The sequence below is a fragment of the Marinococcus sp. LNHM4E3-1 genome (assembly GCF_056034405.1).
In genome coordinates, this window is record NZ_JBQLID010000010.1 from 56,059 (window position 1) to 112,861 (window position 56,803).

General features: G+C 46.4%; 55 protein-coding genes and 1 riboswitch (1 of these 56 cut by a window edge). Of the genes, 19 read left to right on the plus strand and 36 right to left on the minus strand.

Translation table 11 applies throughout. The features are described from left to right. The 5 genes from ACTRXI_RS11690 to ACTRXI_RS11710 form a co-directional block, all read right to left on the minus strand. A protein-coding gene (locus ACTRXI_RS11690) for a TetR/AcrR family transcriptional regulator (protein WP_474262699.1) crosses the window boundary here: on the minus strand, positions 1-385 show its 5' portion. 185 nt of this gene lie to the left of the window's left edge; the window shows 385 of its 570 coding nt (coding positions 1-385); the start codon lies at positions 383-385; its stop codon lies off the left edge, out of view. Between the two features lie 27 nt (positions 386-412). Then, positions 413-1,150, minus strand: coding sequence for a TSUP family transporter (locus ACTRXI_RS11695; protein WP_474262701.1), 738 nt, complete (start codon positions 1,148-1,150; stop codon positions 413-415). Between the two features lie 80 nt (positions 1,151-1,230). Further along, positions 1,231-1,830 (minus strand): hypothetical protein, encoded by a 600-nt coding sequence (locus ACTRXI_RS11700; RefSeq protein WP_474262704.1) that lies wholly within the window; start codon positions 1,828-1,830, stop codon positions 1,231-1,233. Beyond that, positions 1,827-3,848 (minus strand): thioredoxin domain-containing protein, encoded by a 2,022-nt coding sequence (locus ACTRXI_RS11705; RefSeq protein ID WP_474262706.1) that lies wholly within the window; start codon positions 3,846-3,848, stop codon positions 1,827-1,829. The genes ACTRXI_RS11700 and ACTRXI_RS11705 overlap by 4 nt, the downstream gene beginning before the upstream one ends. A 150-nt stretch (positions 3,849-3,998) precedes the next feature. Beyond that, complete coding sequence (locus ACTRXI_RS11710; protein ID WP_474262708.1) at positions 3,999-4,826, minus strand: hypothetical protein; 828 nt, start codon at positions 4,824-4,826, stop codon at positions 3,999-4,001. Positions 4,827-5,084: 258 nt separating this feature from the next. Between ACTRXI_RS11710 and map (ACTRXI_RS11715) the strand changes: the two genes are divergently transcribed. Further along, positions 5,085-5,825 carry a type I methionyl aminopeptidase gene (gene map / locus ACTRXI_RS11715; RefSeq protein WP_474262710.1) on the plus strand — a complete coding sequence of 247 codons (741 nt, stop codon included), beginning with the start codon at positions 5,085-5,087 and terminating at the stop codon, positions 5,823-5,825. A gap of 110 nt (positions 5,826-5,935) precedes the next feature. Next, entirely contained in the window at positions 5,936-7,591 is a 1,656-nt protein-coding gene (locus ACTRXI_RS11720) for an alpha-keto acid decarboxylase family protein (protein ID WP_474262712.1), read from the plus strand. A 54-nt stretch (positions 7,592-7,645) separates the two neighbouring features. Here the strand turns inward: ACTRXI_RS11720 and ACTRXI_RS11725 are convergent, their stop codons facing one another. After that, positions 7,646-8,071, minus strand: coding sequence for a MaoC family dehydratase (locus tag ACTRXI_RS11725; RefSeq protein WP_474262714.1), 426 nt, complete (start codon positions 8,069-8,071; stop codon positions 7,646-7,648). Positions 8,072-8,464: 393 nt separating this feature from the next. Between ACTRXI_RS11725 and ACTRXI_RS11730 the strand changes: the two genes are divergently transcribed. The 6 genes from ACTRXI_RS11730 (at position 8,465) to ACTRXI_RS11755 (ending at position 13,704) form a co-directional block, all read left to right on the plus strand. Next, positions 8,465-9,292, plus strand: coding sequence for a manganese catalase (locus ACTRXI_RS11730; RefSeq protein ID WP_322527202.1), 828 nt, complete (start codon positions 8,465-8,467; stop codon positions 9,290-9,292). A gap of 114 nt (positions 9,293-9,406) precedes the next feature. Continuing rightward, positions 9,407-9,856: a hypothetical protein gene (locus ACTRXI_RS11735; protein ID WP_474262717.1), complete on the plus strand. Its 450-nt coding sequence runs from the start codon at positions 9,407-9,409 to the stop codon at positions 9,854-9,856. Between the two features lie 526 nt (positions 9,857-10,382). Then, positions 10,383-11,045, plus strand: coding sequence for a TVP38/TMEM64 family protein (locus ACTRXI_RS11740; RefSeq protein WP_474262719.1), 663 nt, complete (start codon positions 10,383-10,385; stop codon positions 11,043-11,045). A gap of 154 nt (positions 11,046-11,199) precedes the next feature. Next, positions 11,200-11,973, plus strand: coding sequence for an SDR family NAD(P)-dependent oxidoreductase (locus ACTRXI_RS11745; protein WP_474262721.1), 774 nt, complete (start codon positions 11,200-11,202; stop codon positions 11,971-11,973). Between the two features lie 63 nt (positions 11,974-12,036). Next, positions 12,037-12,702, plus strand: coding sequence for a haloacid dehalogenase type II (locus ACTRXI_RS11750; RefSeq protein WP_474262723.1), 666 nt, complete (start codon positions 12,037-12,039; stop codon positions 12,700-12,702). A 372-nt stretch (positions 12,703-13,074) separates the two neighbouring features. Beyond that, positions 13,075-13,704 (plus strand): flavodoxin family protein, encoded by a 630-nt coding sequence (locus tag ACTRXI_RS11755; protein ID WP_474262725.1) that lies wholly within the window; start codon positions 13,075-13,077, stop codon positions 13,702-13,704. A gap of 143 nt (positions 13,705-13,847) precedes the next feature. On the opposite strand, the gene ACTRXI_RS11760 is transcribed toward ACTRXI_RS11755, so the two are convergent. The 10 genes from ACTRXI_RS11760 to ACTRXI_RS11805 form a co-directional block, all read right to left on the minus strand. Continuing rightward, positions 13,848-14,870, minus strand: a complete 1,023-nt coding sequence (locus tag ACTRXI_RS11760) for a LacI family DNA-binding transcriptional regulator (protein ID WP_474262727.1) — start codon at positions 14,868-14,870, stop codon at positions 13,848-13,850. 33 nt (positions 14,871-14,903) lie between these two features. Continuing rightward, positions 14,904-15,746 carry a sugar ABC transporter permease gene (locus tag ACTRXI_RS11765; protein WP_091614322.1) on the minus strand — a complete coding sequence of 281 codons (843 nt, stop codon included), beginning with the start codon at positions 15,744-15,746 and terminating at the stop codon, positions 14,904-14,906. Positions 15,747-15,751: 5 nt separating this feature from the next. Next, entirely contained in the window at positions 15,752-17,050 is a 1,299-nt protein-coding gene (locus ACTRXI_RS11770; protein ID WP_474262730.1) for a sugar ABC transporter permease, read from the minus strand. Positions 17,051-17,128: 78 nt separating this feature from the next. Continuing rightward, on the minus strand, positions 17,129-18,412 hold the full coding sequence (locus tag ACTRXI_RS11775) for an extracellular solute-binding protein (protein ID WP_474262732.1): 1,284 nt from the start codon (positions 18,410-18,412) through the stop codon (positions 17,129-17,131). A 216-nt stretch (positions 18,413-18,628) separates the two neighbouring features. Next, positions 18,629-19,912: a GntP family permease gene (locus tag ACTRXI_RS11780; RefSeq protein WP_474262734.1), complete on the minus strand. Its 1,284-nt coding sequence runs from the start codon at positions 19,910-19,912 to the stop codon at positions 18,629-18,631. Between the two features lie 36 nt (positions 19,913-19,948). Next, positions 19,949-20,725 carry a 3-hydroxybutyrate dehydrogenase gene (locus tag ACTRXI_RS11785; protein WP_474262736.1) on the minus strand — a complete coding sequence of 259 codons (777 nt, stop codon included), beginning with the start codon at positions 20,723-20,725 and terminating at the stop codon, positions 19,949-19,951. Positions 20,726-20,949: 224 nt separating this feature from the next. Next, positions 20,950-22,317: a sigma-54 interaction domain-containing protein gene (locus ACTRXI_RS11790; RefSeq protein ID WP_474262739.1), complete on the minus strand. Its 1,368-nt coding sequence runs from the start codon at positions 22,315-22,317 to the stop codon at positions 20,950-20,952. A gap of 163 nt (positions 22,318-22,480) precedes the next feature. Then, positions 22,481-23,668: an acetyl-CoA C-acetyltransferase gene (locus ACTRXI_RS11795; RefSeq protein WP_474262741.1), complete on the minus strand. Its 1,188-nt coding sequence runs from the start codon at positions 23,666-23,668 to the stop codon at positions 22,481-22,483. Continuing rightward, positions 23,665-24,327, minus strand: coding sequence for a 3-oxoacid CoA-transferase subunit B (locus ACTRXI_RS11800; RefSeq protein WP_474262743.1), 663 nt, complete (start codon positions 24,325-24,327; stop codon positions 23,665-23,667). The genes ACTRXI_RS11795 and ACTRXI_RS11800 overlap by 4 nt, the downstream gene beginning before the upstream one ends. A gap of 16 nt (positions 24,328-24,343) precedes the next feature. After that, positions 24,344-25,039 (minus strand): CoA transferase subunit A, encoded by a 696-nt coding sequence (locus ACTRXI_RS11805; RefSeq protein WP_474262745.1) that lies wholly within the window; start codon positions 25,037-25,039, stop codon positions 24,344-24,346. A 114-nt stretch (positions 25,040-25,153) separates the two neighbouring features. Between ACTRXI_RS11805 and ACTRXI_RS11810 the strand changes: the two genes are divergently transcribed. From ACTRXI_RS11810 to ACTRXI_RS11820, 3 genes are all read left to right on the plus strand, one after another. Next, on the plus strand, positions 25,154-26,035 hold the full coding sequence (locus tag ACTRXI_RS11810) for a LysR family transcriptional regulator (RefSeq protein WP_474262747.1): 882 nt from the start codon (positions 25,154-25,156) through the stop codon (positions 26,033-26,035). 139 nt (positions 26,036-26,174) lie between these two features. Further along, positions 26,175-27,095 carry a UbiA family prenyltransferase gene (locus tag ACTRXI_RS11815; protein WP_474262749.1) on the plus strand — a complete coding sequence of 307 codons (921 nt, stop codon included), beginning with the start codon at positions 26,175-26,177 and terminating at the stop codon, positions 27,093-27,095. 103 nt (positions 27,096-27,198) lie between these two features. Beyond that, the gene (locus tag ACTRXI_RS11820; protein ID WP_474262751.1) at positions 27,199-28,152 is read left to right on the plus strand and encodes a Gfo/Idh/MocA family protein; all 954 of its coding nucleotides are present in this window, start codon (positions 27,199-27,201) and stop codon (positions 28,150-28,152) included. Between the two features lie 53 nt (positions 28,153-28,205). Here the strand turns inward: ACTRXI_RS11820 and alr are convergent, their stop codons facing one another. Then, the gene (gene alr / locus ACTRXI_RS11825; RefSeq protein WP_474262754.1) at positions 28,206-29,294 is read right to left on the minus strand and encodes an alanine racemase; all 1,089 of its coding nucleotides are present in this window, start codon (positions 29,292-29,294) and stop codon (positions 28,206-28,208) included. 241 nt (positions 29,295-29,535) lie between these two features. On the opposite strand from alr, the gene ACTRXI_RS11830 reads away from it, so the two are divergent. The 3 genes from ACTRXI_RS11830 to ACTRXI_RS11840 all read left to right on the plus strand — a co-directional run bounded on the left by ACTRXI_RS11830 (position 29,536) and on the right by ACTRXI_RS11840 (position 32,926). Continuing rightward, positions 29,536-30,417: an aldo/keto reductase gene (locus ACTRXI_RS11830; protein ID WP_474262756.1), complete on the plus strand. Its 882-nt coding sequence runs from the start codon at positions 29,536-29,538 to the stop codon at positions 30,415-30,417. A 102-nt stretch (positions 30,418-30,519) separates the two neighbouring features. After that, positions 30,520-31,254 carry a YqcI/YcgG family protein gene (locus ACTRXI_RS11835; RefSeq protein ID WP_474262758.1) on the plus strand — a complete coding sequence of 245 codons (735 nt, stop codon included), beginning with the start codon at positions 30,520-30,522 and terminating at the stop codon, positions 31,252-31,254. A 196-nt stretch (positions 31,255-31,450) separates the two neighbouring features. Next, positions 31,451-32,926, plus strand: coding sequence for a protein adenylyltransferase SelO (locus ACTRXI_RS11840; RefSeq protein ID WP_474262760.1), 1,476 nt, complete (start codon positions 31,451-31,453; stop codon positions 32,924-32,926). A gap of 85 nt (positions 32,927-33,011) precedes the next feature. On the opposite strand, the gene ACTRXI_RS11845 is transcribed toward ACTRXI_RS11840, so the two are convergent. After that, the gene (locus tag ACTRXI_RS11845; RefSeq protein ID WP_474262762.1) at positions 33,012-33,941 is read right to left on the minus strand and encodes an AEC family transporter; all 930 of its coding nucleotides are present in this window, start codon (positions 33,939-33,941) and stop codon (positions 33,012-33,014) included. A 368-nt stretch (positions 33,942-34,309) separates the two neighbouring features. Between ACTRXI_RS11845 and ACTRXI_RS11850 the strand changes: the two genes are divergently transcribed. Continuing rightward, positions 34,310-35,896 (plus strand): L-lactate permease, encoded by a 1,587-nt coding sequence (locus ACTRXI_RS11850; protein ID WP_474262764.1) that lies wholly within the window; start codon positions 34,310-34,312, stop codon positions 35,894-35,896. Between the two features lie 55 nt (positions 35,897-35,951). On the opposite strand, the gene ACTRXI_RS11855 is transcribed toward ACTRXI_RS11850, so the two are convergent. The 3 genes from ACTRXI_RS11855 to ACTRXI_RS11865 all read right to left on the minus strand — a co-directional run bounded on the left by ACTRXI_RS11855 (position 35,952) and on the right by ACTRXI_RS11865 (position 39,100). After that, on the minus strand, positions 35,952-36,641 hold the full coding sequence (locus tag ACTRXI_RS11855) for a C40 family peptidase (RefSeq protein ID WP_474262766.1): 690 nt from the start codon (positions 36,639-36,641) through the stop codon (positions 35,952-35,954). A gap of 513 nt (positions 36,642-37,154) precedes the next feature. After that, positions 37,155-38,342, minus strand: coding sequence for an MFS transporter (locus ACTRXI_RS11860; RefSeq protein ID WP_474262768.1), 1,188 nt, complete (start codon positions 38,340-38,342; stop codon positions 37,155-37,157). Between the two features lie 119 nt (positions 38,343-38,461). Continuing rightward, complete coding sequence (locus ACTRXI_RS11865) at positions 38,462-39,100, minus strand: HD domain-containing protein (protein ID WP_022794018.1); 639 nt, start codon at positions 39,098-39,100, stop codon at positions 38,462-38,464. Positions 39,101-39,344: 244 nt separating this feature from the next. Here ACTRXI_RS11865 and ACTRXI_RS11870 point away from each other — a divergent pair, with 244 nt between their 5' ends. Further along, positions 39,345-39,998: a TVP38/TMEM64 family protein gene (locus tag ACTRXI_RS11870; protein ID WP_474262770.1), complete on the plus strand. Its 654-nt coding sequence runs from the start codon at positions 39,345-39,347 to the stop codon at positions 39,996-39,998. Between the two features lie 75 nt (positions 39,999-40,073). Here ACTRXI_RS11870 and ACTRXI_RS11875 read toward each other — a convergent pair whose 3' ends face one another. Then, positions 40,074-41,663, minus strand: coding sequence for a solute:sodium symporter family transporter (locus tag ACTRXI_RS11875; protein ID WP_474262807.1), 1,590 nt, complete (start codon positions 41,661-41,663; stop codon positions 40,074-40,076). A gap of 249 nt (positions 41,664-41,912) precedes the next feature. After that, on the minus strand, positions 41,913-43,502 hold the full coding sequence (gene mbcS, locus ACTRXI_RS11880; RefSeq protein WP_474262772.1) for an acyl-CoA synthetase MbcS: 1,590 nt from the start codon (positions 43,500-43,502) through the stop codon (positions 41,913-41,915). 201 nt (positions 43,503-43,703) lie between these two features. On the opposite strand from mbcS, the gene ACTRXI_RS11885 reads away from it, so the two are divergent. Then, positions 43,704-44,051 carry a hypothetical protein gene (locus ACTRXI_RS11885; protein WP_474262774.1) on the plus strand — a complete coding sequence of 116 codons (348 nt, stop codon included), beginning with the start codon at positions 43,704-43,706 and terminating at the stop codon, positions 44,049-44,051. Between the two features lie 37 nt (positions 44,052-44,088). Here ACTRXI_RS11885 and ACTRXI_RS11890 read toward each other — a convergent pair whose 3' ends face one another. The 6 genes from ACTRXI_RS11890 to ACTRXI_RS11915 all read right to left on the minus strand — a co-directional run bounded on the left by ACTRXI_RS11890 (position 44,089) and on the right by ACTRXI_RS11915 (position 48,813). Further along, positions 44,089-44,454, minus strand: a complete 366-nt coding sequence (locus ACTRXI_RS11890; protein ID WP_091614391.1) for a Rieske (2Fe-2S) protein — start codon at positions 44,452-44,454, stop codon at positions 44,089-44,091. Further along, positions 44,454-45,557: an amidohydrolase family protein gene (locus ACTRXI_RS11895; RefSeq protein WP_474262776.1), complete on the minus strand. Its 1,104-nt coding sequence runs from the start codon at positions 45,555-45,557 to the stop codon at positions 44,454-44,456. Before ACTRXI_RS11895 ends, ACTRXI_RS11890 begins: the two co-directional genes overlap by 1 nt. A gap of 231 nt (positions 45,558-45,788) precedes the next feature. Then, positions 45,789-46,112 (minus strand): cupin domain-containing protein, encoded by a 324-nt coding sequence (locus ACTRXI_RS11900; RefSeq protein WP_474262778.1) that lies wholly within the window; start codon positions 46,110-46,112, stop codon positions 45,789-45,791. A gap of 98 nt (positions 46,113-46,210) precedes the next feature. Continuing rightward, positions 46,211-47,425: an NO-inducible flavohemoprotein gene (gene hmpA, locus ACTRXI_RS11905; RefSeq protein WP_474262780.1), complete on the minus strand. Its 1,215-nt coding sequence runs from the start codon at positions 47,423-47,425 to the stop codon at positions 46,211-46,213. A gap of 293 nt (positions 47,426-47,718) precedes the next feature. Further along, positions 47,719-48,093 carry a DUF488 domain-containing protein gene (locus ACTRXI_RS11910; protein WP_474262782.1) on the minus strand — a complete coding sequence of 125 codons (375 nt, stop codon included), beginning with the start codon at positions 48,091-48,093 and terminating at the stop codon, positions 47,719-47,721. A gap of 18 nt (positions 48,094-48,111) precedes the next feature. Next, a complete protein-coding gene (locus tag ACTRXI_RS11915) occupies positions 48,112-48,813 on the minus strand; it encodes an aspartate/glutamate racemase family protein (protein WP_474262785.1) in 702 nt (233 codons plus the stop codon). 171 nt (positions 48,814-48,984) lie between these two features. On the opposite strand from ACTRXI_RS11915, the gene ACTRXI_RS11920 reads away from it, so the two are divergent. Next, entirely contained in the window at positions 48,985-49,437 is a 453-nt protein-coding gene (locus tag ACTRXI_RS11920) for a flavodoxin domain-containing protein (protein ID WP_474262787.1), read from the plus strand. A gap of 68 nt (positions 49,438-49,505) precedes the next feature. Here the strand turns inward: ACTRXI_RS11920 and ACTRXI_RS11925 are convergent, their stop codons facing one another. The 6 genes from ACTRXI_RS11925 to ACTRXI_RS11950 form a co-directional block, all read right to left on the minus strand. Continuing rightward, a complete protein-coding gene (locus ACTRXI_RS11925; protein WP_474262789.1) occupies positions 49,506-50,264 on the minus strand; it encodes an energy-coupling factor transporter transmembrane component T family protein in 759 nt (252 codons plus the stop codon). After that, positions 50,257-51,921 (minus strand): ABC transporter ATP-binding protein, encoded by a 1,665-nt coding sequence (locus tag ACTRXI_RS11930; RefSeq protein ID WP_474262791.1) that lies wholly within the window; start codon positions 51,919-51,921, stop codon positions 50,257-50,259. The genes ACTRXI_RS11925 and ACTRXI_RS11930 overlap by 8 nt, the downstream gene beginning before the upstream one ends. After that, positions 51,918-52,511, minus strand: coding sequence for an ECF transporter S component (locus ACTRXI_RS11935; protein ID WP_474262793.1), 594 nt, complete (start codon positions 52,509-52,511; stop codon positions 51,918-51,920). The genes ACTRXI_RS11930 and ACTRXI_RS11935 overlap by 4 nt, the downstream gene beginning before the upstream one ends. Further along, positions 52,511-53,206: a thiaminase II gene (tenA, locus tag ACTRXI_RS11940; RefSeq protein ID WP_474262795.1), complete on the minus strand. Its 696-nt coding sequence runs from the start codon at positions 53,204-53,206 to the stop codon at positions 52,511-52,513. The genes ACTRXI_RS11935 and tenA overlap by 1 nt, the downstream gene beginning before the upstream one ends. A 137-nt stretch (positions 53,207-53,343) precedes the next feature. After that, positions 53,344-53,447, minus strand: a riboswitch (TPP riboswitch). A 134-nt stretch (positions 53,448-53,581) separates the two neighbouring features. Next, complete coding sequence (locus ACTRXI_RS11945) at positions 53,582-54,142, minus strand: NADPH-dependent FMN reductase (protein ID WP_474262797.1); 561 nt, start codon at positions 54,140-54,142, stop codon at positions 53,582-53,584. 64 nt (positions 54,143-54,206) lie between these two features. Then, positions 54,207-55,511: a DUF2254 domain-containing protein gene (locus tag ACTRXI_RS11950; RefSeq protein ID WP_474262799.1), complete on the minus strand. Its 1,305-nt coding sequence runs from the start codon at positions 55,509-55,511 to the stop codon at positions 54,207-54,209. 117 nt (positions 55,512-55,628) lie between these two features. On the opposite strand from ACTRXI_RS11950, the gene map (ACTRXI_RS11955) reads away from it, so the two are divergent. After that, the gene (gene map, locus ACTRXI_RS11955; RefSeq protein WP_474262801.1) at positions 55,629-56,384 is read left to right on the plus strand and encodes a type I methionyl aminopeptidase; all 756 of its coding nucleotides are present in this window, start codon (positions 55,629-55,631) and stop codon (positions 56,382-56,384) included. A 42-nt stretch (positions 56,385-56,426) separates the two neighbouring features. Here map (ACTRXI_RS11955) and ACTRXI_RS11960 read toward each other — a convergent pair. After that, positions 56,427-56,803 (minus strand): YuzK family famiily protein (locus ACTRXI_RS11960; protein ID WP_474262803.1); only part of this gene is annotated, 377 nt, incomplete at its 5' end.

A 56,803-nucleotide genomic window follows, 5' to 3' on the forward strand; every position in this document is an offset into this window, starting at 1 on the left:
CAAGTTGACCCAGGTACTGCTGGAGCTGCTCTACGTTTATTTCCACCTGGGCCGAAGCATGATGATCCATGACCGGAAAAATGTCAAATGCCTGATGAACTGATGCCTGCTGCACCCACACCCGGATATAGGCCCTCATCCGTACTGAAAAGTCCGTCTGCCGGTCGGCTTCATCGAGCTGGGAAAATACCTGCTCCAGCTTGTCGAGCATATAGGCCGTCACCAATTCTTCTTTTTTAGCATAATAGTTGTAAATGGTGCTTCTTGCCACCCCAAGACGCTCCGACAGGGCTTTGAAATGAAACGAGTGGTAGCCTTCATCCATGATTAGCTTTTCCGTTTCCTGAAAAAGCGTTCTGCGGTCAATGGTTCGCTGTCTCGGCATCGGGGAGTCCTCCTTTCCATTTTAGTTTTAAGCAAAAAACAGCATATTAAGGCCTGCTATTCCAATAATGACGGCCGTGAGCGTACGAATGTGCTTTTGCGGAAGCTTTTCGAAATATCGGATGCCAATTCTTGTGCCAAGCAGCACGCATACGATTCCTATAGGAATATAAAGCAGCAGCTCCCTCGAAAAGTCGCCGGCACCCGCGTGAGCAAAGACCGTTAAAAGACTTCCGATTAGAAATGTAATCTGCAGGTTCGCTGTGTAATGATATTTGTTAGCTGTTGTTAATAAAAAATAAACGACGAAAAAAGGACCGCCAACGCCAAAAACGCCTCCTACCAGCCCACCGCAAAACCCAAGTGCCAGTGGAACTATTTTCGGCACCGGCCGCAGCTTTTTCTCCGGCTTTTGGGCAAAGGTATACACAACCATGCCGAGAAGCACAAGGCCGAGTACTTTTTTCAAAATGTCCATTTCCCCAAAGTTATGTAGAATAAAAAAAGCTGCAAACCTTCCTGCTGCAGTAGCTGCCAGCAAATATCCGAGCTGCGCCCACTGAATGTGCTTATACACCTTGCCTATAATGCTCAGTGCAGTGATAACCGACAGAGAAATAACGAGGAGTGAGCTGAACTGCAACGTAAAGAAAAACGGCACAAAGCTCATCACGAACAGTCCGAAGCCAAAGCCGCTGACGCCCTGAATAAAGCTTCCGGTAAAAATAATTACTGCGATTAAAACAAATTCCCCAATGGCACTCATGTTGTCAGAACCCTTCATTGCATACTTACGCTATTGTATCACGCTTTAAACAAAGATAGAAAAAACGGGAGCGACTTTTGTCACGCCCGCTGATTCGCTGCAAAATAAATCATAAACTCATACAGATGCATCGGCCACTCCCGTTTGGGATGTTCTGCCGGCCAGTGCTGTTCAAGGTATTCAGGATACGTTCCGAGCCAGTCATATGCCACCAGATCGATCAGCTCCGGTGTATGCGACTTCATTCCGTTGTAGTAACGGTATTTGGCTTCCTTCTCTTCTTCGAGCGGAGACTTCCGCTTCGGCCATCGCCACTTTTTCTTTTCCTCCTGCTGGATAAAAACATACCGCTGCGACAGATGAAGCCGAAAGTCCTGCAGACGCTTGCGGTAATAATCATCGAGCTCATAAAGCTCAGGCCAGGGCTTGCGGAAATAGTGCATCCAGGCTTTCATGAACGGCGCCAGCACGTCTCCTTCCACGATGACCGGTACGCCTTCTTCTTCCCACTGCTTTGCCTCCCGGTTCCGCTGTCGTTCGGCCTCGATCCACTCCCACGGCTCCTCAGGAATTTCTGCAAGACGCCCGATCAGCTTTGCCTCGGGGAAATAACGCTTAAGCCGTTCGGACAGATCCGGAATCCACACATTGTTTTCTGCTTCCACCGTAATAATGGTCATTGTTCGTCCTGCCTGACACCGAATAAATATTTCATGCTTTCTGTACTGTGTACAGGCGCATGGCAGGAAAAGTCCCTGCAGACATAAATAGTGGTCTTTCCTTCCTGCACGGGGTAATCCTCTGCAAACGGAGCCGCCCGGCTGAGATCAGTATTTTCTTCGGCGACCACGCTTGTCACTTCCGGATGAAACGCGCGCTGGATGTATGTTTTCACCCGAAACGCCTCGTCATCCTGCGCAGGTCGTATAACTACTTCCTTTCTGTCTCCGTGAAAAAGCACCAGCCCCTGCATGAGATGTCCAAAGGCAGTTGGCGCCTGTTCGATCGAAGCCGAAAAAGCTTCCCATGTTTTTTCGGCTGTTCGTTCAAATTCCATATTGCCGGCAAGACGGGCCAGTCTCATCAGCTGTACTGCAGCTACACTGTTTCCGGAAGGCGCGGCTCCGTCAAAAGCTTCCTTCGGCCGGAAAAGAAGTGATTCCCCGTCGGATGCGGTCAGAAAGAACCCACCGTTTTCCTGATCGTAGTAGTAATCAATCATCGTTTCTGCCCAGGCGGATGCTTTCTCAATATATTCCGGCTTCCACGTCGAAGCGTAAAGCTCTGTACTCGCCCATATCATATTGGCATAATCATCCACGTATGCATCGTACTGCACGTCGCCATCCTTCCAGCGGGCTTTGAACCGTCCGCTTTGATCCTGAAGCCGGGTTTCAATAAAACGGTACGCCTGTTCAGCGAACTCCGTCCATGTTTCCTCCTGGAAAACCCGTCCAGCTTTAGCCATAGAGGCTATCATCCAGCCATTCCAGGATGTAAGTATTTTTTCATCCCGGAACGGACGCACACGCTTTTCCCGGTGTTCGTATAAGGCCTGCAGCGCCTCCTGACGTTCGGCGTCACTCCAGCCGGCAGTCGGACGGTTGATCCGGTTGGGGATGCTTTTTCCTTCAAAGTTTCCGGCCGGGTCGATACCGTACTCAATCGCAAACTGTTCGCCCCGCTCTTTTCCAAGCACGTTTTCAATCTCCTCCGGGGTCCAGACGTAAAATTTGCCCTCTTCCCCTTCGCTGTCAGCATCTTCTCCGCAGAAAAACGCTCCTTCTTCATGGGTGAGATCCCGATGGACATATTTGATGATTTCCTCCACCACTTCCTTATATCTCGTCTGACCTGTCAGCTGGTAGGCCTCCGTATAAGCCATCAGAAGCAGCGCGTTGTCGTACAGCATTTTTTCAAAATGGGGCACAAGCCACGCTTCATCTGTCGCGTAACGGGAAAACCCGCCGCCAATATGGTCTCTGATGCCTCCCGACGCCATCGCATCGAGCGTGGAGGTGGCCATGTACAGCGCCCCCTCGCTTTCAAACTGATGATAGTAATGCAGCAGATACATCACGATATGCGGGCTTGGAAATTTCGGGGCGGACCCAAATCCGCCGTTCGAGGAATCAAACTGCTGCGTAAAGGCGCGGAACGCTGTATGCACATTGTTAATGTTCAGCTGCCTCGTTTCCACAGCCCGCGGCTTTAGTGCTTTGGAAATATCATTCCCCACCTGTGCCACACGCTCAGGGTCGTCCCGGTAAATATCTGAAAGCTGGCTCAGAACGTCCATAATTCCGGGCATGCTGCCCATTTGATTTCTTGGTATATAGGTGGCTGCATAAAAAGGTTTCTGATCCGGTGTAATGAAGACATTCAGCGGCCAGCCTCCGTGCCCGTTCATGGCCTGGCATGCTGACATGTAGATGGCGTCCACATCCGGGCGCTCCTCCCGGTCTACCTTTACCGGTACAAACTTTTCATTTAAGACCGCTGCCACTTCCGCGTTTTCAAAGCTCTCCTGTTCCATTACATGGCACCAGTGACAGGTCGAGTAGCCAATGGACACCATTAACGGTTTATTTTCTTCCTCTGCTTTCTCAAAAGCCTCCGTGCCCCATGGATACCAGTCCACCGGGTTGTTTTTATGCTGCTGAAGATAGGGCGATTTTTCGTATTGTAGACGATTCAACCAATCACGTCCTTTCTTACTAGTATTTATTCACGAAAAAGAAGCCGCCCAAACAATGACCACATGGTTATCTGATATGGTCCCCACTGTAATAGCGAAGCAATCAATAAACGGCATATCTTCCGAATCGGGAAGGAAGGACATAACAGGCTATTCGTTTATTGCTTTTTCCATTTCGTCGATATTATCGATACCTTTTTTGTAATACTTATACGCTTCTTTCCATTCGTCTTCGTCATACGATCTCGCTTCTTCAAAGTAATAGATCGTTTCTGTTGTCCAGTCGTGAACAGCGTCGAATTGTTCAACGTAAGGTTCAAGCTGATAAAGTTCGCTTAAAGAGTTACGTGAACCTTCTTCAATAGCCTCGTAGCCCGTCAGGTTATCTCCTTCTTCTGCTTTTTCTTCAAGTGCTCCTGATTCGATAAGGGATTTTTTCTCGCCTTCATATTCATCTAAATCTTTTAAAGGCGTCCCTCCGTCTTCTTCGAATATAGACGAGTAAATGGAAAGCGGTTGGTTTACTCTATATTTTAATGCCCCTAATGCTTGCGTACCATACGGCTCAGGCTTGTCTTCCTGCGATAATGTATCGTAATTAATCCAGGAATAAGTATATGTTTCTTTTGTATCTTTATAAAAAATCATCGAATTATCATAAACAATTACATCTTCATAATCGTCTTCAGGCCGCAGAATTTCCCCAAACCTTAATTCTGCTTTCTCATTACTTATACGGCCCTTTTCGGGAAGACTAAACGTTGTCATCGTTTCGTGTAGCTGTTCATAACGTTCAGACGTTTCTTGAGGACTTGATGCCGGTGTCTCCTCTTCGTTATTACTGGAAGAATCATCTGAAGATCCCTGCGCTTCCCTTGCGGATTCTTCACTTGAACCGCTGCCGGTTTCATCCGGCGCACCGCAGGCGGATAATGCTAATAACGATGAAAGGCCAACCGTAATTAATTGCTTATTCATATAATGAAACTCCTTTGTACTATCCTTCAAATACTTGCATGAACATTTTCATCACTCTGATGTCTGGTAATTGTGTTCAACATTACCATAATGGTTCGTCATTTTTAAATGAGGAACAGCCTGGCTGCTATTCAAATTTCGGTACCACTATCATAATGAAGATTTTTTCATCGTTCAGGCTGCTTCCCCTTAAATTTTTTTATGATAGAATCTATATGAAATGTTCATCATAAAATGCTTAAAAAGTGAGGATACACAATGATTGCAAAAACGGAAGAAGATTTTCAGGGATTACAGGAAATTGGTGAAATATGCGGAGCGATTCGCGATAAATTAGTTCAGGCAGCTGAACCGGGTATTACCACAAAGGAACTCGACGATATTGCAGAAGAGCTTTTTGAACAATCAGGAGCTCAATCTGCTCCAAAGGGAGTGTACGATTTCCCTGGTCAGACGTGCATCAGCATCAATGAAGAAGTGGCGCACGGAATTCCGGGCGAGCGGGTCATTCAGGAAGGAGATCTCGTCAATATCGACGTTTCAGGCTCGAAGAATGGTTATTTCGCCGATACCGGGGTTTCCTTTGTGGTCGGTAATGCTGAACCAGCTTTACAAAAAATTTGCGACGCTGCGAAAGAAGCTTTTGATGCCGGCCTGGAGAAGGCAAAGCCAGGATCGAAAAAAAGTACTCTCGGAAAGGCAGTACACAATGTAGCTAAAAAGCACGGATTGACTGTCATCAAAAATCTTACCGGCCACGGTATTGGACGCTCAATTCATGAGCCGCCGGAGCATATTTTTAGCTACTTTTCCCGCTGGGACGATGAAATTTTTAAGGACGGTACCGTCATTGCCCTTGAGCCCTTTATCTCTACATCTGAAGAGGAGGTTTTCCAGTCTGACGATGGATGGACCCTTTTGACTGATGACAGCTATGTGGCTCAATACGAGCATACAATTATTCTTACTAAGGACGGACCGATTATTACTACATTGTAAAAGCGCAGTTCTTCTTTATTAACTGCTGCGGGCAATTCCCCTCCTTGTTTATGTCTAAATTCCCGCTGATACGGGAACAGGCTACTATTATCCAGTTCAGGAGGTACATTATGGCAGCAAAACAAACAGTCAGTTCCTTTTTATACGACTGCCTTGAAAAAGAAGGCATTACAGAAATATTCGGCGTACCGGGCGACTATAATTTCGCTCTGCTGGATGAACTCGAAACTTACAGCGGCATACGTTTTGTCGATAACCGGAATGAGTTGAATGCCGGCTACGCCGCTGATGGGTATGCGCACGTCAAAGGGCTCAGTGCCCTGATCACCACGTTTGGCGTTGGGGAATTGAGCGCTTCCAACGCTGTCGCCGGCGCCTACAGTGAACATATCCCTTTAATTCAAATTGTCGGATCTCCTGCCTCTTCCATGCAGGAAAATGGTGTTAAAGCCCATCATACCCTGATGGACGGCGACTACTCGGTATTTCTGCGTATGCACCAGGAAATCACGTGCTACGCAGTGAAAATCACTGCTGAAAACGCCACCGCAGAAATCCCGAAAGCTATCGCTTCCGCTGTCCGTGAACGAAAGCCAGTCTATATTGACGTCCCTCAGGACGTAGCAGCCACTTCCATTGAAATGCCGGGAGTGCAGCAGGAGCTCTCTTATACGAGCGATGAGCTGGTAGTGCAGGAAACCGCCCAGCTGATGAAGGAGACGATCGATCACGCAGAAAACGCAGTGCTGCTTGTGGATATTTTTACATCCCGCTACCATATGGAGAACATGATTTTACAGCTGGCAGAGCACTTAAATATTCCAACAGCCCAGATGATGCAGGGAAAAAGCGGATTTAATGAACAGCACCCGCTGTACATCGGCATATACGGCGGTGCCTTTGGCAGCCAGCAGGTGCGTGATTACGTAGAAAACGCCGATTTAATTATTACTGCCGGCCTGCTTGAATCCGACTTTAACATGGCGAAATTCACCGCCGATCTCCCGGTGGAGAAGCGGATTGACATTCAGCCGCAACACATTTCCGTTCAGAACAAAGCCCGTTACAATACCTCGGTCGAAGAAGTGATTGATGCCCTCACATTCATGGAGTGCCGTACATTTGAAAAACCAGGGTATTTTCCGTCCTTCTACGATTTTCCTTCCGAACATTATTCTGAACGACTGCTGGCGGAAACGTACTATCCAGTTATCCAAAAAATGCTGCGGCCCGAGGATATTGTTGTCGTTGAAACCGGCACCTTTTCCTACGGTCTGCCGCATGTACGTCTGCCTGAGAATACGCTGTTTATTTCCCAGGGATCGTGGCAGAGCATCGGGTACGCCCTGCCGGCAGCTTTCGGTGCCCAGCTTGCCGCTCCGGAGCGGCGCGTGCTTTTATTTATCGGGGACGGCTCGTTCCAGCTGACCGCCCAGGAGCTGAGCGCGATGGCCGAGCAGAATCTTAAGCCGGTGATTTTCTTTTTAAACAATGACGGCTACACTGTAGAACGTTATTTGAATACAGAAAATACACACGCCCGCTACAATGACATTCCGCGCTGGGACTACGTGCAGCTTGTGAAAAGCTTTTACCCGGATGCTGAAACGATAAGCGTCTCCACCTCTGCTGACTTCGAGGAGGCTGTCACACGGACCGATCAGAAGGATACACTTCATTTTATTGAAATGAACGTTGATGACCAGATGGACGCCCCGATCCACTTGAAGCGGCTTCGTGAATTTGCCGAAGGCGGCGGTTCATAGCAAATACGTAAAAGCCAGCCCATTATGATGACGGGCTGGCTTTTCTATACGAAATTAACGTTTGATCAGGGCCGACAATTCGCTTTCAAATACCTTTATATTCTTTTGATTGTATGTTCTGAGCATCACTGTAAGTATACCTTCCGTTTCTCTTTTTGCTTCTATCTTCGTCACTTCGGCATAAGCCCGCAGTTCGTCGCCCGGGTACACCGGCTTCATAAATTTAATATGATTCATCTCCGTACCTGCAACGACCTCTTCTCCGTACATCCCTGTTTCCACCCAGAGCTTGAACGTGATGCTGATCGTATGAATGCCCGAAGCAATAATACCGTTGAATCTTCCTGCTGCAGCTTTCTCTTCATCTATATGCATATATTGTGGGTCAAATTCACGCGCGAACCGAAGGATATCCTCCTTCGTTACTCTGTAGGCATCTGTTTCAAATATCTGCCCCAGGGTAAATGTATCAAGCTTCATTTTCCCCCTCCTTTCTCCGACTTCTTTAATTGGATCACTTACATTAACAGCAGGTCTATATTAGCATACTTCCCCCTGGCTTATTAAAATCTTCGCCATTCTAAAAATTCTGCAGGCTTTTTAAAATAAATAGAGCATCTACGTTTAAACCTTTTGATTATTGGCTATAGCATAAGCAGTACAACATATTGCATGGCGGGAATAACCAGATAAAAAGCTGAGTTATGAGCCAGAGAAGGGAGAGACCTCCTTTTTCTGGCTCTTTTTTTATGATTTTGGAAAGGAGGGCCTGCCACCAGGCGCCAGGGCGGTATGTTGTTTCATTCATAAATCGGACGATACACATTTAATTAGACCAACTAACTATTTACTACAAAAAGGGGTTATTCATTTATGTTTTTTCACCGTAAAGAGCTGCAATTTCACGCGAAACCAGATCGTCCGGATCCCGTCTTTGCCAAAAAGCTGCAGGAGATTCTCGGCGGCCAGTTCGGAGAAATCTCGGTAGCGATGCAGTACATGTTCCAGGGCTGGAACACCCGCGGCAACGAGCAGTATAAGGATTTGTTGATGGATACCGGCACGGAAGAATTCGGCCATATCGAAATGATCGCGACCATGATCGCCCAGCTGCTTGATGACGCGCCTGTGGAAGAACAGGAAGAAGCAGCGAAAAATCCCATTGTCGAATCCATTATGGGCGACATGAACCCGCAGCATGCGATCGTTTCCGGACTTGGCGCTGTGCCTAAAGACAGCAACGGTGTCCCTTGGAACGCCGGCTATATTATTGCGAGCGGCAATGTGCTCAGTGATTTCCGTGCTAACCTTAACGCGGAATCGCAGGGACGCCTCCAGGTGGCCCGCCTGTATGAAATGACCGAAGACAAAGGTGTCCGCCAGATGCTTTCCTTCTTACTCGCCCGGGACACGATGCACCAGAACCAGTGGGCAGCAGCTATTAAAGAGCTCGAGCAGAAAGAAGGCTTTACGGCACCATCCACCGTACCAGCCCAATGGGAAGCAACCGAGTTTTCCCATCAACTGATGAACTTCTCGGAAGGGGAGCAAAGCGCGAATCTCAACTGGCTGAAAGATAAAGCACCGGACGGCCAGTCCTTTGAGTATATATCCGAGCCAAAGGCCCATGGCGGCAAGCCGGAGCTGAAACCAGCCCCTGACTATATGCACAACACCCTTCCGGACATGGACAAAAAGTAAGCAGCACAGTTTATTTTATAAATTTCACCGATAAGGAAGAGATCTTTTTCTCTTCCTTATTTATTTATCACCAGATTAGTTATTCAAATCACCTACAGTTAAAAGGAGGTACCAATGACGAATACGTCTAAACAGAACGTCATTTCGCTTGCGATTTTGTCTACAGTCATTGTTGGAAGCGGCATTGCCTGGCTTACAGTGAGGTCATCCAGCCAAGAAAAAGAAACCGGTGAAAGCATTGTTACGGAAGAAGTAAAAAACAGATTCCAGCGTTCCCTCGAGCTCTTTAAAACGACAGGTGTTCAGCTGCATACGATTTATGAAAAATACGGCAGAAATCTCATTTGGCAGCTTCAACAGATTCAGCAGGAATCGAAGACAATCGCCGACACCGCTAAAGAAGCCAGTGAAGAGATTGAGGATACTGTGCAAAAGGAAGGTAAGGAAGCTGTACAGGAAGTGCAGAAAACGAAAGACGAAGCCAAACAAAGTCTCTCCCGGGATGACAAGAATCAGAACAGCTCCTACTCCCATAATCCCCACGGGCCGTTTGGATCTAATTAAAATATCCGGCTGCACAAATTACCAGTTTGGAAGCCGCCGCCCATGTGTCCCGCTGGTGCTCAGGGTCGTATTCAACCATATACACAGCAGATACCTTTTGCTTCTTTTTATTTTACCGGCAGATTATAAATCAGTGCCAGTGTTTACACATATTCCTGTACAAAAGCCACGGCTGCGGAAGCCATGGCTTTTTCTATTTCTTCGTTTCGGCTTCCACCTTCAATGCTTCAAGAATAAGGCTCTGCTTTCCACCATGTGCATACGCTTTTTTCCAGCAGTTACAGCATCCCCCGTATTGCTGCAACCGTTATTTCGAAGCTGCATTTATTTTCATTTCTGTTCTGTGAGTCGCTTTATTTTTATATGGCATGTAAGCTTCCTTACATCGCGGTACGTATGCTTTGAATAATTACTTTCCACCGTGGTACATTGTTCCGACAATAGTGTTTCCCGCTTACTAACGATATAAATGCATTAATAACGAATAACACTCAGTACGTCTATGTTTCGAAAGGGATGAAGAATTGTGCTCCCACTTCCGCGCTGGCTGAAAATTGCTTTGATTTTATTAGCATTCGGCACTGTTTCTTACTTCACCCATTTTCATCTGGAGATCCGTCCGCCCGATATCCGTGACTTCGTACTGTCGTTTGGGTGGTGGGGACCGGTGATTTTCTTCATTATTTACACTATCGGCCCGTTTGTCTTCTTTCCCACCTCTGTACTGTCGCTTGGAGCAGGTCTTGCCTTTGGTGTCTGGCCCGGTGTTCTTTATATCATTATCGGGGCTACAGGGGCCGCCTCCACAGGCTATATTATGGCCCGGCTGTTTGGCCGCTCAGTATTAAAAATGGACAGCTTCTCCTGGTCGGAAAAGCTGTTCAATCAAATGGAAAAGCGCGGATTTTTATACATTTTTGTCCTGCGCCTCATTCCTATTGTGAGCTTTGACTTACTCAGCTACGCAGGTGGAATCGCCAGGGTCCGTTTCTCTTCATTTATTCTTGCCACCGTTCTGGGGATGATTCCTGGAACATTTGCCTACAGCTTTCTAGGTGCCAGTATAGCTTCAGGCAATATTTTAATATTCATCATTGCTGCGGCTTTATTTTTATTATTAATCGGCATCACGTATTATTTCCGGGAGCCAGTAAAACGGTGGCTCGGACTTTCTACTGACAAGCCTTAAAGTTATAAGGCTGAAATCGTTGACATGCCGGTGGTCTGGTCCGAAGCGTAAAAACCCATAGATTGAATGAATAGAAACAGGGGTATCCGGAGAGGGTATTCCTGTTTTCTCTTTCTGTATTTTCTTTAGAACAAAAAATGAAAGGATCGATAGTATGTCTATGAACTTATTTTCTCTGGCCCAACAGGTTGCCGTAGTTACCGGCGGCGGCAGCGGCATTGGAAAAACTATGGCCGAAACACTCGCCGGAGCAGAAGCCCACGTGGTTATTCTCGGCCGCACTCAAAGTAAAATTGAAGAAGCAGCTGACGAAATCAGGAGCGAAACGAATGCAGAAGTAACTCCTCTCACCTGTGACGTTACGGACAAAGAGCAGGTTTCGCAGACTGTATCGCGTATCATGGAGGACTTCGGCCGGATCGACGTGCTTGTTAATAATGCCGGCACCGCCGCTTATGGCAAGGTAGAGGATATAAGTGAAGAGGACTGGGAGCATGTGTTCAATACGAACATGAAGTCTGCGTTTCTCATGACCCAGGCCGTTGTTCCCCACATGAAAAAAGCCAATTACGGCCGCATTGTGAATACGGCTTCGGTGGCCGGCGGCGTAAGCTTGTTCTTCAGTTCTGTCTATGGTCCGAGTAAGGCAGGCCTTGTCCAATTTACCAAACAATTGTCGGGTGAGCTTGCCCCGTACGGCATTACGGTTAACGCGATCAGCCCATGGTTCTTTAAAACAGATTTTAATGCCGAATCCCTTGAAGACGAGGATTTTCGTCACTCCGTGGAACAGCGCACCCCGATCCAGCGTACTGGTCGTCTCGACGAGCTCAAAACCTCTGTCCTGTATCTGGCTGCTCCCGGGTCGAGCTATGTCAACGGTCAGAACATTTACATTGACGGCGGCATGACTTCATTTGGGCTGTAACATGGCCACCCGCCTTTTAACTATGTGTACTCCGAAAATATAAATTTAAAAAGGAGCTTTTCGATGTCTGCAAACTCCATTTTTGCCTTTGATGTTTATGGAACTCTTTTTAATATTCAATCGATCGATGCCACGTGCGAGGAGCATTTCCCCGGTAAGGGGGAAAGCATCGGCCAGCTTTGGAGACAAAAGCAGATCCAGTATTCCTTTCTCCGTCAGGCAATGGGAAAATACGTCCCCTTCTCTTCTGTTACCAAAGATGCGCTGCGGTTTTCTTTAGCTGCCCATCACGCCGAATGGGCCCAGGAAACTGAGCAAAAGCTGATGAAGGCCTACAATCATTTATCGCTCTTTGAAGAAAGCATGCATGTTCTGCAGAAGCTTAAAGAGCAGTCTGCCACCCTGATCGTGTTCAGTAACGGGTCAAGAGACATGCTCGAGCCGTTGCTTGAACAGGCCGGGTTAAACGACTACCTCGATTACGTCCTCAGTGTAGACGATATCAAACAATTTAAGCCTTCCCCGGCATCGTATCAGCTCATTTTAGATACCACCGGAGCGCCTCGTCATGAAATTACCTTTCTATCGAGTAATGGCTGGGACATAAGCGGCGCTAAAGCATTTGGCTTCACCACAGCCTGGATCAATCGAAATGAGCAGCCAACCGAAGAGCTGCAGCTGCCTCCGGATTATCACTACACCACGCTCCTGCCTTTAATCGAAAACTGATTTTTTTAAAACAAATCCACAAATATAAAATCCGCCCGGCCATGGCAATAACACGGCCCGGACGGATTTTTTCTTATGTAACGGGTATAAGATATATAACTTTCTCCCAGGCAGTATTCATTTGCCGCTTCATATGCATACAATATTATGTACGCCAGGGCTGCATTAATGGATCAAAGGCCTTTTGGTTAATCACTCTGTGCTTTTGAAATTTTCGGAAGTGAAAACCCTGGTTTTTCCCTATCGCCAGAAACTCTCCTCCCTTCATTTCTTTCCTCTCAAAGCTGAGCGCTCGTTTCATTATCACCCCGACCGAGTCGTGCGTTACATTATATTTTCATCCACGCGATGAATAATAAGGAGAGATGTTTCATGAGCCATCTATACGCACTGGTGCTCAACGCTTCTCTGAAAGCCTCCCCGGAGCCGTCTCATACAGAAGCTCTTTCGAATGAAGTGCTCGATATTTTAAAAAGTAAAGGTGTGGAAACAAAAACCATTCGTCTTGCTGATTATTATATTCCCTATGGTATCAGCGGCGATATGGGGAACGGCGACGAATGGCCGCTGATCTTTGAACAAGTGCGACAAGCGAATATCCTAATAATCGGAACACCACTCTGGCTCGGGGAAAAAAGCAGCCTGGCCACACTGGCCATTGAGCGGCTCTACGGCAGCAGCGGTGATACCAACGCTGTCGGCCAGGCCATCTACTACAACAAAGTGGGCGGTGTTGTCGTTACGGGAAACGAAGACGGAGCAAAGCACGCGTCAGCCGCTGTATTGTACGCCCTCTCCCATATTGGTTTTGTTATTCCGCCACATGTGGATGCTTACTGGGTCGGAGAAGCCGGCCCTGGCCCTTCCTATATGGACGGCGACGGACGAAAGAATGCATTCACAAAAAAACACGTAGAGATGCTTGCCTACAACACATGGCACCTGGCTTCGTTCTTTCAGGAACACCCTATCCCGCCGGAAGGCAATACGATGAATAAGTAATTATTAATTTCCAGCAGAAAAAACCCCTCTGTTCAGAATACAGAGGGGTTTTATGCTTATTTAACCGTTTATGCATCAGCGGCAAGCAGGCTTGTCACACGTTATTTACCTGTACAGCTGAAAGACCCGGCAAAAATTTTTCTTTAATTCCACACGGTGCATGAGTCTCTTTTTACGAGATGATGAGGCACAATGGTATGCTGAATATCTTTGTTGCTTGAATGCATTAAATTCACTAAGTTCTCTGCTGCCCGCGCCCCTAAATCGAATATGTGAATATCCACCGTAGTAAGGGGCGGAGTGGATAGCTCGGAAAGCATAAAATTATTAAAGCTGACAATGGAAACGTCGTCCGGCACCTTTTTGTTCATGTCCTGAATCATTCGCAGTACCCCAAAAGCCATCATATCGTCTGCAGCAATTATTGCAGTCGGCGGATTCGCAAGTGACATTAATTCGATAGCCGCTTCCTGTCCGCCCTCTTTGATTTCTTCCCGGTATACAACATATTCTTCCCGAAACGGAATCGCCCGCTTTTCCAGGGCATTTGCATATCCTTCTAAGTGATCTTTCGTTACCATCGAATTTTCATTTCCGCCGATAAAGCCAATTTTTTTGTGATTAAGGAGCAGCAGGTATTCTGTAAGCATTCCGCCTGCTTTCACATTATCATTATTAACGTAGGATATTTGATTTAACTGTTCAGAAGGACGTCCAATTAATACAAAGGGGAAATCTTTTTCTAATAGAAAAGGCATGATGCGGTCATTCTCTTGAGAATACAAAAGAATTATACCGTCTACCCGGCTTTCCACCACCATTTTCACCACTTCATTGTAAATTTCATCCTCCGTCTGCCCAGTAGATAAATATAACCCTATATCCTTGTCATGTATTTCAGACGTAATCCCTCTGATCACTTCTGGAAAGAAGGGGTTTTGAAATGTCGACTGGGCCGACCTCGGCATAACAATACCTATAGTGTTCGTTGTATTTTTAACTAAGCTCCTGGCATGGTAATTCGGATTATAGTCAAGCTCTGTGATTGCTTCACGAACCCTGCGTGCTGTGCCGGGGCTAATTTTAGAGCTGTTAGCAATGACCCGCGATACTGTAGACGCCGCTACATTCGCACGTTTTGCCACATCTTTTATCGTTACAGCCACTAGGGGTCCCTCTTTCCTGCCAGCTCTCATGGTTTACCCTTTTGTCGCTCCAGAGGTGAGCCCTGAAATTAACCACCGCTGTAAAAGTAAATAAACCGTTGCAATTGGTACTGCAATTAAAACAGAACCAGCTGCAAAGCGAGTGAAATTATTTGAAAATTGGTCGTTAACAAAATTAAATAAACCAAGCGCCAGCGTAAAATTTTCTTCACTTCTTAGTATAATGCTTGGCAGCAGAAAATCCATAAATGGCGTCATGAAATTAAATAATGCCACTACAGCGAGTATAGGTTTTGCAAGTGGGAGCATAATTTTAAACAATACGGAAAAGTGTCCTGCTCCATCAATTCTTGCTGATTCATCCAATTCTTTAGGAATTGTATCAAAATATCCTTTTACAAGGAATGCATTCATCGGTATCGCTCCGCCTAAATATATCAAAATTAGTCCTAAAAGTGAATCCAGCAGCCCCACCGTATTCAATAAAATGTATAAAGCCACCATGCCCATCAGAACAGGAAACATTTGCAGAATTAAAAATGTGTATATACCGTACTTTCTTCCCCGGAAACGATACCTTGAAAATGAATATGCAGTCAAAGCTACAAAAAATGTAGCTACAATAGAAACCGTAGCCGCAACGATAAGCGTGTTTTTATACCACGTCACATAATTACTTGCGGGATCCGTAAAAAGCCAAATGTAATGTTCGAACGAAAGGTTCTTTGGAATAATGCTCGAAGAATACAGGTTAGTGCCTTCGTTTAAAGACAATCCAAATGTCCAAAGCAGCGGATAAAAAATAATGATAAACATTACAGCTATCACTGCATAAATTCCAGTTACTTCTAAACGGGATTTCATACGTGCCGACATTACCTCTACCCCTCTTCCTGGAATGATTTTGTGCGCCTGAATTGAAGAATAGCAAATGCTGCAATCATCAGACCCATAATTAGTGATATGGCAGCCGCCATGTTAAACATATTATTCTGGAAAGTAAGTTCATAAACCCAGGAAATTAATATATCTGTTCCTCCGGCATTTTGTCCCCTCACTGCCGGGCCGCCTTCATTGAATAAGTAAATGATATTAAAATTATTAAAATTAAACGAATACTGCATGATCAGAAGAGGTGCCGTAGCAAATAATACGTGAGGCAGGGTGATAAATTGAAATTTTTGTAGCTTTGACCCGCCGTCGACATCTGCTGCTTCGTACCACTCTTTAGACACACTTTGCAGAACTCCGGTAAATAAAGCGAATACAAATGGAAAACCAAGCCATACCTGAATCATAATAAGAGCTGTACGCGACCATAGAGGATCTGTAAGCCATGGCACACTCTGCCCAAATAATGGTTCCATAATTCCCTGATTGATGGCGCCAAAATTATCATTAAACAGCGCTGCGAATATAAGGATTGTTACAAAAGCTGGTACTGCCCACGGAAGGATAAATACCGTTCGGATCAACTTTTTTCCTTTTATTCTTTCATCGTTTACGAAAACAGCGAGAACAAGGGCCAATATAATTTGAAGTGTAGTAGCAACAAATGTCCATACGAGTGTCCAGGAAAGTACAGATATAAAAGTTTCCCGCCAAATAGGTACATTGATAATGTTGAGAAAGTTTTCAAACCCTACCCATTCCAGCAGATTTCCGGGCGGTGCATTGTACCGGTCGTAATTAGTAAAAGCGAGTAATATCATAAAGAGCAGTGGAAAAACGACGACAAATATAAGCAGTAAAAAGCCAGGCGTTATAAGCGCATACGGAAAAATAGCGTCCCACCAGTTTTTAAATGCTTCCTTTACCGAGGGAAGGACCCAGCCTTCAGAAATCTTGACAGCGTCCTGACGGGCATCTAAGAGGTTAAAAATGTAAAATCCTGCTCCAACCACTATTAGAAATAATGATAGTATTCCTTGAATAATTAATGCCCGGGAATCATCAAGCCCAGGAATAGTACCAAGTGTGCGCAAACCCCAAAGGCCTACACTAATGAACTGAAAAAAAGAGATAATGAATGCGGCCGCCATCAAAAAGAGAATTGTTCCTTTAATCCATCTCCTGTTATACCATTGCCCCGCCCCAGGGATGATACTTAAAAGTACAGCGAGACGTACACTGTGCCGGGACTGTTTATTATTATGTGAAAGTGCCCTTTCATTTTGCATAAGAACCCCCTGTGTAAATATTGAACGCGGGCTATCAGAAATGTTCAAAAGCCCGCGCCATCATTTGAAAGCCTATAGTTATTCCTGCAGTTCAATCTCCTGCTCTATTTCGCCTTCAGCTTCTTCAAGCACTTCTTGTGCGGCAGCTCCTTCTGCGATATATTCATGCGCGTCTGCCATTGGGTCCCATACCTGCGTCATTTCCGGCACGTTTGGCATTGGCTCTGCATGTCTGGTCTGTTCAGCAAATCCTGCAAAATATTCGTCTTCCTGAATGAGATCTGACTCCACGACCGCTGTATTCGCCGGAACTTCTCCAGCGGTTTCAAAATATGTTTTTGAGCTTTCTTCATTGGTCATAAATAATGCCAGTTCTTCCGCCCAATACTTACGGTCATCTTCGACGAAATTAGAGACCATCCATCCCTTTACTCCCGAGAACGAAGTTAGTTCTTCGCCGTCTTCTGTCGTTGGCAGAGTTGCTACACCAAGGTTTTCCTCACCAATTGCTTCTTCATAACCCCGCAGCGCCCACGGTCCGCTGACTACTGCTCCAACATCCCCGCTTTCAAACAAACCATTCATAACATCTGCAGTTATTCCTTGAGGAATATAACCTTCTTCGTACCACGAACCAATCATTTCTCCGCCCTCTACAGCTCCATCAGTGGCAAGTCCAATATCTTCCGTATTATAGGTTCCGTCTTCATTTTGCTCAAAAACGTATCCACCATAAGCTGTTACAAACGGGTAGGTGAAATAAAAATTGGCTGCTTCCATAAGAAACCCGTACTCATCATTGCCTGCATCCGTATGTTCCTCGGCTGCCTCTTCAAGCTCATCCAGAGTCTCCGGAGGCTCCTCCAAAATTTCTTTATTGTACAGTAACGCATAAGTTTCTGTTACCGAAGGGATTCCATAAAGCTCTCCGTCATATGTCATGGCCTGGACAGCTTCTTCCTGGTATTCCCCCAGCCTTTCATCATCTGCATCCAGCGGAGAGGCAAGTCCCTGAAGCTGAATATCGCCAATCCGGTCATGTGGCTGGAAGAATAAATCAGGACCATTACCTGCCGGACCATCCAGAGAAATTTTTTCTGTTTGTCCATCAAAGTCCTGGCGCGCTATTTCAACTTCAATACCTGTTTCTTCAGTGAAGTTTTCTGTAATTTCTTTATATGCGTTTACCTGCCGGTCATCATCATTTGCCCAAATTTTTAAGCTTTCTGGTTTATCCGGCTCTTCATTTCCCGAACTGCCACCGCTTTCTTCAGCACCTCCATCTCTGTCGGGTGCACATCCTGTGAGTATAACTGCTCCGCTTAAGAAAGGAATCGCCAGCCATCTAAGTCTTTTCTTCATGTCATTTCCCCCTACTTTAGTTATGAAAGCAAACGTTTGCATAAACGTTTTTATGAAATCGCTTTCAAATTTAATCTTATTATATTTGTGTTAGATATAAAATGCAATAGCAAATAAAATAAAATAGGGCAAACGTTTGCAAATTTATATACAATGCTTGGATTTTCATATTAAAGGGCGTCCTGTAATATTTACAGAACGCCCTTTTCTCTTTATTTATAAAATACCAAGCGTGTTCAGCAGAATAACGACAATCACGGAGATGATCGGAATCAACACAGCGACAACAAAAATGTCCTTATAGCTGTCTTTATGGCTCATGCCTGTAATTGTTAAAAGAGTCAGGACCGCCCCATTATGTGGAAGTGCGTCGAGTCCACCTGAAGAAAGTGAAGCGATACGGTGAAATGCTTCAGGGTCGATCCCTGTATTCATCGCTATCTGATAGTATTCTTCCCCCAGTGCTTCGAGTGCAATCCCCATTCCTCCCGACGCGGATCCTGTCGATCCGGCGAGAATGTTAACTGCTACAGCTTCGGAAATTAATGGATTTCCGCGCACCCCCATCAGTAATGAGGTTAACTGGTCAAACCCCGGCACTTCCCTTACTACACTGCCAAAACCAACAGCAGCACTCGTATTAATGATAGCAAGCACGGAACCGCTCGCTCCCCCGTTAACGGCAGGCACAAACTTTTTAAATTTAGTCAGATTGAGAAGCATAATAAGTACTATACCTGTCAGAAGCGCCACCACAATGTCCCATCCGAGAAGATTCAGTGTTAAGAGCACTGTGATCAGCGGAAGTATCGACAGCATGAACGGTGGTGCCTTCTCTTCTTTTTCCATCATGCTTTTGTCCTTAGGTTCAGTGAAACGCTCTCCTTTAGCCGTCATCTGTTTTTCGCGCCACCGTAAATAGAGATAGCCTCCCACCGCCATCACCAGAGCTGCGATAATGCCCATTAACGGCGCGGCAGCAGCACTTGTACGAAAGTATTCGATCGGAATCAGGTTTTGAATCTGCGGCGTGCCCGGGAGTGCTGTCATCGTAAATGTAAATGCCCCTAAAGCGACGGTCGGCGGCAGCAGCCGGCGGCTGATATCTGCTTCCCTGAATAAGGAAAGAGCGAGCGGATACACAGCGAAAATAACCACAAACAGGCTGACACCGCCGTAAGTAAGTACCGCAGAAGCAACCAGGACGCCTAAAATCGCCCGATTCCTCCCAATGAGCTTTGTCAGCGCTACAGCGACAGAGCGTGCCATCCCGGTGTCTTCCATTAGTTTTCCGAAGACCGCGCCAAGCATAAATACCGGAAACCAGCTTTGCGCGAAATCGACGAAGCCGCTCATGTATGTACCCGTATACGCATCAAGCAGATCGAGCCCTCCGGTAAGTGCTACTATACCTGCTGCCACCGGAGCTACCCAGATGATGGACCAGCCTAAGTAAGCGAGAACCATTAATGTAATTAAGCCTAACAATATTCCAAGCATTATTTTACCTCCTTTTCTATCTTAAACAAACGCAGACTACTGCGCCGTATAACCTCCATCAATTAACACGCTCTGTCCGGTTACGCTTTTCGCCTGGTCTCCGGCTAAAAATAAGGCATAGTCTGCTACTTCCTGTGGATCGAGCAGACGCTTCTGCGGTACGAGCGGATAGATAACCTCCTCCAGGGCTTTTTCCAGCGTAACGCCCCGGTCTGCCGCCAGATCCTCCAGCTGATTACGGACGAGCGGTGTGTCGACGTAGCCCGGACAGAGGGCATTTACCGTGATGCCATGCTCTGCTCCCTCTAAAGCTGCTACTTTTGTAAGCCCGATCAGCCCGTGCTTTGCGCTGTTGTATCCCGCTTTTCCGGCAAACCCGATTACGCCGTTGATCGACGACATATTAATAATTCGGCCGTGCTTTTGTTCTTTCATAATAGGAACCGCTTTTTTCATCATGGAAAAAGGCGCTGTCAGCATAATTTTGGTCATTTTTTCAAATGTTTCGGTTGGGAAATCCTCAAGCTTTGCTACGTACTGCATGCCGGCGTTGTTAATGAGAATATCCACCCGGCCGAACTCTCGCAGCGTTTCCGCAAAAGCCTTGTCCACCGCATCTTCATTGGTAACATCACAGACCAGTCCAATACAGGTGAAGCCTTCATCTTTGATCTCACTGGCAGCACTCTGTACTTTGTTTTTATCTATATCTGTCAGTACTACCTTCGCATGCTGCCGGGCAAATGCTTTTCCGATTGCAAGCCCTATGCCGCTTGCTGCACCTGTAATAAATACCACTCTACCTTGAACCATTTGTATCACTCCTGATTAAATTTTTAGTAACCGCTTACAAAAACGAATTCTGTTCCAAATCCGTTTACTGTCTATATATTTGCAAAAACCATGCCAACATTTATTTGAATGCTTTTTGCTTCGAATTCCCGCCGCTAATGTATTCTTTTACAAGAACAGACTTAAAAAATAAAAACCATTCCAAAACAATGGAATGGTTTCCGCAAACATGGAAAAACCCGCTGTTATTCCAGGCTGTATTTCATGATTTTATTGTAGAGATTGGACTTTCCTACTCCGAGCAGATCGCAGGCTATCCGCTTATCACCCTCCGCTTCCTTCAGCGCCTGCTTTACCGCTTCCTTTTCTGCTTCAGCAATTACTTGTTTCAACGGTTTTATTCCGCTTTTCCGGTTCGCCTGCCCCGCCTCCGTCATGCGTGCAGGAAGATCACTCAGATGAATTGTTTCTCCTTCTGCAAGATGCACGGCTGCCTCAACCGTATTTTCGAGTTCCCGTACATTCCCCGGCCAAGAGTAATCCAAAAAGCGGTCAAGCACCTGCTGATCGAACGCCGTAATTCGTTTGCCCAGTCTTTCCGTAACTTTTTGGAGCATAAATTTGCTGAGCAGAGGAATATCCTCCGAACGGTCACGCAGAGCAGGCACCGTAATTGAAATAACATTAATCCGGTAGTACAAATCCTCCCGGAACTGCTGCCTTTCTATCAGCTGTTCGAGCGGCTGATTGGTTGCAGCAACCACCCGCACGTCCACCTGCCGTGGCCCTTGTGCACCAAGCGGCTCAAGCTCTCCCTCCTGAAGCACACGAAGAATTTTCACCTGGGTATTCAACGGCATATCCCCTATCTCGTCCAGAAAAATTGTCCCCTGGTCAGCCAGCTGGAATTTTCCCGGCTTTCCTCCTTTTTTTGCCCCGGTAAAGGCTCCTTCCTCATAGCCAAACAGCTCAGACTCAAGCAGATCACCCGGTATGGCAGCACAATTCACTTTCACAAAAGGCTTCGTGCTTCTTTCGCTCAGCTTGTGCAGGCCCTGGGCAAATAATTCTTTACCGGTCCCCGTCTCCCCGCGCAAAAGTACGGAGACGTCGCTTGAAGCTACCTTACGCACGTTTCTTTTTACTTCCTCCATCTCCGGGGACACACTGATCGCATCGTGCAGGGAATAAGATGTGCCATTCAGCTGCTCCACCTGCTTTTGATACGACTCGAGTTCCAGCATTAATGTTTTAATATGCTGATTCATCTCCGCCCATTCTTTTCTGTCCCGGAACATGACCAGTCCCAGCGCTCCAATAATACGGCTATCATCATATAAAGGTACGCGGTCGGCAATCATATAATTACCTCTAATGTACTGCATGTTTGCTTTCTCTGCTTCTCCCGAAGCAGCTACGATATGCATGCGTGTATTTTCAATCACCTCAGTTACATGGCGTCCGATCGCTATTGCGCTACTTGTGCCGAGAAAATCATAGTAGCATTCATTCATATACGTGATGACTCCCTGCTCATCGACAATGACGACACAATGGTGCAGACTGCCAAATAATATGTCGTAAATATGCTCCAGCCCTTCTAAATGTTTCATCTTTTCCACCCCGTTATCGCGGTTGACGTTTCTGATTAAATGGTAACGGTCCTGCGAATTTTTTCAATAGTCGCGGGACTTTTATTGAAAAAACATCCCCTGCAGCCGATCAGTATGCGCCGGCCCGGAGATGTTTTATATTTGTTCATATTAACGTTTTTATTTAAACTCTTTTCACGACGGTGGCAACGCCCTGGCCGCCTCCGATACATAAAGCTGCCAACCCCGTATCCGCCTGCTGGCGCTTCATCTGATGGAGCAGGGTCACGAAAACCCTTGTGCCGCTTGCCCCAATCGGATGCCCTAACGCGATTGCTCCCCCGTTTACATTCAGCTTCTCCGAATCGATATTCAAGTCTCTTTGCACAGCTAGTGACTGGGCGGCAAACGCTTCGTTTGCTTCAATCAGATCGATATCTTCCATCGGAGTGGAAGCTTTATCTAAAGCTTTTCGGATGGCCGGGACCGGCCCCAGCCCCATCACGCTCGGATCCACGGCAGCACTAGCGTTGCCGGCAATACGAGCGATCCCTGTAATGTCCAGCTCCTTCGCTTTCTTCTCACTCATGACAATAACCGCTGCTGCCCCGTCATTAATCCCGGAGGCGTTGCCTGCGGTCACGCTTCCATCCTTTTGAAACGCCGGCTTTAATTTTTTCAGCTTTTCCACCGTTGTGTCACTTCGGATATGTTCATCATCCACTATCTCGATGGGATCTCCTTTTCGCTGAGGCACATGGACGGCCACGATTTCTTCTTTGAACAGCCCATTATCTCTCGCTGCTGCTGCCTTCTGCTGACTGGCTGCGGCGAACGAATCCTGTTCCTCGCGTGTAAAGCCGTATTCGTGATTGATGTTTTCGGCTGTCACACCCATATGATAGTTTTCCACTGCACACATCAGACCGTCGTGAAGCATGCTGTCCACCAGCTTCTGGTCTCCCATGCCAAAGCCGCTGCGCGCGTTCATCTGCAGGTACGGAGCCCGACTCATGTTTTCCATCCCGCCGGCAACGACGATTTCCGCATCGCCGGACAGCACGGCCTGAGCCGCCAGATGGACGGCCTTCAAGCCGGATCCGCACACTTTGTTAATGGTCATAGCAGGTACATTTTCAGAAAGACCGGCCTTTAAAGAAGCCAGCCTTGCCGGGTTCTGCCCAAGACCTGCCTGCAGCACGTTCCCCATAATGACTTCATCTACTTCTTCCTTCGGGACACCGGCACGCTCAAGTGCTTCTTCAATCACAAGTGCCCCCAGATCTACAGCCGGTACGTCCTTTAAGCTGCCCATAAAGCCGCCCACCGGAGTCCGTACCGCTCCTCCAAGCAGAACCTCTTCCATCTTCATTGTTTCCCCTCCCGGTCTATCAGAGCTTCATCAATTGTAAAAGAAGCTTCTGTATACTGCTCTACTGTTTTTACATCTGCTCCGTTCAATACTTCTCTCAGCACCATGCCCGATGGCGTAAAATCAAAAACCGCCATATCTGTAATCAACCGGTCCACTACTTTTTCGCCGGTCAGCGGGAGAGCACATTCTGATCGGATTTTTGATTCTCCTTCTTTGTTCGTATGAGTCATGATGATAACTACTTTTTGCGCTCCCTGCACGATATCCATGGCACCGCCCATGCCTTTAACCATTTTTCCCGGGATCATCCAGTTTGCAAGATCTCCCTGCGCGGAAACCTCCATGCCCCCAAGAATTGCGAGATCAATATGACCGCCGCGGATCATAGCAAAGGATTCCGCGTTATCAAAAAAAGACCCTCCCTGTTTGACTGTTACGGTTTCTTTCCCGGCATTAATCAGATCCGCATCCACGTCTTCCTCCTCCGGATACGGTCCGATGCCAAGCAGGCCATTTTCGGAGTGAAGAAATATATTTTTCTCTGCCGGAATGTAGTTGGCAATCATGGTCGGCATGCCGATGCCCAGATTTACGATCGTGCCGTCTTCGATTTCCTTTACTGCCCGTTGTATAATGTTTTCTCTTTGACTACTCATTCTTTTCATCCTCCTTTTATGCCTGCTGGACCGTTTTTCGTTCGATACGTTTTTCATACGATGCTCCGACAAGCAGATGCTGAACGTACAGGCTCGGCGTATGGATAAAGTCCGGATCTAGTTCACCGACGTCAACCAGCTCTTCCACCTCTGCGATAGTGAATTTCCCTGCCGCTGCCGCCAGCGGATTAAAATTACGGGCTGTTTTTCGGTAAATGAGGTTTCCATAGGCATCGCCCTTCCATGCTTTTACAAGAGCCGCATCCCCCTGAATAGCTTCTTCAAGAATGCACTGCCTGCCGCCGATAACCTTATGCTCTTTACCTTCAGCGATCGGAGTTCCTACCCCGGTCGGCGTGTAAAAGCCGGGAATACCAGCGCCGCCTGCCCGGATACGCTCTGCAAGCGTTCCCTGAGGCACAAGTTCCACCTCTAGTTCCCCGTTTAAGTACTGCTCTTCAAAAATTTTATTTTCTCCTACGTAGGAGGCCACCATTTTATTAATCTGTTTATTTTCCAGCAGCAGTCCAAGCCCCCAGTCGTTGACACCGCAGTTATTACTGACTACTGTTAAATTCTTCGTTCCCTTTTCAGCCAGCGCCTGAATGGCTTTTTCCGGAATACCGCAAAGGCCGAACCCTCCGACAATCAGCGTAGCACCGTCCTGAATGCGGGCAACGCTCTCTTCAAAAGATGTCTGTATCTTCGTCATTGTATAAACCCCTTTCAGTCCTTTAATTGGTAACTCCACTTTACTAATAGCGCTTTCATAAGTAAAATAGATAAATAATATAAATTTATTACTAAATGGAATAAGAGGTGACGCATGGATATCAAACAGCTTCGTTTTTTCCTCGAAGTCTGCAAGGAGCTAAGCTTCTCCCGGGCCAGCGAGAAGCTGCACATTTCACAGCCCGCTTTAAGCAAAACAATTCATCAGCTTGAAGAAGAAATCGGTCTCCGTCTGCTCGACCGCTCCACCCGTCACCTTTTCGTTACAAAAGAAGGCGAAATTATCCGCCAGCATGCCCGGAAGGTACTCCGCAGCGCAGAGGATTTGTGGCAGGAAGCAGAAGAAATTAAGCTGCATAAAAAAGGCAGCTTTACGTTCGGGCTCCCGCCCGTCATTGGCTCCAGCTTTTTCCCCGAAATTATTGCCGACTTCCGCAGAGCCTATCCGGAAGCCGGCATGCACATTGTCGAAGAAGGGGCGAAAATTATGGAGCAGTCTCTGCTCGAAGGAAATATCGATGTCGGTGTAGCCATTCTTCCAGTCGATGAAGAACAGTTTGAGGTCCGACAGATCATCGACCGGAAAATTCTTGCCGTCACTTCGGCGGATCATCCGCTTGCCGGCCGCGAAAGCATACAAATGAAGGATTTAAAGCATGAACCCTTTTTAATGTTTCAACAGGGATTTGCTCTGTACGACCGGGTCATGGAGTCATGCATCCAGGCCGGCTTTGAACCCGAAATTCTTTACGAAAGCTCCCAGTGGGACTTTTTATTTGAGAGTGCCATGGCGGGCCTCGGCGTCGCCCTCCTTCCCGAAACAGTTGTCCATAAAGCAAATACCAGCAATGTTTCCGTGCTGGCAGTAGACGATGAATTACTGCACTGGCGGCTCGCGCTTATCTGGCGGAAGCAAAGCTATCAGACGCAGGCCGCCCAGGCGTGGATCTCGTTTGTGGAAGAGGCTTTTAATTAATAATCCTTTTTTACTTTCATACACCTGTTCACGTGTCCCTAAAACACTAATCAGGTGTTCGGCTTTTCTTTTTGATATAATTCATAAGCAGTTTTATTTCATTTCTTTATGCTTATTTCATATGGAAAGGAGGTTGCTTATGAAACAAACAATTTCTTTTTGGCTGGAGGCCGCTCGGGCAAGCTTTTTGTCCGTCATGCTAATGCCTGTCCTATTAGGGGCACTTGGTGCTTTCGCATGGAACGGGGTCTTTGAGCCGCTTTGGTTTATTATTACACTGATCGGGGCATTCAGCGCCCACTTGTTTTCCAACATGGTGAACGATTTGTGGGACTACCGTAACGGTGTTGATACAAAGGCACAGGATACGGCAAACGACGTTTCCACCAATTCCGGCATGCTGACAGGAGGCCGGGTCTCTGAAAAAACATTCGCGTCTGTTACATGGATGTTTTTCGCCCTCGCTCTTTTATGTGGTGTCATTTTAAGTATTGCCAAAGGGTGGCCGCTTTTGATACTGGCTGCCGCCGGCGGACTGCTTGCTTATTTTTATGTAGCCCCTCCCTTCAAATTCGGTTACCGGGGCAAGGGATACGGCGAAGTCGCCATCCTGCTTTCGTTCGGGGTGCTTCCCGTGATGGGAAGCTACTACGTGCAGACGGGATTTTTCGACGTTCGGGCCTTTTTTCTCTCTCTGCCGATCGGCATATTAACGACTATGGTGCTTTACAATCATCATTTTCTTCATTGGCGTGCTGACCGTGACTCCGGAAAAAATACGCTCGTCGTCGTACTCGGGGAAAAGAAAGGACTGCTTCTCTCGAAAGCCTTTACCCTGCTTGCGATGCTTACGATTTCCTTAGGTATTTTCGTCGGGGCGCTCCCCTGGTACGCTCTGATTGCCGTTATTTCTGCGTGGCCGCTCGCAAAGGCGTATGCCGCCCTTGAAGATACCAACCCTTCTGAATCTTATGGTCCGCTCATGGGGGCATCGATTAAAAGTACCGTTCTGTGCGGCTTTTTCCTGGCAGTGGCTCTTCTATTGCAGGGAATTTTTTAACCGCTCGGACACCCGCTTGTTCTGAATGACAGGCAGCTTCTATCATAATAGTGTACAATGTGGGAACGAGACTGCATTTTGTAATTAATTAGGAGGCTTTTTGATGAAAACTATTCGATGGGGAATTTTAGGTACAGCCGATATCGCCAGAAGAAAGGTGCTGCCTGCACTGCAGCATACAGAAAATGCCGAAGCATATGCGATCGCAAGCGGCAGCGGCAAAGCCGGAGAACTCGCCGAAGCTTTTGATATTCCTAAGGTGTATCAAAGCTACGATGCTCTGCTTGAAGACCCGGACATCGATGCGGTCTACATTCCTCTCCCCAATCACCTCCACAAGGAATGGAGCATCAAAGCTGCCGGAAAGCAGAAGCATGTATTATGCGAAAAGCCGGCAGCACTGACTCAGGCAGAGGCCGGAGAAATAAAAAAAGCCTGCGAAGAAAACGGCGTTCAGTTTATGGAAGCATTCATGTACCGGTTCCACCCTCAGCACCAGCTTGTACAAAAAATGCTTGCAGGTAATGCGATCGGAGACGTAGTGACGATGCGCTCATCGTTTACCTTCCCGCTGCAGCATACCGAGGGCAACATTCGGCTTCACTCGCAGGCTGAAGGGGGTGGAAGTCTGTATGATGTCGGCTGCTACTGCATTCATGCCATTCGTCAGGTTATGGGGGAACCGGAGCACGCGAAAGCTTTTTATTCATTTCATGAAAACGAACGCAGTGACTGGGCAGCTGCAGGAATTCTTACATTTCCGGACGGCAGGCTGGCCCATTTCGACTCCGGTATGAATGCGGCCCTCCGAAACGAATACGAGGTGGTTGGAACGAAAGGTGTGCTTCGAGCCCACCAGGCGTTTGTGCCGACAGAACAACCGTGCAAAGTCTCTATTGAACTGGCAAACGGAGAATCCTACAGTGAAACGATCTCCGATAACTACTACATTACCGGTATGCAATCGCTCTCCCTTGGCCTCCTCGAGGGAAGAAGCTGGCCTTCCGATGGACTAGCGGAAAATGCTTCTGTGCTTGAGCAGCTTATTAATTCATAAAAAAAACGGCCCGCGGTCTCCAATCAAAGGAGGCTGCGGGTCGTTTTTTGCTGTTATTCTATATACTTCCGTTCAATGGATTCCTGCACATTCATGATCGAAACTCTTGCCGTTAAAGCATCTCCTTCGCTGACTGATTTCCCTGTCACATCCACCAGTGAAAACTGCGAACTCGGTTTCCCTACTATCGAAACCGGTTCTTCTCCACAGAATATTTTCGCCGGGGAACGGATATAGGAACGCACATCCCGCAGAATATTAAAGGCGAGCTTTTTTAACGTATCGGACTGTTTCTCACGGGCAAAGTTAAAGCCGTGGGCTTCTCCGAGCGGAATAAGACCAACAGTCATTGGTTCATCCAACGGCTTTGTGTCTCCGTAGCCCGCTGTGCTCCCTGCTTCAATTTCCCTCGTTTCAAGAAGAGGTGTTTTCAGCTCAAACGTTTCTTCAAAACGCAGACCATTTCTGCTCGCCGCCTGCCCGAACATGGCATTGCCAATACGTATCATATTAAAGCCAAGCTCCGGATGTTTAACAGCTATCGCGCTGTTAGCCATGTGCACATACTCCGGATGGATTTGATAAATTTTTGTTATGATTTCTATACACTGCTTTAAGCGGTCACTCTGGGAAATAATCTTTTCTGCATGCCTGTTTGCGGCAAAATGAGAGTAAACGCCTTCCATTTTTACTGACTTTAATGCCTGGTAAACCTCCAGAAATGAGTTTAAATCCTTTTCATCCAGACCGAAACGGTTTAAAGAAATATTGATTTTTAAGTGGAAGGGATATGCCCCCACGTTTTTCTTCTCTGCCGCTTCATCTAATTTTTTCATTTTTTCAATCGTATCAACGGTTGGCGTCAGATTGTAATCGATTACACTTTCTGCACTGAAATAAGGGCCTAAAATTAATATGGGAGCCTTCACGCCGTTGTTTCGCAGTTCAACGCCTTCTTCCTCCACCCCTACCGCTAAATAATCAACTTCGTTTTCAATGTACTTGGCCATAGGCACCAGTCCATGGCCGTAGGCATTGCTTTTAACGATGCCTGCAAAAAATTTATCCGGCATCCGGTTTTTAATTTGATGAATATTGTTTCGTACAGCCTTTACGTTAATTTCAATCCATGAAGAATTCATCCATTACACGCCCTTCTATGTTGAATATTACTCTTTAAATCTGAGAATAATTTCATGCGTCTTCTGTTCTATACCTTTACGAGCCCGCTCGAAAACTACCTTTCTCTCATCTTTTTTAATATAAATGCATCTCCCTTCAGCTGTTATTCTTCTGAGGAAAAGCATTTGATTAAAAAGACCCCGGCGCGGGTATGATGATTAAGGTGTACAAACTTTTGTTTTCATCGAAGGAGGATCATATATGAGTAATTCAGACATTACCGCAGATCAGGCCGGCACATTCCGGATCGGCGGCGATATAGAAGTAAACCGTCTAGGATACGGCGCCATGCAGCTGACAGGTGAAGGAGTATGGAAGGAACCATCCAATCCTGATGAAGCCGTCCGGGTGCTCCGCCGGGCATCAGAGCTCGGAGTGAACTTTATTGATACGGCAGATGCCTATGGCCCGTTCACGGCGAACCGCCTCATTAAAGAATCTCTTCATCCGTATAATGATGACATGACGATCGCGACAAAGGTCGGCCTCACCCGTGCAGGCCCAAATGACTGGCGCCCTGTGGGACGTCCGGAATACCTGCGCCAGCAGGTGGAGCTGAACCTGATGGATCTTGGTCTTGAACGCATCGACCTTATGCAGCTGCACCGGGTAGACCCTGAAGTGCCGATTGCAGATCAGGTAGGCGAGCTGAAAAAAATGCAGGAGGAAGGAAAAATCCGTCACATTGGACTCAGTGAAGTGAATACAGAGCAATTTAAAGAAGCGCAAAAGGTAACTTCCATTGCTTCTGTGCAAAACCGCTATAACCTGGCCAATCGTGAATCCGAAGAAATGCTCGACTATTGTACTGATAATAATATTGCCTTTATCCCATGGTTCCCTCTTGCTACTGGGGAACTGGCCCAGGAAGGCGGACCGTTGGCTCAGCTGGCAGAGGAACACAATGCGAAACCAGCTCAGCTTGCGCTTGCGTGGCTGTTGAAGCGCTCTGACGTTATCCTGCCAATTCCCGGAACGTCCACAGTAAGCCACCTTGAAGATAATATCGCTGCAGCCGGCATCAAACTGGGCGACGAGGAATTCAATACGCTTACCAATGCCGTAGAGAACAGCAGCAGCTAAACCTTTTTATATAAGCTTTCAGCCGGCAATGATGCTGCATTGGCTGAAAGCTTTTTTAAACCAGGCAGGCGCACTTGATTTTTGAATGAAAGGAGTAGCAGTATGTTAAAAACGAACAGCCCTTACCTGCTGACGAAAGAAGACATGGAAACGTCCCACGAGCTTCCCTCCTGGCTGCAGGAGGAGTACCAGACCTTTAAGCGTGTTGTAACCAACCCGGAGTTCCCCTGCTTTTTCGGTATGAAAGCCCAGCGAAAAGGAGAGCTCCGCTACTCTTATATTACTCATGATCAGTGGGATCACCTTGGCGGCGTGCTTGAAAGCTTTCTGCATTTAATGAATGAACCGCCCTTTACCCGGCACGGTCTTTTCCTTTTCGTCGAGCCGGAAATACGCGAGCAGTCCGTCGATTATTATCGTTCTTATTTCTGGGACGTTCTGCAGCATCTGCATGAACAGGACCGGTACAGCTGGCCGGGAGACAAGCCAAAGGATCCTGATCATTTTCTGTGGGATTACCATTTTGCCGGCGAGCCTGTTTTTGTTTTCGGTAACGCCCCGGCCTATAAACAGCGGAAAACGAGAGATCTGGGAAACAGTTTGATTCTCGGCTTTCAGCCCCGGGCTATTTTTGAAGGTCTCGAAGGCACAGAAAAAGGCGGCATCATGTCGAGAGAGAAGGTGCGGTCGCGCGTGGAAAAGTGGGATAACCTTCCCACCCACCCGGATATCAGCCATTTCGGCGATCCGACGCACAACGAGTGGAAGCAGTTTTTCATTGGAGACGACATTAAGCCAATAGAAGGCAAATGTCCGTTCCATCATAAAGACGTATAATCATTTCTGATTAAGATAGTCAAATATTCGCGCTTTCTGCTGAACGCAGGAAGCGTTTTTTACATGTATATAATTCGCATCTTTAAATTTGAAGAACCCCGACGCAGGCCTGTATAATGAAAATGTACATTTTATAAATAATGATTTGTCCGATATAGCTTGCTGCGTTTTAAAAATATATTTTAAAGGAGTCTTTATGGCTGACAAAAATACTCTAAAACAAGCGGGCTGGCAGCTTGAACACAGCTATGCCTCCCTTCCGCACACCTTTTTCTCCAAAATCATCCCTGCTCCGGCTCAGAACCCGGAGCTGATTGTACTGAACGAACAGCTTGCTGACTCTCTCGGTCTCGACAGTGAGGCATTAAAAGAGGAGAAAGGCGTACAGGTACTTGCAGGCAGCGAAACGCCGGAAAACGGATTCCCCCTTGCCCAGGCTTACGCCGGTCATCAGTTTGGCCATTTTACGATGCTTGGGGACGGGCGTGCCCTGCTTCACGGAGAACAAATAACGCCGGATGGACGCAGAGTCGACATTCAGCTGAAAGGATCCGGCCGCACACCTTATTCACGCGGCGGTGATGGACGAGCCGCTCTCGGTCCAATGCTTCGCGAATATATTATCAGTGAAGCCATGCATGCTCTTGGCATACCGACTACCCGGAGCCTCGCCGTTGTTAAAACTGGTGAGCCTGTCTTTCGCGAAAGTGTACTGACCGGAGCGGTATTAACACGCACGGCCTCCAGTCATCTGCGCGTTGGCACGTTTGAATATGCTTTAAACCGCGGATCGATGAATGATCTAAAAGCCCTTGCCGACTATACGATCAGCCGGCACTATCCAGAAGTCAGGGAAACGGAACATCCGTACCTGATGCTGCTCCGGGAAGTTGTTACACGCCAGGCTTCCTTGATTGCCAAATGGCAGCTTGCCGGTTTCATTCACGGGGTAATGAACAGCGATAATATGGCACTCAGCGGCGAAACCATCGACTATGGTCCATGCGCGTTTATGAACAGCTATGACCCGAAGACCGTATTCAGTTCCATCGATGCGCGTGGCCGCTACGCTTACGGACGACAGCCGATTATGGCAGAGTGGAACCTTTCCCGTTTTGCCGAAGCCCTCGTGCCGCTAATTGACGAAAACCAGGAAAAAGCCGTCGAGCTCGCGCAGGCAGAAATTTCCCGTTTCCCTCAACAGTTTAATGAGTACTGGCTTCAGGGTATGCGTGCAAAACTCGGGCTTTTCACAGAAGAAACGGAAGACGAAGCACTTATTACAGACCTGCTCAACCTTATGCAGGAATACGAAGCAGATTACACGAATACCTTCCGGGCCCTCACCTTTAACAAGCTGGACGACTCCGGGCTGTTTACAGATAGCAGATTTACTTCCTGGCAGGAACAATGGCTGGAGCGTCTCGGTAGACAAAACGAATCTAAAGATGCTGTCCGCCAGCTGATGCGTGACCACAACCCGGCGGTAATTCCGCGGAATCATCATGTGGAAGAAGCACTTGAAGCTGCCGAAAAAAATGGAGATTACACTCTCATGAATCAGCTTATGGATGTACTTTCAGAGCCTTATGCCCACACCAGGGAGCAGGAAAAATATACGGCACCTCCGGCTCCCACGCTTGTACCGTACCGAACGTACTGCGGTACGTAGAGAGACGATGTGCAGTTAAAGGAATCCCCCGCTCACTGCTGAGCGGGGGATTCCTATTTTTAGTGTTCATGACCGTTTTACCATTTTACCCAAACCATACCTGCGATAAAAAGATGACAATGGAAACCGTCATTCCTCCAAGGATTGTAGAAATAAGCACGCTTTGAGCGGCATATTCCGGATAATTATCGTATTCGAGCGCAAACAGTGCGCTGTTTCTGGACATGGGAAACGAGCTTGCAATAAATAACGCCTGGGCAAGCGTTCCTTCAAGCTGCAGCAGCCAAATAATTCCTAAAGCGATAAGCGGGGCCCCCACTAATCGAAGGCCGATAGTAAAAAAGAAAACCGGGGATAAATGCTTCAGCTTCGGATATGCAATCTGTGCTCCCAGGACAAGAAGCGCGAGGGCCGTGAATCCGGCAGCAATCTGATTTAACACCTGCTCTGCTGCTTTTGGCAGTGAAAGATTAAATATGTAAAACACAAGACCAAGCGCTAAGGCATAAATCGTGGGCGTTTTAAATAACGGGGCCAGATTTTCCTTTATTCCTGTTTTCTGTGTGGTTGCAGAAGTAAAAACTCCATATGTAAACGTTAAAAAGTTTTGAAACATCAGTACAATAATCTGGATCGATACCCCAAGCGGGTTAGAAGCAAATACCAGCTGGCTGACCGGCAGCCCGAAGTTTCCTGAATTCATAAGTACTACACTGTTTTTAAATGTTGCGGTAAGCTTCGCATCCATACCAAACAACCTTGCACACACGCCGGCAAGCAGAGCCAGCAGGCAAAACTGGATCAGCAGAAAGGCACCAACTTCAAGCAATACAGACGAATCCACCTCCATCGCTGAAATATTTGTAAAAATAACGACCGGGAGAAACAGTCCCGTTAACAGCCTCGACAACGTATTGAGATGAAAATCGTATATTCGATGAAGTACTGCTCCGAGCAGCAGCAAAATAAAGATTGGAAGCATTATTTCGAGCATAATTAATGGCAAAAAAGACAAGAAAGCATCTCTCCCCGGCAACCGTTGGTATGAATAATTTTTTCATCTTATATCAATGTACTAATAATTCTATCCCTCAGCAATAAAAATGTTAAATTTATCCTCAAGTAAAATGAATATCATTCATCATATGAAACGGTCAAGCTTCATCCCTTTTTTATCAATTTTTAATCGCGACTATGACAGTATATTGTCTGATTTATGTCTGAAAAGCGACAAAAAATTTTCCACCTCTCCTAAGTCAGGATCTCCTATTGCATCCATTGATGAAAGCGTTTAATATAAAATCAAGACATCTGATGATCATATCTCCAAAACAAAGAATTCAATTTTTATTTTAACTTTCCCCACCTAAAGGAGACAAGTTTATGCTGATGCTCGTTGCCCTAAGCGCTGTCATTTTTCCATTTATTTTTCTCGTTTTGCTTCGCATGCCTGCCATTAAAGGAATGACTCTCAGTTCTGTTATTGTGCTCCTGCTTGCCGTTACCGTCTGGGGGATGGGGGGTCAGGTTATTCTTTCTTCTATTCTGCAGGGTGCCCATAAAACATTAACCATTCTGCTTATTTTATTTGGAGCGCTCGTACTGCTGAATACACTTCGGAAAAACGGAGCTGTAGACCGTATTAACCAGGGGTTTCAAAGTATTTCAAAGGATATGCGGGTGCAGCTGATCATTGTAGCTTTTCTGTTTGGCTCCCTGCTTGAAGGGGCTTCCGGCTTCGGCACTCCGGCAATGATTACCGCTCCGTTGATGCTTGCCCTGGGCTTTAAGCCGCTTGCTGCCGTATCTACAGCGCTTATAGCGGACAGTTCAGCTGTTGCTTTTGGAGCCGTCGGCACGCCCGTCATTGTAGGTCTCAGCACGCTTGATGCAGCGGGCCCTGCCTTTTTCCAGGAAGTTGGTATTACAGTTACATTAATTGATTTGTTCGGCGGCACCTTTATACCGTTTATTCTAATCGTGGTACTAACCCTGTTTTTTGGGAAAGGCAGAGGATTGAAGGATGCTTGGCCGATGCTTCCATGGACCTTGATGGTCGGAGCTGTATACACGTCGTCAGCATTATTATATGCGTTCCTGTTTGGCCCGGAGTTTGTTGCTATTTTGGGAGCGCTCACAGGACTAGCTGCTGCAGCATTCACCGCAAAAAAAGGAATTCTGCTTCCAAAAGATATCTGGACGGATGCCCTGCAGGACGACTTCGAGATCGATACTAAACAATCCGACATGAGTCTTCTTACCGCCTGGTCGCCGTACCTGATCGTGGTGGCCCTCCTGCTTTTAACAAGAATTGTCCCATGGCTGCGGGAGTTTACGACTACCGTTCTTGACCTTTCCTGGACTAACATTTTAGGGGTTGAAGGGGTAACTTCCAATTGGGAGCTGCTGTATTCTCCCGGAACCATTCTTACTATTACGGCACTGCTTGCAGTACTGATTCAAAGGCGTTCATTCAAAAATTTCACCGCTTCTTCAAAAGAAGCTCTTTCCACTATCAAAATTACCGGAATTACTTTATTTGCTACGCTTGTAATGGTGCATGTGTTCAGTAATTCCGGAATCAACACCAGCGATATTACCAGTATGCCGGAATATATCGCAGCCGGGATGGCAGCCGCTTTCGGTCCGATGTGGATTCTTGTCGCACCATTTCTCGGGGAACTTGGATCATTTATTACTGGAAGTGCCACCGTTTCCACTCTCACGTTCTCTCCTGTACAATACAGTATCGCCAATGCTACTGGAGTAGATGCCAGTGTCGTACTGGGGGCACAGCTTGTAGGCTCCGGTGCCGGAAACATGATTTGTATTCACAACGTGGTCGCTGCATGTGCAGTGGTTGGCATGGAGGGAAAAGAAGGCAGCGTTATCCGTAAAACGCTTGGTCCAGCTATTCTTTACGGGGTACTCGCTGGAGTTGGAGGATTTATTATAATGAATGTATTCTAATACAAAAAACAGGCATGACCCTTTAATAAGCGTCATGCCTGTTTTTATTCTTACTTTAAAGCTGGCCGGCTCCCATGTAACGTGGGCCCCAGTAAGAGCTGTCGAGACTCGAAGTAGTTACGCCTGTAGAAGAACCGGAATGAACAAATTCATTGTTACCTACGTAAATACCCGCGTGAGAAGCTCCGCCTCTCGTGTTAAAGAACACAACATCTCCTGGAGAAGGGCTGGAAACTTTCGAGCTTGCACTATACATACCTGAAACGGTCCTTGGAATACTTTCACCGTGCTTCTCGTAAACATAGTTGATAAAACCGCTGCAGTCAAAACCGCTTGGGGATGTGCCACCCCATACATAAGGTGACCCGATGTATTGCTTAGCCGTACTCGTAATACCGGAGCTGCTGCTTGTAGATACTCCCGCTACCTGTTCCGAAGAGCCTGATCCCATTAAAGAATCCTGCGTCGATGGACCGGCTACACCGTAATAATTGCCAGCCGGAGAAGAAATGCCGTGATCGGATTGATATTCTTTTACTGCGCTCAATGTTCTTGGACCAAATCGCGAGCCGGTATAGCCGTGGAAATACCCTTCATCCTTTAAGGTTTCCTGTAAATCGTTTACCGATGAATTAGTGTCACCGTAAGATAAGGATCCGTGATTATCGATTGACGCATCTGCTGCCTGCGGGGCACCAAATAGAACTCCTGCTGTAATTGCTGTTCCAAAAAGATATTTTTTCATTATAACGTTCACTCGTCGAAGTACCCATCACCGAAACTTGATTAAGTAGGTATTGTTTATTTTTCTTATATATTTACTTGCCTTTTTGCCACACGACTGGAGCAACAACGGCTGGTCACGACGGAGTGAAACTGCACCTCCATTAAGTAGTTTAAAGATTTTTTATGTGCGTTGAATCAGCGACTCAACATGACCGAGTATATCTGACCCAGCGTGGTTAAACAACGACATTAGGACATTTGTAATCTCATTTTAATAAAAGTAATATTTTATACATTAATTAGGTAAATAAAATTTAATATCTTTTTAAATACATAATAAATAATATTACTTTGGGAAAAAAGATTGATATGACACTTCATTAAAAGGTTCTACTCTGAAAAAGTCGGATATAAGTCGGCATATTCTTCATTTTTTAACCTTTATTTTTTAACAAATGGACTGGCCTGAATCAATACAAAAGAGCTGTCCCGGGTTTCACCGTAGACAGCCCTATCACTTTAATTCAAATGTTCACGCTGCGTTAGAAGATTCAGCTGCCTTCCTGCTTTCCATCCGGTGAAGCAGTACTGTAAGCAGAATACCGATGACAGAGAGCGCTGCCCCGCAGAGTGTCAGCACAAAAAACGTTGCTCCCGCGTTCAGTACAATTGTTCCCAGAGTAGCTCCGAGCGCATTCGCCAGGTTAAAGGCGGCTGCAGCTATTGTTCCGGCTAGAGAAGGGGCATGCTGCCCGGTAATCAGCAGCTTGGCATTTAACAGCGGCACTGTGCCAAACGCAAACATTCCAAGTAAAAAGCTTGCGATAAATAACGTGCCGATGACGCTGATCATTGGTATAAAGAAAACCAAAATGAGTGTTAAAAGCAGAAACGCAATACGCAGCCTGCTCGTTAAATGATTAAGCGGGATACGGCTCGAAAGAAAATTCCCGGCGACAGCCCCAGTACCAAACGCAAACAGCGCGAATGTCACCCCTATGACATCCACACCACCGATCTCACGCAGAATCGGTTCTTTGAACACATAGGTGGTAAAAACACCGGAGTAGCCGAGAATAACGATGGCAAGCGTCATAAGAAATGTCTTTTCTTTAAAGACGCCCAGTTCATATTTCACTTTTGGTATTTCGGTGGGCTTTTCATTTGGCAGGGTCAGCACAAGCCCAATTAGCGTAATTAATCCAAGAACAGCAATCATCCAAAATACAATTCTCCATTCCAGCACGCCGCCAAGATAAGATCCGAACGGCACCCCAAGCATAATCGATATAGTTAAGCCGCCCTGCACAGCAGCAATAGCCTGCCCTCTTTTCGACGGGGCCACAATATGGTGGGCCATCGCAAGACTGAGACCGAAAAACGGAGCGTGAATCGCCGCTGAAATCAGGCGCGCTACCACAAGCACAGTAAAAGAAGTGGCCACTGCTGCCAGTACGTTACTTAGTACAAAGACTGCCATACAGGAAATCAAAACCGGCTTGACCGGAAACTTCATCGTCGTAATACGAAAGATCGGTCCAAAGACTGCCACACTGATAGCGTACACACTGAGCAGAAGACCAGTAAGAGAAACAGGTACATTTAAATCGTTCGATAATTGAGTGACAAGACCAGTAATCACGTATTCAGTCATACCAATAGAAAAAGTTCCTATCATAAAAGCGATAATAATGGCCCGGTTCGTACGAAGAATACCCATCTTTGCCACCTCTCTTTTTTTTAACTATGAGAGACTATGGTAAAGCGTTTAACCTCAATTGTCCACCCCTATAAAAAATGCTGCCGTCGTAACGGCAGCACTGTTTGTTTATCACGATTTTATTCTTTCCACGGCGAATGCAGAACACATTCGCAAAAGTCAGGACTCTTATAATCCGGCATAAACCGCTCGCAAACGTCAGCTTTAATATTTCCAAATGTCGTCTCGGGTTTATGCTTGAACCCTTCGTAAAAAGCAGGAAGAATTTTTTCTTTAAAATTATTCCGCGGGTACGCGCTCACGACCTCTTCCCGTAATTTTTCAGGAAACTGATGGTATCCGTCCCCCATGACGTCAAGACCCACCCCTGAATATAGAAGGGAAACCTCAGACTCTTTATACTCTGCTACCCCAATTGTCGTATGCAGAGCGATAGCGTCCCATACAAGACGAATGGATTCATCCTCCATGTTATGCTGCTGCAGGAAGCTGCGTGCTGCATTGGCCCCGTCTACCTCAAACCGTTTATCAGGACTGCTGTACTGAGTCGTCAGCCCGAGATCATGGAACAATGCACTCACATATAACAGCTCCGAATCATACTTCAGTCCGGCTTCCCTTCCCTGAATTTCCCCGAAAAGATATGCACGGTTCGAGTGATTCCAAAGCAGTTCGGACCCGTATTCCCTCAATAGATCAGCTGCTTCTTTTGCTATTTTACTGTCAGGAATTTTTACTCCTGCTACACTATTTGCCATGTTCATTCATCCTCTCCTGTTTTTATGTTTATATGGCCGTTTTACTGGATTTCCCTTCTGGGGCTTCATGTATGCGTTATTTTAATAATTCATATATTGCTTTTCATTAATTGTCGTTGGTATGCATCCCCGCATGTTAAGCTGAAATAGTCTAAATTCGCAAAACAATCCCGCCCTAGACTCTTGTTTCACAAAAATTAACCTGTATAAACTGCCCCGCTTCTGCAGCCAAAGGAGGGAAAACGTGCGCTCAAGTATAAATATTATCAAAGGCTTTTTATTTATTGCTGCTTTGATCGGGCTGTACTACCTTTTCAACATCAGACTGAGCATTCGTCCAACCGAGATTCAGAACTTCATCACTTCGTTCGGATGGATTTCGCCTTTCGTTTTTCTACTTGCCTACACGCTGGGCCCTTTTATTTATTTTCCTTCCTCCCTTTTGTCCATTACTGCAAGTATCACTTACGGCATATGGCCTGGAGTACTTTATATATGGACAGGCGCCCTTGGCGGAGCAACGAGCGGGTATTTTATCGGACGTTTTATGGGAAAAACCATATTCAGCAAACATCAGATCCCCTGGAACCCCAGAATGAAATATTTGATGGAAAACCGTGGTTTTTTTGTAGTACTGGTGCTCCGTCTCGTCCCGCTGATGGGGTTCAGTATGCTAAGCTATTTGTCCGGTTTTTCTAAAATTAAATATTCGCATTTCATTTCCGCCACCATGATCGGTATCCTTCCCGGGATGATGATGTACGGCACGTTTGGGCAAAGTATTGTCTCCGGCAGCCGCCTTCTGCTTTGGATTGCCCTCGCTCTTCTTCTCATTTTGAGTACTGCCGGGTTTTTCCTCCGTAAGAAAATCAAAAGATGGCTCGGTATGCAGCCATGAAAAGGATGCTTCGTTTCAACATAAAAAAGCTGCAGCACCTCCGTGGGCCACAGCTTTCTTAATATCTATTTTGTATTAACCGGCGAGGCCGATAGGAGAGAAAAGCAGGTAGGTTACTACCACAGTAATAATGATAACTGCGCTCACCCATTTTCTGTGCTTCCACGGAGTCATATCAACCTTGTTGATATTTTCCTGGAACTCAAACGGCCTGTCGAGAGGCTTCAGACGGCTTACAAACCATAATACGAGAATATCGACAAAGAACAACACGCTGAAGGCGTACAGATAGTGAAAGTCCATGAACAGCCAAAAAATACTGTACAGCACAACGTGAGTAATAAATGTCACTTTTGCGGCAAAGGCGGTACCATACTTGAAATAGAATCCGAGTATGATAATGACGAGCAGCGGCATACTGTATAAACCGTTAAACGATTGAACAACGTTGTAAAGACCCGACGGAGCAAACGAAATCAGCGGAGCAATTAAAATAGCAATTAAAGCTACAATTACTGTAATGAACTTACCAGCCCGCGCCACCTGTCTGTCGCTTGCATCTTTTTTGATTAGCGGCTTATAAAAGTCCAGCGTAAACAGAGTAGCGGTTGCGTTCAACGCACCGACAAATGAACTTAAAATAGCTCCAAAAATGACTGCTGCAAAAATTCCTTCCACCGACGGCGGCAGTACTTCAGTAACTAGACGCGGATACGCGTTATCTGCTGTTCTAAGTTCACCGCCAAACAGATTAAACGCAATAATTCCTGGAAATACGAGAAACAATGCGCCGAATATTTTAAAGAAGCCTACATATAAAGCACCCTTCTGGCTTTCCTTTAAGTTTCTTCCTGCCAGCGCTTTTTGTACGATCATCTGGTTTGTGCACCAGAAAAACAAGTTATTAAAAAACATTCCTAAAAAGAGTGTCGGCCACGGGACATAAGAAGAATCAATAGCGCCAATAGAGTTTAATTTTTCAGGTGTATTGGCCTGAATTGTTTCCATTCCACGGAAAAAATTACCATCACCTAAGGCCATAAGACCAAGAACAGGAATAGTAAGTCCCCCGAGTAAAAGAGCAATCCCATAGACGGTATCACTGAAAGCGCTTAACCTCAAACCACCCATTAACAGGTAAAGAAGGCCAATAAGTCCTGTTAATCCAGCAATAAAAGCTACGGCTGTTAAGGGCTCTACACCGAGCAGCTGGTCAACTGCGAAAATCTGGTTGAAAACGAGTGAACCAGAGTACAATACCACAGGTAAAAAAGAGGTCATATAAGTGAAAATAAACAGAAAAGAAGCGATTCGTTTCGTTGTTTTATCGTATCTGGTTTCAATAAAATCTGTAACAGTATCCACACCGTATTTTAAGTATTTAGGGAGAAACACAAGTGCCAGTAATACAATCGCTATAGCTGAGGTTACCTCCCAGGCCATTACTTCCATACCGGAAGCGTAGCTTTGGCCGTTTTGCCCGACAATCTGTTCTGTGGACAAATTCGTCATAATAATTGTTCCGGCAATCGTAATACCCGTTAAACTTCTGCCGGCAAGAAAGTACCCTTCAGCGCTGTCCGTGTTAACTGAGCGGCTTCGGGTAAAAGCAAAAAGCCAAATTGCCCCGACGATAATAATAAATGTAATAAGAGATAAAATAATAAGCCCCCCCTTTAATCATATGCTTACACCGTATTTTTAAAATTGAAACAATTGTTATTATTTTTGTTTCAATTCGTTCCCCTCGGCGGGGTTGTTTTTATTCTAACCGAAAACATCAGTAAGGTAAACGCTTTCCTAAAAATATTTTTACTTTTCCCTTAATTTTATATATTTACGAAACAGGTTTCGCAAATATATAAAACTGCCCTGCAGCATATGCTGCAGGGCAGTCAATTCAGGCTGTTTCAGCTATTGCTCTTTATTCGCCTTTGCGAGCTCCTGTTCGCGGAGTTCTACGCGGCGGATTTTTGCAGAGCTTGTCTTTGGCAGTGAGTCAACAAACTCAATGCGGCGTGGATATTTATACGGAGCAGTCATTTCCTTTACGTGATTCTGCAGTTCCTTCGTTAAATCTTCTTCATTTTCCACCTGGCCGTTAGGCACGATAAACGCCTTCACGACGTTGCCCCGGATATCATCCGGGCTTGCCACAGCGGCACATTCTTTGACAGATGGGTGTTTTGTAAGTGCATCCTCTACTTCAAACGGTCCGATCGTATACCCTGAACTGATAATAATGTCATCACTGCGTCCCTGGAACCAGTAATAATTATCTTCATCCTTCATTGCCCTGTCGCCAGTTAAAAAGTAATCACCCTGATAGGAATCACTTGTACGTTCAGACTCTCTGTAATAGCCCTGAAACAGCGATGGAAGATTACGGTGCACAGCGATATTGCCAATTTCATTAGCCTTCGCAGGATTTCCGTCTTCATCCACTATTTCAATAAACTGTTCGATCATTGGTTTGCCCATGGAACCTATTTTTTCAGGAACGCCCTTTAACGTTCCGATAAGCAGCGTGCTTTCTGTCTGACCGTAACCGTCGCGAACCGGCAAATTAAACTTGTCACGGAACACTTGAATGACTTCTTCATTCAACGGCTCTCCTGCAGATACTGCGCTGTGCATCGCTGAAAGATCATACTTTTCGAGACCTTCAATTTTAGCCATGAGCCGGTACTCTGTCGGCGTGCAGCAAAGCACGTTTACTTTTTCATCCTGAAGCAGCTGCAGATACGTCTCCGGATCAAAACGGCCGTTGTAGGCAAACCCGGTGGCACCCTGGCCGAGTACAGATAAAAACGGGCTCCAGACCCATTTCTGCCAGCCTGGTCCGGCGGTAGCCCATACAACATCATTTTCGTGAATGTCGAGCCACTCATCTGCCGCTACCCGCAGATGAGCATATGCCCATCCATGACTGTGCACGACAGCTTTTGGTTTACCTGTCGTTCCTGAAGTGTACGGAAGAAAGGCAGTGTCATCACGGTGGGTCTGTACAATATTAAAGCTTTGGGATTCTTCTGCTGCCATCGTTTCAATTTCTTTCCATCCTTCTTTACTTCCCCCGATCATCAGCTTATGCTCGAGTGTCTCCGGCACAGGATCCATCCGGTCAATTTCCTCTGCGTACGGAGCATACGAAATAATCGCGCGGGAACCGGAATGGTCGGCCCGATACTTAATATCGTCCGCCCGGAGCATTTCTGACGAAGGAATAATCACAAGGCCTGCTTTCAGGCACGCGTAATAAGTAACATAGGCTTCCACGAGACGTGGCACCATGACAAGCACCTTGTCTCCTTTGGAAAGTCCAAGGCCGGTTAGGACGTTGGCGTACTGATTGGCCTGCTGGATCAGTTCGTGATATGTAACCTCGCGGCGGCTGCCTTTATCGTCCTGCCATTTCAATGCCAGACGGTCTGAATCATAGCGTTCCATTTCTTCGATTAAATTGTAGGTTTCATTTGGTGTCAGCTGATTTGCATCAATCATAATCACATATCTCCCTTACCACTATTTTATCTTTTTCTATCATATGTGCCACAGCAGTGTATGTCTACTTATACGCCTAAAGAAATCTGATTATTTCAATTACAATTTTATTTTTTTTATGTTTGTGGAAAGAAGGAAACGGTTATAGCATGAGAGGAACGTTTTTGTACGGTAACTATCATTGATTTGGAAGTAGAAAGGATGAATGACACGATGAACATTATTATCAGCAAACCTAATGAGGAAATTGAAGTCCGCGAAGTAGAGGGACAAAATGATATCTACAGTATCATGGGCAATGACGCCATCATGCTCGAAATGATTCCGGAGCTTGATATTTATGCGCTTGCGAACGAAAATCAGTATGAAGAAGCAGATTATAAAGTAGAATCCAAGCAGTTCGGGGATCTTACGAATAAATACTCTCTTACCGGAACGTCCGTTATATTAACGTTAGACGCTGCCGGCAATTACGCTGAGTTGAACGATGAGCAGATTGAAGCTGTCCGCCAGCTGCAGGAAGTCCGCGGAGGCAATTTAAACAGCTAATTATTTTTCAATAAAATATCAATAAAAAAAGAGAGGCTCACGAGCCTCTCTTTAGTTCTACATATACATAGCTGTCTTCTACATAAGCAGAAAATTCTTTTAGTTTACCTTTTACCGGCGCAAGCGGCTTGCCGCTTTCCCGCAGATTGTATTCCCTTCCATGCCACGGGCACCGGACGATGTCTCCTTCATGTTCAAATGAATATTCACCAGGTGCGGTGCTCATAGGAGCACCGTCAATTTTGCCTTTCGACATGCAGGCTCCCTGGTGAGGGCACCGGTCGATAAACGCCCTGACTTCTCCCTCGGACGTCCTACAGACAAAAACCGGGATATTATCCACGCTCCCCGGAATCATTTCCTGCTTTTCCAACTCCTCTTCCCTGCATATAACGGCTGCCATCAGACAGCACCCCGAGCCGGCAGTTTCGGATAGAATTTTCTGGCATTTTCGCCGTAGATACGCTCAAGCACATCATCTTTAAGTCCTTTAGGCACGGCTTCATCCGGTGAATCGTAATCCCAGTGCGGGTAATCCGTACTAAAACAGATGATTTCATCGGTCCCCATCTGCTCTACTAAGAGATTCCATTCTTTTTTGCTCATTTCTTCAAGCGGCTGGGTCGTAAATGCCATCCGGTTTTTTATCGTATCACTCGGCATCGTTGTTACCCACGGCACTTCGTGGCGAAGATCCTTAAACTGCTGATCAAGTTTCTTCATTAAAAACGGCACGTACGTGAAGCCGCCCTCAATCATCATCAGCTTCAGGTTTGGATATTTCTCAAACACCCCGTTGAAAATCATGCTCGTAATCTGTGCCATGTGGGAAGTTGCAATTAAAGAATGCCATTCAATAAAGTATCTTGGCCATTTGCCGAGCGGGGCAGGCGGTTCGTTATGGTGCATGCCGATCATCAGGTCATGGCGCTCAGCTGCTTCGAATATTGGATGGTAGTAAGGATCCCCCCATGCAATATCATCAATGGGCAAAAGCACCTGAATCATTTTTGGGTGAGAGCCGACGCGTTCGATTTCTTTCACTGCGTTCGCTACTTCCTGGGCTGCAATGTGAACGGAGCCGTACAGGCGGCTGTCTTTATCAAGCCAGTCATTGATCTGCCAGTCGTTATAGGCACTGGCAAGGGCCGTGGCCATTTCGTACCATCCGTGCATGGAAGACGGAGATGGATCAAGTGCTCCGGTTAAAATACCGAATTCGTGATTGTTGGCATCAAGCAGCTGCTCCTGCATAAACGGAAGGCTTGTGCCCGCTGGTTTTCCGTCCGGCGTTTTTGCGTCAGCCCGGTCCACTCCAGCCACGGCGGGCTGAGTAAATGGCATATGTTTTTCCTGCTGCCAGTGGCAGTCTTCAATATACCTTCTCCACGGCTGCTCTAAGTATGGAAACAAATCTTCATACATTACCCGTTCGTGAATATCAGTGTCGATCAGGCTGTACTTTTTTGTTCGGTTAGTTTTAGCTTCATTGTTTAAAGTCTGCATAAATCAGCATCCTTCCTTTCATCTGCTTTCTAACCGTACCAGATTCGTCCTGGAATAAACAAAGCTCCCTAGAAGTCGTCCGCCTCTGTAAGCTGTGACAGTGAATGTCAGTGAGCATCAGTGAACGTCAGTAGCAGTTTTTCAGTATCTAACGATTTACTTACTAATCTGCTACCTATCACTGGCAGGAAGGATACTAATATTTATTGCAGAGATAATTTTTGGCAGATGCTAATTTTCTTCGATATATACTAGTGTGACATATATGCTCAAATTGGAATCACTGTTATTTTCAAACCCTATTTTTTCTGTAGGCCCGCATTGAATAAGGTCACCCTCCCTCACGGGGAAATTCTCATCCTCTGTATAACATAGCCCTTCCCCGCTCACGACTAATGCAAATGTTTGAGTGAAGGGATGATCATGGAGAGGAAGGCTTTGACCAGGCGAAAAATTAAATACCACAGCTTTGCAGTTGTTCTTTTTAAAAACAACTTCATTTGCCATTCGGTCTTCGCTGAAAGGAGCTAATTGTGTAAGACTCTGGATTTTCATATTTTTCATCCTTTCTTCTATTAAATTTAAAAACAGCTGCGGCATATCTATTTAGATTCTGCCGCAGCTGCTGAACCAGTTTTATCTCTGGGTTTTAATTATTCAATCGTGCTTTCCGGCCCGAAAACTTCATAATGGCGACGTTCTGCCGGCACTCCTCTATCCTTTAAAATTCCGTTAACTACTTGCATAAAAGGCGTCGGACCGCAGAAATAAAAATCTGCCTGTTCGTCAGGAAGGACGGTTTCCAGCCACGGGGCATCAATATACCCTTCTTTATCAAACATTTCGTTCGAACGGTCTTCCTCTGTCGGTTCGGAATAACAGGTATAGGCCTCAATGTTTGAATACGTATCTGCGAGCTGCTCCACATGTGCTTTCATGGCATGAACCTTACTGCTGTCAGCGGCATGAATAAACGTTACGTTTCGTTTCGTATCTTCCTGCACGAGTGTATTCAGCATACTCATCATCGGGGTTACTCCGACGCCGCCGCTGATTAGTACAATTGGCATTTCCTCTGTTTCCATCACAAACTCTCCTGCCGGTGCTGCGAACAGCAGTACATCTCCTTCTTTTACGTCCCGGTGCAGATAATTCGACACAATACCGGCCGGGTTTCCGTCCTCGGGGTCCTCACGCTTTACGCTGATCCGGTAAAAATTTTCATTCGGAGCATCCGATAGACTGTAATGGCGCATATGGGTATAGGGTTCTCCTTCGATGTCTGCCTGCAGCGTTAAATACTGTCCCGGCTGCTGCGGTATAATCGCTCCACCGTCCTGCGGCTTTAAGTAAAATGAAGTGATAACATCGCTCTCCGGTACTTTTTCCGCTACATAAAACGGACGGTAGCCTGTCCACCCGCCGCGGGCGGCCTCTACTTCTTCGTACTTGACTGCTTCTTTTTGAATAAAGATATCGGCAAGCGCGTGATACGCTTCTCCCCAGGCATCCAGGATCTCCGGAGTTGCTGCGTCTCCGAGCACTTCCTCCACCGCTTCGAGCAGTGTTTCCCCTACTAACCCATAATGCTCCGGCCTGACATCCAGGGCCCGGTGTTTTTCCGCTATGCGTTCAATAGTAGGCCGAAGCTCTTCCAGGCGGTCAATATTCGCTCCTGCCTGGTAGACAGAATAAGCAAGAGCTTCCGGCTGTACGCCTGTTTCCTGGTTCGTCTGGTTAAACATATTCCGCAGTTCGGGTGCTTTTTCAAATAACATTTCATAAAAACGGTTGCCGATGGCAGCGGCGTTGGCCTGAATAGCCGGAGCTGTTGCTTTTACAGTTTCAATCGTTTGCGGTGCAAGCATCAAATTCCTCCAATGAAAACGTTTTTAATTTCTACAAAAAGTGTATTATAAATACATATTTAAATCTATACTTTTAGAAATACTTCATTAAACGTTCACATTCAGCTTTTATATACAAAATAACTCCGTTTCCACCTGGAAACGGAGTACTGTATATTTATTTGGCGCATTCAAAGCAGTACAGCCGGCCGTACTCATGAACCCCTTCCATAAAGCCGTCCCGGCAGTAAATTTCTTTGCCACATTCACTGCATTGGCCCAGATACTCCTCCATCGTTGTCACCTCTTCTTCGTTAAGAATCCTTCGGCTGACGGTCAAGAATTTCTTTTAAGACACGGGCATGATTATACGTTTCTTCCTTCGCGGCAAACACGAGCGTCAACTGCTTATTCTGCTCACGTACGGTCTCTTTTAACTGATCGAGAGCTTCAGCCTGTTCGTTATTCTGTTGAAGCTCCTGCTTATACTTCTCTTTGAATGCGTCAAATTTCTCCGGATCGTGGGAGAACCATTGCCGCAGCTCTTTTGAAGGAGCAACGTCCCTGCTCCATTTATCCACTTTAGCTTTTTCCTTTGCTATTCCCCTCGGCCACACGCCGTCGACTAAAATCCGATACCCGTCTTTTTTCTCCGGGTCTTCATAAATTCTTTTCAATTGAATGGCCATCGTTGCCCTCCTTCTGCTTTATTTTTCTTCAAACATAAAGTCTACGACCTTGTTGACGTGCACCTGCATTGTATCTAAAAACGGAATCGAAAAATCTTCTTCAGAAAGAATCATCGGCAGTTCAGTGCAGCCAAGAATCAAGGTATCAAGCCCATGTTGTTCGATCATTTCCCCGGTGATCCGCTCAAATTCTTTTTTCGTCTCAGGATTTACGATACCATTTTCGAGCTCACTGACAATTTTTTCGTGTAAATACTGCTGTGTACTTTCAGCTGGCACATAAATATTCTTTCCATTCGCTTCGAACGGCTTCTTAAAAAAATTCTTTTCCATCGTAAACTTTGTGCCCAGCAGCCCAATGTTTTCGGCGCCCTGATTTTCTGCTGCTTCCACCGCGGCGTCCACGATGCTGAGCATCGGCACCTCGACCTGCTTCTGCACTTCATCGAATACAAGGTGCGGAGTGTTGGCTGCAATAATGATTCCATCAACGTCGAGCAGTTCAAGCTTACGGGCAGCGTTGCCCAGATATTCGATCAGATCGTCCATTCGTTCTTCCGAAATATACGTAAAAATGTTGTACATATTAATGCTATTAATGTACAATTCCGGAAGCACCTGAAGACTATTCTTCTTTTCCTGATACTTTTTAATGATGGATTGATAATATTCCACTGTCGATTCCGGACCGAGGCCGCCGATAATACCTATCTGTTTCATTTTTTCTCCTCCTTCATTAAAGCGTTAATATATATTACCAATATATATTTTAACATATTTAGTGTGCACCTCTATTCACCAGGATGATTGCACAATCCGGCCGCCGAATATATAATAAGTATATTAAATATGTATTTTATGCACGAGCCTATAAAAGAAAGGAATGGACATATGCGAATACTTTTGTTCTATTCCACAATGACTGGAAATACTGAAGACATGGCTATTGATACGGAAGAAGAGCTCATCAACCGCGGGCACGAAGTAGAGCTGATGGATATGATCGCCGATGGCCTTCCAAACGAAGACCCCCTCCCTCACGATCTGCTCATTATGGGTACGTATACGTGGGGTGAAGGTGATATCCCCGAAGAAACGGAAGATTTTCTTGAAGATCTTTTCGCCTATGATATTTCCGGCCTTTCGATTTCCATCTTCGGCTCCGGGGATCACGCGTATGAAAACTTCGCCGGAGCTGTGGATGAGATGATCGAGGAATTCCGCAAACATGGACATAAGGGTGAGATTCCCACCATGAAAGTCGATGTGGATGAAATGGATAACATTGCTGAAGATATTAAAAGCTATGTCGACAGCATCGAAGAAAAGTTTTTAGTGAAATAATGGTCAGCACGAATAACCCCGGGGGCCGTGAGCCTCCGGGGTTACCTTTAATTAATACAGCTGATCTGTCACGGCATTGGCATAAGAAAAACAAAAATCATAAACAATATAAACCCGGCACTGAACCATATGTCCGTTTTTTTATAATTCATCTGTACGTATTCCGTTCTTTCTCTGGAGCCGTCAAACCCTTTCGATTCCATTGCGAGCGCTGTTCTTTCTGCCTTTCGTACAGCCCCTGCCATCAATGGCACGGCCATCTCTTTCCACTCACGCATTTTAGGCTTTTTGCCCATCCCTCTGATTTGCCGGGCTCTCCGGATAACCGCCAGTTCCTCCCGCAGTTGGGGGAGAAAACGGTAGGCGGCCATCATTCCATAACCAATATTTGGAGGCATATGCCATTTTTGTATCAGGCTTATCACTAAACTCACGGGAGAGGTAGTGAGAACAAAAAGAAGCGACCAGGAGGCAAACACCATTGCCCGCAGACCGAGCGAGATCCCTGTTTGAATATTTTCAAGAGCAACCGGCATTTGGAATACGTAGAAAAGAACTGTGGGTCCTCTTTCGTCAGGAAAAACAACCTGAAGCCATATAAAGCTGAACCCAAAGAGCCCAAATGGAAGCATAAGTACGAGCAGCAGCTTTAACGGCACTTTTCCCAAAAAGGCGACGGCAGCAACCGTTAACAGCAAAACGGCAAGCGGGCGCCAAATATCATAAACGAAAATCATGCAGAAAAATACGGTGAAAAGACTTATCAGCTTCAGCGTTGGATGTACGTGCTGCAAAAAAGCGTTCCGAGTCTGGATTTCTTCAAGCATGGCTTACTGCTTTCTTTTTCTTTAAGCTCATAAGCTTTACTACCGGCGGGCGGACACCGATTTTAGCTAAATCCATACTCCCACTGAAAAATGCTTCCACGCCGTCATCACAGGCAAGTGTTCGTTCCGCCAGCGCCAAAACCCGTCCAGCTTTTGTATAGACCAGATCCATATCATGCGTCAGCCAGAGAACCGCTTTTCCACGTCGCCGGCACTGCTCAAGCACTTCAAATAAAGCATCGGTATTTCGCTTATCAAGACCAAACGCCGGCTCATCCAAAATTAATACGGACTGGTTGTTCGTTACCATGACTGCCACCGAAAGGCGCCTTTTTTCTCCCTGGCTGAGCTGAAATGGATGATTCTTTCGAATATGTCCGAGCTGAAATTGAATCAGCAGTTCATTTGTCTGCTGATCAATATCTTTTTCGCACCACCCTTCCATTTCCATTCCGTAGCGTATTTCTTTTTCCACGGTCTGTGCTACAAACTGATGCTCGGGCTGCTGAAAAACAATTCCGAAGGTTTTAGCAATTTCGTACGGCTTCAGACTGGCAATATCTTCTCCGTTAACATATATAGAGCCGCTTTTAAGAGATTCCCATCCAGTGAGGACACGTGCGAGCGTGCTCTTTCCTGCTCCGTTTGCACCGACTAGAGCAGTCATTTCCCCTGGGTACAGGGAAAAAGATACGTTTTCGAAAACCGTTTGCTCGCCATAGGCAAAGGCCGCCTGCTTCACCTCCAGAACAGGTGGTTCAAGTGAAGGAGCACTTATCTTTTTCGGCTGCGGCAGAGATGCAAGAACTGCTGCAGCGGAATAATCCGCTGCAAACCTTTCCCATTCCCCTAAAGTAATGGGAAGAGCAGATTTGGGATTCTCTGACTTTTTCAGTAATTTCTTTCCGGCTTCTGCAGGAGCCGGCAGCCATACTCCTTCTGCTTCGAGTACGGCTGCATGAGAATTGAATATACGTGCCGGGCTTCCATCCGCAGACACCTGGCCATCGTGGTTCAATACGATCACCCGGTCTACCCACTCCATTACTTCATTTAATTGATGCTCAATCAAAACCAGTGTTTTATCACTATCTGCTGCAATGCGGCCAAGAAGCGAAGCCACTGCTTGCCGGCTTACCGGATCGAGCTGGGAGAGCGGTTCATCCAGAATCCATATCCGCGGATTCACAGCAGCTAAACAGGAAACAGCTATTTTTTGCTTCATCCCGCCGGACAGTGTGTCGATACGGGCATCAATGCAGTGAAGCATATCTGTAAATTGTAAGGCTTCGTGCACGCGGGCCTCGATATCACCTGCAGGCACCCGCAGATTCTCAAGCGTGAATACAAGCTCTTCCCGCACGGTCGGCATGCAGAACTGGGTATCCGGGTCCTGGAACAAAAGCGCCGCCTGCCTGGCGGCCTCCGTAATACTTTTCACCGCCGGATTTTCCCCAAACACGCTCAGACCGCCCGAAACCTCCGCCTCCACAGAACGCGGAAGAATTCCCTGGATAGCGAGAGCAAGCGTACTTTTGCCTGAACCACTCGGACCGAGCAGCAGCACGTTTTCCCCAGTACATATTTCTGCTGAAAAACCTTCTATCGAAGGCTTAGCAAAAGGGTACGCAATGGTCAATTTGTCTGCGTAAATCATACAGCATCCTTCTGCTGGCCGAGACGGTATTGACGGCCAAGGGCGAAGCGGTCAAGCACTCCAGTCTTTACCAGCGCATCCGCAAAGCTTTTCCCTGCCCATCCGGCTAAAAGAGCGCCGCTTATAAGCATGGTTACCAGCATAAATACAACAACAGAACCTGCGTACTGGCTGAATCCATAAAGGACATACTGGGTTAAAAATGCAGCAAACGTTCCGGCCGACCCGGCAAGCATTAATACTGGCAGACGGAACACCCGGTAGAAAAACAGAGCGAAAATCAATTCTGCAGCGAGCCCCTGGGTGAAGCCGAGCACGAGCACTGCTCCTGCACTGACAGACCCCGCCATAACTTCAGTGCCGGCCGCAATAAGCTCTGAAAGCAGCGCCGCTCCCGGTTTTTGAACGATATAGGCACAAATCACAGGCGCAAGGATCCAGAAGCCCGCCATCAGGCCTCCTCCAACTGGACCGAAGATGCCGGTAACCATTTGTCCCAGCAGCACCCAAAGAAGATAAAGGACGCCGAGAACTGCTGAAATAAACGAGATGACGACAATATCCCGGAGGTTTAAGCGTTTGTTTATCATTAGACTTTTTCCCCGTCTGTTAACGTTCTGGCAAAGGGCCAGTCTTTTGCATAATAAGCGTCCTCAAAAAACATATACTCAAGCTGGCATCCTTCCATAAACAACGTCCGCCAGCGCTGTTTTTCTTCTTCTGTGACTGTTTCTGCCAGTTCATCGAGGCGGTCAATATATTTGTACATTTCCCGTTCCTCACGGTCCCCGTAAAAACGAATCCAGTCATTGAACGGATGGGTTTCGTCCGGCTGCACTTCCTCCATCAGCCTTTCACCCACATACAAATACACCCACGGGCAGGCAAGCGTTACCGCAATTACATCACCAAGTGTTCCTTTTTCGGCATGGTGCAGCATGTGAAGCACGTAATGCTGAGATACCGGAGCAAGCGCATAGCCCTGCAATTCCTCATAGCCCACGCCCGCCTGCTCACACAAATTATGATGCGGGTGCGTTTCGCTGTTTAAAACAAAATCAATGGTATCTTTAAACATAACCATGTCTTCTCTTGACGTACACTTTGTTACCCCAATTGCTTTTGCCTTGATCATGGCGTTTAAGTATTCAAAATCCTGCTTCACGTAATGGATAAGAGATGCTTTTGGGAGCTCCCCTTTCCCGATACCCTGTACAAACGGATTTCTCCAGCAGGCTTCAAAAATGTGCTCTGTGTCCTGCCATAAAAGCTCTGAAAATTTCATTGTAACTTCCTCCTTTAAATTAGGAGGGAACCACTACGGGCAGTCAGGACCAATGGGGTAAAAAAAGCCACTCCATTGGTGGAGTGGCTTAGAATAAACGTCCTCTATGGTAAAGCTTGTGCTTTTGAAATAGACGTATTCTGCCGTCTCCACTTTCCTACGCTGGCCTTAACCAGATCAGGTTCAAAGGGATTAAGGTTAGTCCTTATCTCAGCCGCTTTCGGCACCCCTAGTGGATTCCCTATTAAGTTGTCTACACTTTATCATATTATGTCAGGAAGTCAAAGGTGATTTTTATAATCCGCCTTCTCCCTCTGAGCAAAAATCTGCATTCAAAAACCCTGCAGGCCTATGCCAGCAGGGTTTTTCTGCATATTACGCGCGGTTCGCCACAGCCCGCGTTTCCTGATAAAAACGTTCGAATTCGGCTACGACATTATCAAGAAAATCAATCGTGCCCTGATCTGTTAAATCTCCGTTTTCATTCATTTTTTCATGGACGGCTCCGATCAGTACTTCATTTCCAGGCAGTACTTTTGCACTCATACCGGGAGCGCTCAGAATCTGTCGAAGATGCATCTGCGCTTTCACTGTGCCCAGGCCTCCAAGAGAAGCTCCTACAAGCATGGTTGGTTTGCCGGCAAAGTCGTAATCGACCCGGGAGTTCCAGTCAAGAGCATTTTTAAGCACGCCGGAAATCGAACCGTTATATTCCGGAGTGGCGATAAGCACGGCGTCCGCTTCACGTACAGAACGCTTGTATTCCTGCACATAGTCCGGAGCGTTGCTTTCCTCATCCTGATCATAGTGCGGAAGATCGCGGATATCTAAAATATCAATATCCATGATGTCACTGTAACGATCCTGCATGTACTCCACTAACTTTCCGTTAAATGATTCCTGGCGAATACTTCCTACGATAGCTGCTACTTTCATTTGAACTTTCATCCTTTCGTGTTGAACTTCATTTACATATCATACACGCACGTTACTGGCTGTTTCAAGTTATCTGCTTACTTTTTGTAAGTGCCTGATGCAGAGCTGTGTTCTTTTTCTGCACACGCTCCTCCCAGTATTCCCTGTCCCAGTCCGCAAGCTGTTCCGGAGCGACCGCCTGCTCCATGTAACGGGAAAATGAATCCACTTCCTTTAACACAGACGGATCTCCTGTTTTCACGAGCATCGTCAGTGCTTCCATGCAGGCTCCCATTACCGAAATATCTTCGTAACCGTACAATCTCACCTGATAAAAGCTTTTATATAAATACTCCCTAAAGGGTTTTACAGGCATGAATAACCGCAGCTCATTCTGATTGTCAGCGAAGTATTGGTCATTTTTGTGTTCATGGCTGAGTTCGGAAAGCAGTGCCCCAATACGGTTGATGCAGTTCGCTGCTGTGTGTGGATCATTGATTGCAGGCGAAATGGCCCGCAGCGCTATTTCTACAATTTTCTGCATGGAGAATTCAATGTCCTGAACATTGCTTCTCTCTTCTCCTACTAATAAAAAACTTCTCAATATTTTCGAGGATAAACTATGCTTTGACCAATAGCGAAATAAAGGCTCTCCCTGATGAACGTAGTCTCCTACCTGGAACAGGCATTCGACCACGGCTCCCTGCTGCCTGGCCCATTCAATCAGTTCAGGCATTTTCACCATATTGGTATACCCCGACCGTTCGGCATAAACGATTGCTTCTTCGTCATTTCGAAAATCATCGCTCCATTCGCTGAAGCTGTGCACCCCCGAATAAGTGTAGGCATCCCGGATCACCCTGGAGGCATCAGATCTTATATGGCTGATCAAATGATTCACCTGCAGCCACTGGGTGGAGTGATAAATAAAGATAATAAAAAAAGCCAGACAGCCAAGCGCCACAAGAACTGTCAGCATTGGCATCAAAATTTGGCTACTGCCTTCGCTCGAAAAAAGCAGCATATTTACCAGAGTAAATAATACCCCAAACGTAAATACCCCAAGTGTATGCTGCGTCGTCGGGCTTTTCATGAAATCCTGCAGAGCCCTTGGGGTAAACTGTGTGGCATACGTGGTCAGAACGACCATAATCGAAGAAAAACTTATGGTTGTCAACGTCAGCAATGCCGTCACTAATGCACTGTATAAAGAAGTAGCAGTGTTATTTTCCACGATCAGCATAGAAGGCATATTATTGTAAACCGGCCGCAGCACCTGCTGATCCATGATAGAAGCGCCTATTACTATTATTAAGCTAAGAATACCGTAGCATCCTGGAATAAACCAAAACTTGTCCCTGAGCTGTACATACCATTTCTGTTTTTTCATGATTTACCTCCATCTCTGTCCTGCAATCCCGCCATTATAAAGGAAATCATCAAACAATGCATTTCTTATACGAATGTTTTACAATAGTATTTGATACTGAATAAAAGGAGACAAATGATGGTAACGTTAAAGACAGAACGAGAGATTGAGCTTATGCATGAAGCAGGAAAAATTCTTGCCGCCTGCCATAAAGAAATCGCCAAAATGGTCAAACCAGGCGTCACTACAAAACAAATTGACGATTTTGTCGAAAAATTTCTGGCAGAACGCGGCGCAACTCCTGAACAAAAAGGGTTTCAGGGATACAAATATGCCACCTGCGCCTCGGTAAACGATGAAATCTGCCATGGTTTCCCAAGATCCCGCCCTCTTGAAAACGGTGACCTCGTTACAATCGATATGGTTGTAAATTTAAACGGAGCCCTGGCGGATTCCGCCTGGACCTATGCGGTTGGGGAAGTAAGCAGTGAACTCGAACGGCTGATGGAGGTTACAGAAGCATCTTTATATAAAGGTATTGAACAGGCCAAAGTCGGCAACCGGATCGGTGATATCGGACATGCGATTCAAACATATGTCGAACATGAAGGCTTCTCGGTCGTCCGGGATTTTACCGGGCACGGCATCGGGCCCACTCTCCACGAAGACCCGCAAATCCCTCATTTCGGTGCCCCCGGCAAAGGCGGCCGCTTAAAGCCGGGCCATGTTATTACGATCGAGCCAATGGTTAACACTGGCGGCTGGCAGAGCAAAATGACCTCCAACGGGTGGACCGCCACTACCCGGGACGGAGGCTATTCCGCCCAGTACGAGCATACCATTGCGATCACAAAAGAAGGCCCGGTTATTTTAACGGGCCAGGAAAGCGTATAAACGTCAAAAAGCGCGGCCTTTAGGGACCGCGCTTTTCATCACTTATAAATTTTCAATCTTATTGTCTTCATAGTCCTGCTGACGTGCTGCTTCGACCTGCATGATGTTTTCAATCGTGCGAACCGATTCCTCTACGCTCATGCTGTGAGACTGCTGCATCCCTTTGTCGATCATTTCAGTTGTGTTCAGTTGACTGTTTGTCAAAACAATAATGCCTCCTTTGAGTATGTTTACATAATAAACCATTTCCCAATACATTTCAACCGAAAATTTTATTTTTTCTGATAAATGAGAATAGTTATAAAGAAAAAAGAAGCCGGCTGGTTTATCCAGCCGGCTTCCCAGGCTGTCGAGAAAGTCTCCTTTCTCGGCAGTTTTTTTGTAGGCAAGCGCCCCGAAGGGTCGTATACTAAAAAGAA

What these genes read in the sequence shown, in the direction of transcription:
- ACTRXI_RS11695 (WP_474262701.1), bottom strand. Translation starts at nt 1,150, where the DNA reads ATGAGTGCCATTGGGGAATTTGTTTTAATCGCAGTAATTATTTTTACC.
- ACTRXI_RS11700 (WP_474262704.1), bottom strand. Translation starts at nt 1,830, where the DNA reads ATGACCATTATTACGGTGGAAGCAGAAAACAATGTGTGGATTCCGGAT.
- ACTRXI_RS11710 (WP_474262708.1), bottom strand. Translation starts at nt 4,826, where the DNA reads ATGAATAAGCAATTAATTACGGTTGGCCTTTCATCGTTATTAGCATTA.
- map (WP_474262710.1), top strand. Translation starts at nt 5,085, where the DNA reads ATGATTGCAAAAACGGAAGAAGATTTTCAGGGATTACAGGAAATTGGT.
- ACTRXI_RS11720 (WP_474262712.1), top strand. Translation starts at nt 5,936, where the DNA reads ATGGCAGCAAAACAAACAGTCAGTTCCTTTTTATACGACTGCCTTGAA.
- ACTRXI_RS11725 (WP_474262714.1), bottom strand. Translation starts at nt 8,071, where the DNA reads ATGAAGCTTGATACATTTACCCTGGGGCAGATATTTGAAACAGATGCC.
- ACTRXI_RS11730 (WP_322527202.1), top strand. Translation starts at nt 8,465, where the DNA reads ATGTTTTTTCACCGTAAAGAGCTGCAATTTCACGCGAAACCAGATCGT.
- ACTRXI_RS11735 (WP_474262717.1), top strand. Translation starts at nt 9,407, where the DNA reads ATGACGAATACGTCTAAACAGAACGTCATTTCGCTTGCGATTTTGTCT.
- ACTRXI_RS11745 (WP_474262721.1), top strand. Translation starts at nt 11,200, where the DNA reads ATGTCTATGAACTTATTTTCTCTGGCCCAACAGGTTGCCGTAGTTACC.
- ACTRXI_RS11750 (WP_474262723.1), top strand. Translation starts at nt 12,037, where the DNA reads ATGTCTGCAAACTCCATTTTTGCCTTTGATGTTTATGGAACTCTTTTT.
- ACTRXI_RS11755 (WP_474262725.1), top strand. Translation starts at nt 13,075, where the DNA reads ATGAGCCATCTATACGCACTGGTGCTCAACGCTTCTCTGAAAGCCTCC.
- ACTRXI_RS11765 (WP_091614322.1), bottom strand. Translation starts at nt 15,746, where the DNA reads ATGTCGGCACGTATGAAATCCCGTTTAGAAGTAACTGGAATTTATGCA.
- ACTRXI_RS11770 (WP_474262730.1), bottom strand. Translation starts at nt 17,050, where the DNA reads ATGCAAAATGAAAGGGCACTTTCACATAATAATAAACAGTCCCGGCAC.
- ACTRXI_RS11775 (WP_474262732.1), bottom strand. Translation starts at nt 18,412, where the DNA reads ATGAAGAAAAGACTTAGATGGCTGGCGATTCCTTTCTTAAGCGGAGCA.
- ACTRXI_RS11780 (WP_474262734.1), bottom strand. Translation starts at nt 19,912, where the DNA reads ATGCTTGGAATATTGTTAGGCTTAATTACATTAATGGTTCTCGCTTAC.
- ACTRXI_RS11785 (WP_474262736.1), bottom strand. Translation starts at nt 20,725, where the DNA reads ATGGTTCAAGGTAGAGTGGTATTTATTACAGGTGCAGCAAGCGGCATA.
- ACTRXI_RS11790 (WP_474262739.1), bottom strand. Translation starts at nt 22,317, where the DNA reads ATGAAACATTTAGAAGGGCTGGAGCATATTTACGACATATTATTTGGC.
- ACTRXI_RS11795 (WP_474262741.1), bottom strand. Translation starts at nt 23,668, where the DNA reads ATGAAGATGGAAGAGGTTCTGCTTGGAGGAGCGGTACGGACTCCGGTG.
- ACTRXI_RS11800 (WP_474262743.1), bottom strand. Translation starts at nt 24,327, where the DNA reads ATGAGTAGTCAAAGAGAAAACATTATACAACGGGCAGTAAAGGAAATC.
- ACTRXI_RS11805 (WP_474262745.1), bottom strand. Translation starts at nt 25,039, where the DNA reads ATGACGAAGATACAGACATCTTTTGAAGAGAGCGTTGCCCGCATTCAG.
- ACTRXI_RS11810 (WP_474262747.1), top strand. Translation starts at nt 25,154, where the DNA reads ATGGATATCAAACAGCTTCGTTTTTTCCTCGAAGTCTGCAAGGAGCTA.
- ACTRXI_RS11815 (WP_474262749.1), top strand. Translation starts at nt 26,175, where the DNA reads ATGAAACAAACAATTTCTTTTTGGCTGGAGGCCGCTCGGGCAAGCTTT.
- ACTRXI_RS11820 (WP_474262751.1), top strand. Translation starts at nt 27,199, where the DNA reads ATGAAAACTATTCGATGGGGAATTTTAGGTACAGCCGATATCGCCAGA.
- alr (WP_474262754.1), bottom strand. Translation starts at nt 29,294, where the DNA reads ATGAATTCTTCATGGATTGAAATTAACGTAAAGGCTGTACGAAACAAT.
- ACTRXI_RS11830 (WP_474262756.1), top strand. Translation starts at nt 29,536, where the DNA reads ATGAGTAATTCAGACATTACCGCAGATCAGGCCGGCACATTCCGGATC.
- ACTRXI_RS11835 (WP_474262758.1), top strand. Translation starts at nt 30,520, where the DNA reads ATGTTAAAAACGAACAGCCCTTACCTGCTGACGAAAGAAGACATGGAA.
- ACTRXI_RS11840 (WP_474262760.1), top strand. Translation starts at nt 31,451, where the DNA reads ATGGCTGACAAAAATACTCTAAAACAAGCGGGCTGGCAGCTTGAACAC.
- ACTRXI_RS11850 (WP_474262764.1), top strand. Translation starts at nt 34,310, where the DNA reads ATGCTGATGCTCGTTGCCCTAAGCGCTGTCATTTTTCCATTTATTTTT.
- ACTRXI_RS11855 (WP_474262766.1), bottom strand. Translation starts at nt 36,641, where the DNA reads ATGAAAAAATATCTTTTTGGAACAGCAATTACAGCAGGAGTTCTATTT.
- ACTRXI_RS11860 (WP_474262768.1), bottom strand. Translation starts at nt 38,342, where the DNA reads ATGGGTATTCTTCGTACGAACCGGGCCATTATTATCGCTTTTATGATA.
- ACTRXI_RS11865 (WP_022794018.1), bottom strand. Translation starts at nt 39,100, where the DNA reads ATGGCAAATAGTGTAGCAGGAGTAAAAATTCCTGACAGTAAAATAGCA.
- mbcS (WP_474262772.1), bottom strand. Translation starts at nt 43,502, where the DNA reads ATGATTGATGCAAATCAGCTGACACCAAATGAAACCTACAATTTAATC.
- ACTRXI_RS11885 (WP_474262774.1), top strand. Translation starts at nt 43,704, where the DNA reads ATGAATGACACGATGAACATTATTATCAGCAAACCTAATGAGGAAATT.
- ACTRXI_RS11890 (WP_091614391.1), bottom strand. Translation starts at nt 44,454, where the DNA reads ATGGCAGCCGTTATATGCAGGGAAGAGGAGTTGGAAAAGCAGGAAATG.
- ACTRXI_RS11895 (WP_474262776.1), bottom strand. Translation starts at nt 45,557, where the DNA reads ATGCAGACTTTAAACAATGAAGCTAAAACTAACCGAACAAAAAAGTAC.
- ACTRXI_RS11900 (WP_474262778.1), bottom strand. Translation starts at nt 46,112, where the DNA reads ATGAAAATCCAGAGTCTTACACAATTAGCTCCTTTCAGCGAAGACCGA.
- hmpA (WP_474262780.1), bottom strand. Translation starts at nt 47,425, where the DNA reads ATGCTTGCACCGCAAACGATTGAAACTGTAAAAGCAACAGCTCCGGCT.
- ACTRXI_RS11910 (WP_474262782.1), bottom strand. Translation starts at nt 48,093, where the DNA reads ATGGCCATTCAATTGAAAAGAATTTATGAAGACCCGGAGAAAAAAGAC.
- ACTRXI_RS11915 (WP_474262785.1), bottom strand. Translation starts at nt 48,813, where the DNA reads ATGAAACAGATAGGTATTATCGGCGGCCTCGGTCCGGAATCGACAGTG.
- ACTRXI_RS11920 (WP_474262787.1), top strand. Translation starts at nt 48,985, where the DNA reads ATGCGAATACTTTTGTTCTATTCCACAATGACTGGAAATACTGAAGAC.
- ACTRXI_RS11925 (WP_474262789.1), bottom strand. Translation starts at nt 50,264, where the DNA reads ATGCTTGAAGAAATCCAGACTCGGAACGCTTTTTTGCAGCACGTACAT.
- ACTRXI_RS11930 (WP_474262791.1), bottom strand. Translation starts at nt 51,921, where the DNA reads ATGATTTACGCAGACAAATTGACCATTGCGTACCCTTTTGCTAAGCCT.
- ACTRXI_RS11935 (WP_474262793.1), bottom strand. Translation starts at nt 52,511, where the DNA reads ATGATAAACAAACGCTTAAACCTCCGGGATATTGTCGTCATCTCGTTT.
- tenA (WP_474262795.1), bottom strand. Translation starts at nt 53,206, where the DNA reads ATGAAATTTTCAGAGCTTTTATGGCAGGACACAGAGCACATTTTTGAA.
- ACTRXI_RS11945 (WP_474262797.1), bottom strand. Translation starts at nt 54,142, where the DNA reads ATGAAAGTAGCAGCTATCGTAGGAAGTATTCGCCAGGAATCATTTAAC.
- ACTRXI_RS11950 (WP_474262799.1), bottom strand. Translation starts at nt 55,511, where the DNA reads ATGAAAAAACAGAAATGGTATGTACAGCTCAGGGACAAGTTTTGGTTT.
- map (WP_474262801.1), top strand. Translation starts at nt 55,629, where the DNA reads ATGGTAACGTTAAAGACAGAACGAGAGATTGAGCTTATGCATGAAGCA.